This window comes from Gracilibacillus pellucidus (genome assembly GCF_033949965.1).
Classification (GTDB): Bacteria; Bacillota; Bacilli; order Bacillales; family Amphibacillaceae; genus Gracilibacillus; species Gracilibacillus pellucidus.
The window spans coordinates 115,343-173,013 of sequence record NZ_JAWZSR010000003.1 but is presented as its reverse complement, the minus strand read 5'-3'; the positions used below and the strand labels follow the sequence as shown (position 1 = coordinate 173,013).

Below are 57,671 nucleotides of genomic sequence, written 5' to 3'. Positions count from 1 at the left end.
TGAACAACATCATTATCAAGTGGTCGCCGAAGCAAAAAATGGCTTAGAAGCAGTCAGAGCTTACTTACGTCATAAACCTAATATAGTGATTATGGATATCGTTATGCCTAATTCGAATGGCATAGATGCACTAATAAAAATTAAAGAGATAGACCCAAAGGCAAATGTAATCATGTCCTCTTCCCTCGCAACAAATGAAAATGTCATGAAGGCATTGAACTATGGGGCTAGTGAGTTTATTGTCAAACCACACTTTGATAATCTAATAGAGGTTATGAACAATAGTTTAGAACAAAAATAAACAGGTTGGTTATAAAATACCATTCTGTTTATTTTTTATTGTTTTATGTGATTTTCTTCACAAATAATTCTCTATCATTTTGCTACAGTTACTAATAATAACGAAAGGAGGAATACAATATGCGTACATTTCAATTATCAGACACCCCTGCAAATATTGTAAAAGTATATCCAAAGGCAAGTGATATTTTCAAAAAAGAAAAAATTGATTTTTGTTGTGGCGGTAATCAACCACTAAACATTGTACTTGATAAGAAAAATAGAAAGATTGATGGTGAAGAGTTGATTCGTACTATCAATTATTCCTATCAAGCTTGGATTGTTGCTGGAAATCAAGAACTTAATTGGGATAATGTTCGCACTTCTGAATTAATTGATTACATCCTGTCGCACCATCATCAATATTTGTATGAAGAATTAACCCCACTTAGTCAATTTGTAACAAAAATTAATCGTGTTCATGGTACCCAACATCCACAACTACAAATGTTAGAAAAGTTATATCATCAGTTTAAAATGGAAATAGAAAGTCATATGATTGAAGAAGAAAATGATTTATTCCCACTAATTCTCGATTACGAAAAAGCAGCGAAACAATCTGTGAAAGAGCAGCTATTACAATTACAAGAAGTAATGATAGATGATCATCAATATGTTGGAGGACTACTTCAACAAATGAATGAGATAACAAATAATTACCAGCTTCCCGATGATGCATGTAACTCATTTCGGATTACCTATGCTCGATTAATAGAGTTAGAAGATAGAACATATAAGCATATTCATCTTGAAAATAGCATTCTTTTTGAATCAATAGCTTAAGTTTCGACAGTCACTATTCCTTTTCCAGAAAGATTTTAATGTTCCATACATTCTCGACAATTTCCCAGGAAATATTTTAATCCTATTTCTCGAACTTATAAAAGAGTTTATGATAAAATAGTGTAGAATAGAAAATTATTGGGAATAAGTTCAATAGACTTACTTTTCATTAATAAAGGAGTGTATATCCATGGAAATTAAAATTTCAGATCAAGCTTTACAATGGTTCAAAGATGAGGTCGAAGTAAACGATGGCGAAACAGTAAAATTCCAAGCAAAATATGGTGGTAGCAGTCCGATTCATGACGGCTTCTCTCTTGCATTTGCATTACATGAACCATTAAAAGATACTGTTACATCTACAGAAAAGGGTGGAATCACTTTCTTTATTGATGCTTCCGACGAATGGTTTTTCAAAGGTTACAACTTAATTGTTGGTTATGACGAAAAACTTGAAGAAGTTGCCTATGACTACGAAAAAATACAGTAAGTAGTCACCAATCTATTTCATCCATACAGTCATCTGAGTGATTCATTTTTGTTTCATTCAGATGATTTATTCATCTTATCAGATAACAATCACGGGGGAAAAACATGACAATCATTTTAACTATTCTTCGCAAAAGTGCCCTTCTACCAAAAAAAGAAGCGATGTTTGCACTGAATCGTGTAAGTATGCGTGACACACTTGTATATTTATTTTTATTATTTTTCCTTAGTTTTTTGCCGAATGTGATAGTAATCATACGAAATTTTGAACAAGGAGAATCACACATCTCTTTCAGCCAGTATTTATTACAAATCATCGTTTTTTATCCATTTTTCATGTTATTTATTATTGTAACCGGTATATCACTGATTACATTAGGCTCATCAGTCCTTACATACATATTACAGCGAAAATTAGCATACCAGCAATTGTGGAAAATGACGGCATTCGCATTATTATGGCCACTTATCATTTATCATTTGTTATTTTTTACCCCATTATCAACTTCTGTCGCTTTTATGATTGGACTATTCGTTTTATATATACTGATGTTTCAAATGATTTTACATTATCCAAAAAAACGATGGAAGCAATAGACCTATTTTCTCATTCTTGCATTTCGCTACTAAAAGGAACATAATAAGAACTATAGTGTCTTAATTTTAGAAAGGTGAACGTGTATTATATGGGATCTACTCACGAATTTTCAAAAAGAGAAGAAATCGCTAATTCTATCACACATGGGATTGGTGTAGTATTAAGTATAGCTGGTTTAGTTTTACTGATTGTTTATTCATCATTATATGGAACAGTATGGCACATTGTAAGTTTTACGTTGTTTGGCGTGACAATGGTATTACTCTATACCTCCTCTACCTTACTTCATAGTCTGCCAAAAGGAAAAGCGAAAAATGTCTTTGAAATATTAGATCATTCTTCGATCTATTTCTTTATTGCAGGTAGCTATACTCCGTTTATGCTAGTCGTCATCAAAGGCGGACTGGGTTGGACATTGTTTGGAATTGTTTGGGGACTTGCAATAGGTGGAACAGTATTCAAAGCCTTTTTCGTAAAGAAATTTCTTTATTTTTCTACGATAATGTATGTGTTAATGGGATGGCTGATTGTATTTGCTTGGGCTCCGCTTGTACAAAACCTAGAACATAATGGAATGGTATTATTAGTACTTGGTGGTATTTTATATACAGTAGGAGCGATTTTTTATGTGTGGCGTGCGTTTCGTTATCACCATGCATTATGGCATTTATTTGTTCTCGCTGGTTCTATAGCACACTTTTTTGCTGTATTGCTTTACGTCCTGCCTATTAACTAAGCATGTTATATGACTCTCGATACACTACTTATTCATAAGTGGTGTATTTTTATTGATTAGTTGGAAAGATACCTTGTAGGATAGATGATTCATTGATAGGAAGGTAGTCGTTCTTCTGCTATTTATACCTGTATGATAAATGAACGACATATTGCTCGCTTTTCTGGCAACTCAAAAAAGAGCTGCGCTTATCGCTAATGATAAGGCAGCCTATTTCCATCTTATGACGGTGCATGAGTCCGTAAAACCCCCACTTCAAGGTTCGAGTTAAGATAAAGAAGCTAATTTGGGGATAAACGGACGCTAACAACCAGTAGGAGTCAAAAACTCCCACTGCTTGAAGTCTCACTTTATAATTGATTCAATTTTTTAATTAAATCTTCTAACATTTCATCTGTAAACGCACCACCACTAAATGTTACCATCGCTCTCAGTGGCATATTTTGCATCATTGCTTCCATCATTTCTGAGCCTGCTTGCTCTTCTTCTGCTCCCATACTAGCTAATGGACTATTCGCTAACAATGCTTTTGCTTCTTCTTTGTATTTGTCATTTTTCATTAAATCGCCCATCAATGTATTGCGGTGAACAGTAACGGGAAGTTCAACTGTGCTTTCTACTGTCACCGTTTCTTCTAATACTATTTCTTGTGAAGATTTACCGATCATGATCACAAACTCGCCAGATTCAACGTACCAATCTGCTAAATCTACATTATAGTAAGCAAAAGAACGTTTATCCAATGTAAAAGTTACGTTCTCTTCTTGTCCTGGTTCTAAAGCGACCTTTGTGAAACTTTTCAATTCTTTTTCAGGGCGGTTCACATTACTAATGACATCTTTTACATATAGCTGCACAACTTCTTTACCAGCAACTTTACCAGTGTTTTTTACTGTCACTGATACTTCTAGCTCCTCTTGATCGGTAATAGTTCGTTCCGCTACTTGTAAATTACTATAGTCAAACGTTGTATAGCTTAATCCATAACCAAATGGGAATAACGGCTCTATTTGTTTCGTATCATAATAACGATATCCAACAAAAATTCCTTCCTTATACTCTACTATATCCCCTTCACCAGGGAAGTTAAGATGTGATGGATTATCACTGACTTTCTTCGGAAATGTTTCGGCAAGTCGTCCACTTGGATTTACTTTTCCAAACAATACATCTGCAATTGCACCACCAAACGCTTGACCACCAAGATATCCTTCTACCACTGCTTTTGTTCGATTTAACCAAGGCATTTCGATTGGTGCACCATTGCTTAGTACAATAACAGTGTTTGGTTGTACTTCTGTTACAGCTTCAATTAATAAGCGGTGGTTTTCTGGAATTTGTAGATGGTCTCGGTCATATCCCTCTGATTCATAACGATCAGGTAAACCAGTAAAGATAACGGCTATTTCTGCACTTTTCGCGATTTCCTTTGCTTCCGTAATTTTATCGTGGTCAATCGCATCATTTTCTAAATTATATCCTTCTGCATAAGCAGTATTTCCAGCATATGCTTTTAATTCTTCCAAAACAGAATCTACTTTTGTTGGATTAATATGTGAGCTTCCTCCACCTTGAATACGAGGTTTGGTTGCAAAAGAACCAATAACCGCTAATTTTGCTTCTTGTTGAAGTGGTAATAGATTCCCTTCATTTTTTAACAACACCATACTTTCTGCTGCCACCTCACGTGCAAATTGATGATGTTTTTCTTTATCATATGTCGCATTTTCTTTGCGTTCTGTAATAGCTTTATCAATAATGTTTAATATTCGTTCAACCGCTAGATCAAGTGTCTCTTCTTTTAATTCACCAGCTTTTACCGCATCGACTAGCTTCTTGTCATTAATTCCATTACTTGCTGGCATTTCTAGCTCTAGACCTGCTTTTAGACCAGCAACACGTTCATTGACAGCACCCCAATCCGATACAACGAATCCTTCAAAACCCCACTCATCACGCAAAATTTCTGTTAATAAGCGATGATTCTCTGATGCATAGTCACCATTTACTTTGTTGTATGCACACATTACCGTCCATGGTTGTGCCTTTTTCACCGCTTCTTCAAAACTTGCTAAGTAGATTTCACGTAATGTTCGTTCATCTACTACTGCATCGACGGACATTCTACGGTGCTCTTGGTTATTCGCAGCAAAATGTTTTAAGGACGTCCCAATCCCTTTACTTTGCACACCTTTAATATGATTAGTTGCCATAGCAGAAGATAAATAAGGATCTTCTGAAAAATACTCAAAGTTTCGTCCACATAATGGAGACCGTTTAATATTAGCACCTGGCCCTAATAAAACAGCTACTTCCTCTGCTTGTGCTTCATCACCTAATGCTTCACCAACACGATAAATTAACTCTTTATCCCATGAGCTCGCGAGTCCAGCAGCAGACGGAAAACAAGTCGACGGAACACTGTTATGAAGTCCTAAATGGTCTGCTCCTTCTGCTTGTTTTCGTAATCCGTGTGGTCCATCTGTCACCATTACAGAAGGAATACCAAGCCTTTCGATCCCTTTTAAATGCCAAAAGTCTAAGCCAGAGCATAGACCTGCTTTTTCCTCTAATGTTAACTCTTTGATTTTTTCTACATATCCTTGCATGCTTTACCTCCTCTATATGTTGCCGCTTTCCATTATTATACCCTATTTTTGCCTTACATTTTGGTAAAAATATTATCTTTTTAGGATAAATATTATAAGAAATAAACTAGGCTATTGGTTATGAATATCAGCTTGTCTATCCTTATACCATCTTTGAAAGGATTGAATGAATTCGGTTGGAACATCTGCAACTGTTTCTATTCTGGTAGGATTGGATCGATTCATCGTCGTAATAGATCCTAGCTTTAAGATTCTTTGTAAAACAGATTGAGAGTAACCCATTTCGATAATATTTTTCCTTTTCGTCAAAAATAACTTACTAACTAAACCACCATGCCACCATTGTACTTGATCACCCGCTATCAAGTATTTGGTATGCCAATAATCTAATAGACGATTAACCACCACTATAATCAATAATACAAGAGAAGCAAGCCACCAAGTCGATTCGATCTTAAAAACAGTAGGCTTAAAATAAATAAGGCAAGCTGTTGCGATAAGCCATAACCAGCTCGGTTTGATTAACTTCATCCATAATGAAGCACGTGCAAGTCGCTGCATAGACTGGTGCACATAGTATCCAGGTAACAATTCTTCAATTAATTGATATGCTTTCTTTACTGGTAAAAAGGGATATAAAGAATTCACACTAACATCTGAATCTTCTACTTCTGGGTTAAACGAGCTAATCAATGTGACTTCAACTAACCCGAACATTCTCGTCATGACATTTTGTTTAATCTCAATCCCTTGCACTTTCCGTTTTTCGATCGCAAATTGACTTTTCTCCACTACCCCTCTGTCAATAAAAATACGTGAATCATTGGAAGAAATCCGGTATTCCCCATATTTAAGAAACGTTCTAATTACTCCAATACTAATCGCTATAATCACCACGACAATACTTAAGGACAATATAGACAAGCTGTCCTTAAATATCCCCTGATACTGTGTTATAAACGATTCAAATATATCGTATAAACCAGAAATAATTGGAATAATAATCAAAAAACTCAATGATGTAAAGCTTGCTTTTAGTAGGTCCTTACTTGTTGGTTCATAGTGAATCGTACTATCTGACCTAACTTCCTGTTCAGGAATAGAAGGGTCCACTTTTTCTGTTTTTTCTTTTTCCTTCTCTTTCACCACTTCTTTTCCTTCCTGCACATTTACCATAACAACTATTTTTGTTGCTTGTTGCTTTGTCACTACAGGAAAAACGATCGTGCTATCCTCCCCATCTAATACTGTCTCAAAATAAAGAGAGGTTAGACCAAATAATTTATGAAATAGTGTTGTTTTCTTCGTTACATTCTGAATTTTGGAGAATGGGATCGTCATCGTTTTTTTCGTTAATACTCCTTTTTTTAGGTAAAAAGTTCGATCCTGCCATTCATATGTTTCTACAAACCAACTGCTAACGATATAGATGAAACGTAATGATACATACGCAACAAATACATATTTACCATAAACAAATAGCCAGAAATCGGAGTCCTTCTGAAAAACGAATAACACAAGCGCAAATAACACATTTTCTTTTACCAATTGATAGATTTGAAATAAAATAACCATTGGATGATATCGCATTATTCATCCACTTCCTTTAATTGAGCATATGTAGCAATCTGTTCTCTTAACTGTAACGCAACCTCTTCTTCTAAGGCAGGAATTTCATGGGATGAGCCCATTGTTTCCACTTTAATTGACCGTAGTTGGTAAGCTCGCATTATGGGGCCCTGACTAGTTGTAACTGCTTGAATTTTCGTCATTGGAACAGTCACCCATTCTTTATTTAACACGCCATAGCTTAGCTGCAAATACGTTTCATCCACTTGATATCGCCAACTCTGATACACATAACGCGGCTTCACATAAGACCAAACAGTACCAATAATACATAATATTAAGAGGATAATTAATACCCAGCCAATCCATGTTGGCCACTCGAAATGCTCCTTTAACCAAAAGAGAACACCTAATACAATAAAACCGATGATATTACCAATCGTTTCGGAAGTAATTAGAACCTTAGGAAACTTTTCTGATACACGATTTTCTAATGGATTCACGCTGCCACATCCTTTCTCTTCGCCTTCGGTCTAGACTTGAATGAAAGATATACAAATACCTTCATCACTCTTTCTAATGGTCCTTGTTTAAAGTGGTTCATATACCATTTACTAAAGATTACTTGTAAACTAAATAGAACGATACCGAAGCAAACCGCAAAACCAATACCTAACTGTGCAAACAACCCCAGACCATAACCGTAAAAGACAAACGTACATACAACGGTCTGCATAATATAATTAGTAAGGGACAATTTCCCAACTTGTTCAAAAGCACGGACTAGTACACTATCTTGATACATCATATAAAGATAACCAAACAGAAAGATATAACCGATAGCTAGCACTATGCCGCCAATTTCCGTAAAATCGACGTAAGAAGTAACATAAGGTGTTAGCTTCATCATCAAACCTATTGGCAATAGCCAAAGAAAGGCATGTTTGTACCGACTTTTATTTTGTTTAGACTGTTGAAGCCATTCTTTTTTCGCAGCATATATACCTAATAAAAAGATAGGTAATTGCACAATTGGCATTAACAATAATGTAACTAGCAGCTCTTCATCTTCCAACGCTAACGGATCTTCGTTCAAGCGAAAATCCTTGATTTCCTGATAGGTTCCACCTTGATAAATATCGATAGATGTTGTTACATAACTATTCATTGCTTCTGCATCATACCATTCCATTTCCTCTTCTGTTTCTATACTTCCAATACCAATCAAAAGAATAAACAAACTCATGAAAATAACAAACCAAATCAAAATAGTCTTTGCTTTTCTCTTCACAAAGACCAACAAAAATAATCCGATTAGGCCATAGGAAAGTAATATATCGCCTTCCCATAAGAAATAGCTATGTAAATAACCGAACACTATTAATGCTAGAAATCGTCTAAATAAATAACGTTTAACAGGTAAGCCTCTTTCAGTCAACTTATCCGTCATCAATATGAGCGAATAACCAAATACAAACGCAAAAATCGGCATAAAAGAATGTTCAATAAAGATTTTAATGAAATGATAGCCTGCTAAATCAAAAGCAGATACATCAAAAAGAGCTATTTCATCTTTTCCATAAATACCGTATTGAAAGATTAATAGATTTGCTACTAATATTCCTAATAAACTAAACCCCCGAATCGCATCTATTAATGATATTCTGTTTGTTTGAATCATATCCACACCTCCCAACCATAATTTTCTATTTCTCACTATAACGGATAAAATTCACACTTTCAATTATTTTTTATTGTTTTTCGATAAAATTTTATTGTATAATATATTTAAAATGAGCTTTCAGAGGTGAAACACTTGACTATCAAACATTTATTTAAAGCAGTATACTTATTATGTCGATTGTTATTTATTATCGTAATTCCGATTGCTTTATTTGCTATCCTTTATCATGTTGCCATTCTCTTTTTTCCAACTTCAAGCTTTGCAAAATCCTTTGATAATTTTGAACCAATCATTAGTTGGGTAGATATACAATTTGATCAACAACCTGATCTTTATTTGAATACCGATATTCAACTATATTCGTTTATTAGTACAGTTGCAGCGTGTTCACTTTGTTTGTCTGTGTTACGTTTATGCGATAAACTATTTAAAAACATTTATCAGGATAGTTTATTCACCTATAAAAATGTAAAAATCTTTTATACATTAGGTATTATTATTCTTAGCTTAGGAACGATTTTCACCTATGTGGATGGACTATTATTTGATAAAACCATCGAAATATTAAATGTTGTCAATGCTACTATTTCGTTTTCGAATATCTCTTATATGGACGCTCTTTTTACCGGTATTGCTTGTTTACTGATTGGAGCTGCCTTGAAGGTTGCTGTTAAAGCAGTCGAAGAAAATAAATATACAATTTAAAGTGGGCGATTCAATGATTAGAATAAATTTAGATGTGATGATGGCGAAGAGGAAAATGTCTTTGAACGAACTGTCTGAAAAGGTCGGTATCACTCCTGCCAATCTCTCTATCTTAAAAAATGAAAAAGGGAAAGCAATTCGCTTTAGCACATTAGACGCGTTATGTAACGTGCTCGATTGTCAACCAGGAGACTTATTAGAGTATATGGATGAAGAAGAATTAAAAGATGATTCCATGTAAAACGGAATCATCTTTTTTATCATTACGGTCTATTAGTTTGAGTTGATAGTGTATCCCAAAAACTAGTATCTACTGTTTCGATGGATCCATCAGCGATAGCTTTCATTGTTTCCTCAAGTGTTAAAAGGGTTTGTTTTCTCAAGTAACCGTTACTTTTCTGCCCTAACACTGCACTTGGATTAGTGTGATCAGACATTCCACGCATCTCAAACAATAATGTTGGGATGCCGTATCTCAACGCTATACCGTTTCTACCGATATTTGCTCCTGTACCACCATTATATTTACCAATCAATCCCCAACCTTTGGCGTCAATTGTATGATAAACTACTGCACCTAATTTTTTTGATTGTTCTATCAAACCCTCATCAATATTAGGATTAGTCGGATATAGGATAGAGCCTGATACTAGATTTCCATCCACATAATTATAAGCACCTTGATGGTGTAGATCGATTAAATAATCAATTTGCATTTTTTCCAATACTTCTTCATACAATGCTTTTGCTTCTGGTTCCATGTCGGCTATTTCCTTATCATGCTCACGATTTAAGTCAACATTGTTAGCATTTGCCCTTGTTAAATGTCTATCTCCACTAGCAATATAATCATCTAATGAAAAATCAACATCTCCCATAGCACCATCTGCATTCAACATCGGTACAACAAGCACATTTACATCTGCTAAAATTTCTTGAGATTTTTTCGTACCTAACTGCTTGATAAATTGCAGTGCACCTTCTGTTGTTAATTGTTCATTTCCATGTTGTTGTGTTATATAAAGAATAGTAGGATTAGCTGGGTCAGATAGGTACTTAGCGATATAAATATCACGTCCTTTGACAGTCTGACCGATCACATCAAGTTCTAATGCATCTTGTTTCGCTTCCTGTGTTTGCAGAAAATCTACCACTTCTTCATAAGTAGTTAGAATAGAGGTCTGAATCGATTCATTTCCTTTGTACGTTGGACCATTCCCAACTGCTGATAGTGGTATAGATATTGCACCAATTGTTCCAAACGCCAAGAGGCCTGTCAATGTTACTTTTAACATTTTTTGTTTCATGATAGTATCTCTTCCCCTCCTATAACATGAGATTTCATCAGGAATTTTACCGACATTTACAACCTGATAAATCTCACTACTCTATTAAAGTATAGCGAACATAGAAGAAACATGTTATAAAATTGTTAATTATTTTTACATAGATTTATAACAAATGTCTTCTTTTTACATGAAAACATCACTAGTTTTTCATGTGTTTCTCTATTAATTAATATGATAGGTTTAATTAGTAAGCGCTTACTATTATATTGTATGGAGGGATTTATTTGAAGAACATGTTCAGGTTCGCCTTAGCCACTCTTGTCTGTACGGTCCTACTTCTCGGTTTTACTTCCCTTACTACTTTAGCTGCGGAACAATCTACAAACGAATTTGACATCGAGCAATATGTAGAGGATATGCAACCAGGTTGGAATCTCGGTAATACATTTGATGCAATTGGTGAAGATGAAACAGCTTGGGGGAATCCTTTTGTAACACAAGAGTTAATCCAAAAAGTCGCAGATGAAGGATTTAAAAGTATCCGCATCCCGATTACATTTGATCAACGTATGGAAGAAAGCGGTGATTATCTCATTGATGAAGACTTTTTAGAGAGAGTAGACCAAGCTATTCAATGGTCACTTGAAGAAGATCTATACGTTATGATTAATGTCCATCATGATTCTTGGGTTTGGATAGAGGAAGGTATGCAACAAAATCATGAGCAAACCGTCGAACGTTTTAACGCCATTTGGACGCAATTAGCTGATCGCTACAAAGATGAACCAATCCAATTAATGTTTGAAAGCATCAATGAACCTAGGTTTTGGGGAACAGCACAAGAAAGTCAGCAATATTTGGATGAACTAAATACACATTTTCATCAAATTGTTCGAGCATCCGGTGGAAATAATGATAGTCGGCCGCTTGTATTACCTACACTAGATACCGGATCAGAGCCTGAAAAAGTAGCACCGTTGTATCAGTATATGACAGAATTAAATGATCCAAATATTATTGCCACGGTTCATTACTATGGATTTTGGCCATTCAGTGTTAATATTGCAGGTTATACACGCTTTGAAGAGGATACAATTAACGATATCCACACAACGCTAGATCGTGTACATGACACCTTTACAGCAAATGGGATTCCTGTTGTAATTGGAGAATTTGGTTTACTCGGGTTTGATGCTGATACAGGTGTTATTCAACAAGGGGAAAAATTAAAATTTTTTGAGCACTTTATACACTATGCAGAGGAAAAAGACTTAGTCCATATGCTATGGGATAATGGACAACATTTAGATCGTCATTCGTTAAAATGGGATGACAAGGAATTAGCTGATATGATGCAAATGAGCTGGAGCAATCGGTCTGCTGTTCCGAATGATAACTTTATTTACCTTGATAATGCAGCGGAAATAACAGAACAGTCCTTAACATTTGAATTAAATGGTCATTCGTTTGATGGTGTTTATTATAATGGACAACTACTTGAAGAAGGTAGTGATTATACTATTGATGAAGATACGATTACTTTTGCACAATCACTATTACGTTCATTCGACAAGGACGATCAACTTGGATCTGTGGCAACGTTAACCATAACATTCACTGGTGGTGTTAATTGGGATATCGATGTGCGAGTAGTTCAAACACCTGAATTAGCTGAAACAGAAGGAGACATTTCTACTTTTCATATTCCTACAGTATTTAACGGTGATCAGTTAGCAACAATGGAAGCATATTATCCAGATGGTTCATTTGCTGGTCCACAAGATTGGACATCCTTTAAGGAATTTGGCTATACATTTTCTCCAAACTATGAAGCAGACTACATTGAATTAAAAGAAGCGTTCTTCCATGAACTACAAGATGGACCAGTTGACCTTATTTTCCATTTTTGGAGTGGGAAAACCATTGAATACAGTATAACAAAAGCAGGAAATCATGTAGCCACTATCGTAACAGAAGAAACGAAGGGAGATAAAAAACCTAAAAAAGAAAAGGCGAAGGAAAAAATCAAATAAAATAATAGAGGAAAATGCTGGAGTAGTTCCTTGAAAAGCTTGGGTTATCGTCCCAAGCTTTTTCTTTTATTAAAAATATCCTTTACAAATGATTCTTTATAACCTGTATAGTCTGTTATGTTCGGAGAAAATTGGCTTAAGTAGTCTTGTTTCAATTTGGCATATGCTTCTTTGGCTTGTTCATTTTTATTTAAATAATTTCTAAAGAAAAGCAAGTTATGCCACCGTTCACCTTGAAATAGTACTAAATGTATGTAATGTGTCTTTTCTTGATATGTTTGATCAACAAATTTAGCAAGCACTATTTCATTAGGTCTCTCCACTCTTAATCGTAAAAACCCGATTTTTGCAAATTGCTCTATCACCTTTTTATCGACATTTTGTATATCATCTACTCCAATGATGATATCTATAATTGGTTTAGCTGGCATATCTTTGATAGCAATACTGCCAATATGTTCAATTCTGTTTGCTTGTATGTCGACATTCTCTATGATCGTCTGCTTCACTCTAGTAAATTCCGCACTCCATTCCGGCGTATAATCAACTACTTTCACTTCACCACGACTAAGTCCAAGCTTCACAAATACAACCCCTTTTGCACGTATTTGACTAACAAGATACACATATTCACAATTTTCTAACAACCAAATTTTGTCAATATAAAAGACGGCCCTTCTCAAGACCGCCTTCCTTCTATACTTTAGCCTGTTTCTTTATCATAAAAATCAGCAATGCAATGAGTAGAACAGATAACAGTGTCATACCTAGTGATAATAACACTTGTCCTGTTAACCCTAGAACGAGATAACCTATGACAGTTGCTATTGCTCCAATAAACGCATATGGTATTTGGGTAATCACGTGATCCATATGGTTTGCACCTGCACCTGTTGAGGAAAGAATCGATGTATCAGATATTGGTGAACAATGATCACCAAATACTGCACCGGCTAATACTGCAGCCATTGCTGGAAGCACTAAATCGACATCATACGTATGGGCAATTTGTGCGGCAATCGGAAGCATAATACCGAACGTTCCCCATGAAGTACCTGTTGCTAGCGCCATAAAACCAGAGAATACAAACAACAATAACGCTAAATAGTTCACATTGAATGACATTTGATTCACTAATTCAACGAGATAACCACTTGTATCAATAATTCCGATAATTGAACCAATCATCCAAGCTAATAATAGAATATAAATAGCAGGCATCATTGACAATGAGCCATCTTTCAGTACCTTTCCAACTGAAAGTTTTGTCCCTTTTAACGGTACATACAAAATAAAACTAACGATTACACCAAGTAAGCCACCTGTAAATAATGACAAGTTGACATTTGTGTTTTCAAACATCGTTAATATCGTTGCGGTACCTTCTGTTGCCACATATCCAGTATAAAGCATCATCGCAATAGTTGTAACGATTAAAACAATGATCGGAATTAATAAGTGCCATACCGTACCATTTTTATTAATACGTTCTTCATCCTTCATATCAATTGCCATTGTTTGCTTATTCGGATCAAACACTTCCCCAGTTTCTTGCGCGCGTTTTTCATGTTTGCGCATTGCTCCAATATCAATACCGAAAATCACCACTAAAAACACTAATAAAATAGCAGCGAATGCATACATATTCAACGGAATCATTTTGACAAACGCTTCTAACGGTTGAAATTCTGTTACACCTGCTGTTGCAAAAATTGCACCAAGTGTTCCGATGATATATGCTCCCCAACTAGAAATTGGTGTAATAACGGTCATAGGAGCAGATGTAGAATCAATATAATAAGCTAACTTTGCCCGAGAGATTTTATAACGATCTGTTAACGGTCTCGCTACTTGTCCTACAGCAAGACTGTTGAAGTAATCATCAATAAAAATAACAATTCCTAAAAACGGTGGTACAAACTGTGCACCTTTTCTCGTTTTAACCTTTCGTATCGCCCATTCGCCAAATGCTCTACTCCCACCAGATGCTGTCATCGTCACTGTCATAATACCTAATAAAAGGAAAAAGACTAATAAATAGATATTGCCTAGTTCCCAACCATCTGCTGAATAAAATATATCACGAAATACTAGCCAGATTTGCTGTAAACTAGCAATGATATCAAATTTATGGATTAAGAGCGCACCAACTACAATACCAGTCCCTAACGATAAGAAGACTTTCCGCGTCAGTAATACTAATACAAGCATCAAAAGAGGCGGAATTAATGAATAGAAACTACCTTCCATTTACATAACCTCCACAATTACTATCCTGCCCAAAATAGCACAGAAAAAAACAGCAACAGCGCCAAGCCCATTACTGTACTATGAACAAATATATAACACTCAAATAGTTTATCAATTTTCTGTCTTTATGTCACGAACTTTATCATATTTATTCTTCATTTGTCATAATTATTCTAAAAACTCATATGATAAAGTGAGACTTCAATCAGCGGGAGTATTTGACTCCCTCTGATTGTTAGCGAAACTTATCAGGGCGTTAGCGTCCGTTTATCCCCTACTTAGCTTCTTTGTATTAACTCGAACCTTGAAGTGGGGGTTTTACGGACGATTACACCGTGATAAAGAGAGACTTCAAAGGAGTTGAATCATATGGCCAAAAAGAAATATGACTTAAAAAATGTACGCATCAATACAGAAGAAAAATTTTTAGCATTAGATACTACCTTTCCAGCTAACAAAAAGAAAAGAAGATGAAACAATAGAAAAAGAGAAGAAAAACTTCTAGTCTTCTTCTCTTTCTTCATCAATTAACAACTTCTTCATCTCATCTTTGATTGCTTCCGTCACTTCAAACCTGCGCCTATTATGATTGTGTCCGATTGGATTCTGTTCAAATTGCTGGTAAACGTCGATTAATTGTTTATACGTATCAAGCGCTATCTGTTTTTCATCTAAATGAATAGCAAGAACAATCATATCATCATAAATTGCGGTATCATACCTATCCCATTGCAATGCCTCTTGGTATTGATGAAGCGCCTCTTCCTTTTTACCGATTCTCTCTTTTAAGGCAGCTGCTTGAACTAATACTTGCGCATTCATTGGCTCAAGATGTGCTAACATCTGAGCACTATGGACAACTTTCACATCAGGAATACTCATGTATGCCTGCTGTTTAATATATGTATCGCCTAATTCAAACCAATATTCTGTATGATATGGGTTATGATTCGTCGCTTCGGTTAAAAGTTGTTCCTTTTCCATTAAGCTATCTGTATGCATCATCTGTCGATAAGCATTGTCAGCTTGTAAGAATCGATAAGAGAAACTAACCGTACATAGTAATAGAGCGACATATACAATGATTGGCAGATATGAACCTTTTACTTGTTGCTGTGCTTTTTTCTTTACAGGGAGACCCATTGCGAACAACCAAAAAATCATCCACATAACAAAGCCAAAAGCGAAATTAAAATCTATCATACTGTGTCCCAGAATAATCAATAAACTAAATAAAATTGCTAATGATAAGGAACGATCTTCTACACGTACCATTTGCCACACAACTTGAAAAATCAAATAGATAAAAATACCAATAACAACAAAAAAACCGATAAATCCAATATCTATTATCATCTCGAGGTATTCATTATGAATCTTTTTCGCTTGATATGGCAATTGTTGATAATAGTGATACATTGCTTCCCATGCGTTGCCACCACGTCCGATCCAAGCAGCATCTTTACTCGCCCCGAGTGCATCTTCTACCATCAACATCCGTTCGTTAGCCGTCGAACTACTACTTATACTATCTATTCTATCTTGTAATGGGTGTGGCATATGCTGATAGACAAAACCTTTGTTTCCTATATCTAATGTAAATAATGAGAAAAAGACCACTACTAAGGCTGGTAATAACACCCGACTATTCCAAGACCCATTCAACTTCTTCAACCACCAACTACAGAAAAAGGACACAACAGATAACACCACTAACGAAATAAATGTTAACCATTGCTTCTCTGTTTGTAAGACGACATACACGATAAACCCACTCAAGCTCGTGATAACCGAATAGCCGACATAACGCATTTGTTGTCGAACAGGTAAACAACATAAACCAATAAACCATACAAGCGGAAATAATAAGTAAACACCTCTTGCATAGGATTCAAGCAATGCTACAATGAAAGCCGTTAATGGGAATGAATAAAAGAAAAAGGTGTACCAATGTTGTTTTTTGCTCAATAGCAGCAGCAAACCGAACATATAAAACGCAAGCATCACCATACCAAAAGTATTCGGATATTGAAATACACCAGCAAAACGACCTTTTTCCCATGCACCATTCGAATGAAGTATCCCAAATTCATTTAAGAACATATGGCCAACAATCAAAACACCTACACCATAATAAATAAATGGCGCTAGCACTTTCAGCTTACGATGCATAGATAGACTAACATACAAAATAAAAAAGAAACTGATATAAGTAGTCCAGCGAAACACCATGTCAAAAGCTCCATTGGGATTTACCGCTTGTGTCAGAGATAATAAGTAACAAATCGGAATAAACAGAACGACTGAAACCTTCTGCCAACTAGCCAAATCTTTTTTATACACTAACAAGCCAATGAAAATGAGCGTCACTATATGAAGAAATAGATGGATAGGATAGAAATCAGCATCAAAATACAACCCTTGTTGGAATGGTGCGATGATAAACAAACATGCTAGACATAAAAAGAAAAACCCGTACATCCTAACCTCCAGAAACCATTAATCTATATAAAGTGAGACTTCAATCAGTGGGAGTTTTTTGACTTCCACTGATTGTTAGCGAAACTTATCAGGGCGTTAGCGTCCGTTTATCCCCCATTTAGCTTCTTTGTTCTAACTCGAATCTTGAAGTGGGGGTATTACGGACTCATGCACCTTGATAATCATATACACGTTTTCGATAGTATTGCTGTAACTTTTTCGTCGTTTCCCCTACTTGTTGTTGATTAATCGGTCTTTCATCTATTTGAATAATCGGTACAATTTCTAATGGTGTTGCCGTTAAAAAACACTCATCTGCATCATGTAGCTCTTCAACAGCAAATTCCCGTTCATGTACTGGAATACCGAGTTCAGCAGCAAACAGCAACACTTTCTTTCTCGTAATCCCACCAAGAATATAATGATTTGCCGGATGTGTATGTATCTCTCCATCCTTGATCATATAAAAATTAGATGCCCCGCATTCTCTTACAATACCATCTCGGTGGAAAAGTGGCTCATGGTAACCATTTTTTTGTGCTTTCGTACGTGCTAGCACATTTCCTAATAGATTCAACGATTTAATATCACAACGTAGCCAACGAATATCTTCCTGTAGGGTAACCTTCACACCTTTTTCCCACATATCAACCGGCTTATCGAAACGGTCAATCGTCGCATAAAAAACCGCTTCTAGCTCTTCTAAATAAACGTGATCTCTTGGCTGAATTCCTCGTGAAACTTGTACATACAGTTTACCATCTAATGTGAACGTATTCTTTTTAATAAGCTCTTTTAATAATTGGTTTATTTCTGTGCGAGAGAATGGCGCTCGGATCGACAGTTGCTCCATCGAGTAAAATAACCGATCTAAGTGCCAGTCAAGCGCATGCAACTTACCATCATAAATACGGATTACTTCATATACACCATCACCAAATTGATAACCACGATCTTGAAAAGAAACCAGTGTATTTTCTGCGTTTCGCTCTACAATCTGTTTGTTCCAAAGCATATAACCTGTCATGTTATCCGCTCCCTTTTTCTTTTATTTTATCATAACTAAATGAGTATAACGTAAACGAATTCAAAGACAGCTCTATAGAAAAAAAGGGAACATCCTTTTTCAAAAGGAGTTCCCTCATTTCTATTATACGCGCAGAATGATTTTCCCGATATTTTTGTTCGCTTCCATATGTCTATGTGCATCACCCGCTTGTTCGATCGCGAAAATTGTATCGACAATTGGTTTAAGCTTGCCTTCTTCAAAATATTTCGTTGTTTGGTTAATAAATTCTGTTGTTAACTGTGCTTTGTATTCATTACTTCTTGGTGTTAGCAATGTTCCTGTTAATTGAACACGTTTCATCATTAAATCCATCAAGTTCACTTGGTTAACCGTACTACCACCAAGCACACCAATAACAACCCATCTACCATCTACCGCAATGCTCTTGTAATTGTTCTCCCAATAGCTTGCTCCAACAAAGTCTAGAATAAGGTTAACACCTTGACCATCTGTTGCTCGCTCTACTTCTGCGGCAAAGTCTTGTTCTTTATAATTAATTACGACATCTGCACCTAACTCACGGCAATATGATAATTTTTCCTCAGAACCAGCAGTCGTAATAACGCGTGCGTTTGAGAGTACTTTAGCTAATTGAATCGCAGCTGTACCAACACCACTAGCTCCAGCGTGAATTAGCACTGTTTCCGTCTCTTTTAAGTTACCTAGCCAATACAATGTCTGGTAAGCCGTTAGATATACCTCTGGAATAGCTGCAGCCTCTTCAAAGCTTAATGATTCAGGTACTTTCATTGCTCTATCTGCTGGCATCACTGCTTTTTCTGCATATGCTCCACCATTCACTAAGCCCATTACACGATCACCTTTTGAAAAAGTGGGATGGTCATTCGGATCTAGTACAACACCTGCAACCTCCACACCAATAATCGGATTTTCCACATAACCGATATTTCCTTCACGGTTTAAGATATCTGTACGATTTACTGCTGTGGCATGTACTTCAATTAATATATCACTGTCTGTTAATTCTGGTTCCGGCATCTCCGTATAAATTAACTGCTCTGCTCCACCTGGCTCTTTTGCAATAATTCCTTTCATGAGATATCCTCCTCTTATCTACGTGTCAGACTACAATTTTTTTTGCAGGCTTCCCTTCTATTATACCTCATATATCTCAATAGGTAATTGATCAGGGTCCTGAAAGAAAGTAAATCGCTTATTTGTTACGGGATCAACTCTTACATCTTCCACCTCTATCCCCTTCTGCAACAAACTTTCTACTGTTTCTTCTATATTATCTACCGAAAAGGCAAGATGTCGCAAACCACATGCTTCAGGGTAGCTCAGTCGATTAGGTGATGTCGGAAAGGAAAATAATTCAATTATATATTGATTATGTAAAGCTAAATCTAATTTATAGGAATCACGTTCCTCTCTGTATACTTCTTTTATCACATCTAGCTCTAACTTATTCACATAGAAATCCTTTGACTTCTGATAATCAGAACAAATAATTGCTATATGATGAATGCCGTTAAACATGTATCTTCCTCCTCATTTGGATTTATCACGGTGCATGTGTCCGTAATACCCCGACTTTAAGATTCAACTATCACAAGGAAGCTAAGTCAGGGGTAAACAACCTCTCACTTTATACGATCATTGTACACTTAAAAGGAAACGTTAGTAAGCAAAAATGTTAAACTACAGTTAATCATTAGTAGAGCTTACCACAAAAAATTCTTTATAAAGAATATCCTACTTTTATTATCATAGTCTATTCCATTACACACAACCGTTTTTGTTCTGTATAGACATAAAAATTAATGAAACAGTAAGAAAAATGGTGAATTCACCATATAAAACAATCTAATTCGTTATTTTCGCGTAAAAAAAGCGTAAAATGATGGTTTCTATTTTATCTTTCTCTCTATATACTATTAACTAGTTCTTTATAATGAACAAAAACCTCCTCTAATCGTTCTTTATAACAAACAGAAAGGTTTGATAATTATTGAAGAAGCTTATTCTTTGTCTACCTTGTCTATTGTTAATCTTTTTACTTCATGGTCATTCCAAAACATTTAAAATAAACCCATCCAGCTATGATCATCGTACATTCAACCGCACACACGAACAACTAGATATCTTTCTTCAACAGTTAGCCATTAAGAATAAATATAGTGAGGATGGTTGGACATTGATTTGGCAAGAAGAATTCCATGAGGACTTACTGGATACAAAAACATGGAACATCGAAGACTGGGCATCAGAGAAAAATAACGAATTGCAATACTACACGCCAAAAAATATATCCATTACAGCCAATCAATTACAACTAATTAGTAACAAAGAAGACTATAAAGGAAGATCTTACACCTCTGCTGCAATTCATACAAAAGATAAGTTTTATTTTCGATATGGAAAAGTAGAAATGCGTGCAAAGCTACCGAGTGGGCAAGGTATATTCCCAGCTTTTTGGATGATGCCTAATATCGATAATACTTGGCTACCAGAAATAGATATTTTAGAAATGTTGGGGGATAAGCCATATGAAATCTGGATGGTCCAGCACTGGCTAGATAATAATCAACAATTAGTAAGCAGGTCTTCTAGTTACCAAGGACCGAATTATGCAGAAAACTTCCACACCTACTCACTAGAGTGGGCACCAGATTCATTGAAATGGTTTATCGACGGAGAACTACGATTCCAAACCAAGCACTCCAGTCCAGATATGGATATGTACCTTTACGTTAATACAGCAATTGGTGGTGACTGGCCAGGAAATCCTGATGAAACAACTAGTTTCCAACAAGTATTTGAAATTGATTACATGCGAGTTTACCAACAAAAAGGAGACGGGCAAAAATGATATTAAAAATCACCCTTGTATTGTTTGTATTCTTTATCTTTTTTCAATTTGTTTATATTTTATATCCTCTATATGCAGTGAAAGAGAAGGAAAAGATCAAGAAGCTCGGTAATGAGAAAGGAGTTAGCATCATTATCCCTGCCTACAATGAAGAAAAAGTAATTCTTAATTGTTTAGAGGGAATCAGACAGCTAGACTATCATAATTATGAAGCATTATTTGTTAATGATGGTTCAACTGATCAAACATTAGACGTTTTACATACACACTTAGACCTCCAGGTTACGTCAACGAAACTACCTACTGGGAAAATTCCCCATGAAGAAGTAAAAGAAATCTATCAATCTAATCTTTATCCTAACATTTATGTCATCGACAAAAAGAACGGCGGTAAAGCAGACGCACTTAATGCCGGAACAGAATATGTAGCAAAAGAGATTGTCGTCACATTGGATGCAGACAGCATTATGGACTCTATGTCACTACATGCTATCAATGTATCTTTTGAAAATAAAGAGATTGTTGCTGCTGGTGGACTTGTTCAAATACAACAAGGCTATACAGGTGACTTACAAAAACCAAACCCTATCTTTAGTATAAAAGGACTTATCCGTCATCAAGTTCTTCAATATATGACCGCCTTTTATTTACATAAGTTGACACAAGCAAAACTTAATTCTATTACCGTTATCGCCGGTGCATTTGGAGCATTCCGAAAAAAAGCATTATTTGATGTAGATGGGTATCGCCGAACAGTTGGGGAAGATATGGACATTACGCTAAAGGTTCACCGCTTAATCAAAACAAATAAAAATTATAAAAATAACCGGCTAACCTTTATCCCACAAGCAATTTGTTATACCGAATGTCCAGAAAACTTCCGAGAACTCTACAACCAAAGAATTCGTTGGCAAAAAGCATTTGTCGATTGCATTTTTCATTTTAGAAAATCGTTCTTTCGAAAACTAGGATTTAGTCCTTCTTTTTTTCTATTATTTGATTCTTTATTTTTTGGCACGATTAACGCATACCCAACGATTTTGATTCCTGTCACCCTACTTTTTAATCAAGATAATTATATTGTCGCAGCAGGACTTTTCTCTGTCGCTACTTTTTTAGCGATTTACCAAGGAATTGTTACACTTGTCGTCAGTAGAAGGTTCGGTATCATTTATTCAAAAAAACAGTTACCTAGAGTATTATTTTTTATTCCATTAGAAGCAATTAGCTATCGTTTATTAGGCCTACTTTTTGTCACTACAGGTACACTTCTTTACTTCAAAAATAAAAATAGCTGGTATGTTTCTAAACGAGTTGGAACAAAAGAACAAGCATTATTGTTAGAAAAGAAAGCAGTATAGGAGGAAGATTGTTTGAAACGAAGGCTCTTATTTAATCTTACATTTACCGCTATTTTCCTTGGTCTCTTTTCCCTTATTATTAGCTTATTTTATCAGGATGTTGCTCGTGCTTTGGACCAGAATGAGTTCTTCCCAACTAACAAAACGTTCGACTTACAGGCATGCCAACAGTGGCGAAATGAGATTAGCAGCTTTGATCTAACACCGAAAGAAAAAGCAACTGAGATAACTATTTTAATGTACCACCGCGTGATACCAGAAGATAAATTAGAGGATAACCATTTTGAACAGGATGGATCGATCGTTTCTACTATCGTACTAAAAGAAGATTTCGAAGAACAAATGCAACTGTTACACGATAATGGATATATCACCCTTACACTTGAAGAATTAGCATTATTTATTAAAAATGAACTAGATATACCCAAACGAAGCATTGTCCTTACATTTGATGATGGTTTTAAAGATAATGCCATCGAGGTTGCACCAATACTACGTGAACACCATTTTCATGCTACTAGTTTTGTTATTACAGGAGCAGTAAATAAATACGATGCCACCTATGAACCAGGTGAATATCAATATTTTAGTGTTGATGACTTACACAATATATGTGATGTATTTGAATTCGAAAGCCACACCTATAACTTTCATAAAAGAATGGAAGATCATACACCATATCTAACTGGAAAACCTATTGAAGAAGTACGTGAAGATTTAGAAGCTAGTATCATAAACTTAAATGGTCAGAATCAAGCTTTTGCTTCCCCATACGGGGCATTTAATGAGGAAAATTTAGCTCTTTTCAAAGAACTAGGATTTAATATGGCCTTTACTGTTGTACCAGATACGGTTAAGCCTGGTACAGATATCTACCAAATTCCAAGAAAAGAAATCTATCCTCGAGAAACGATAGAAGAATTCAAAGTAAAAATCGGACTGAAGTAAAGCGAATCTTCAATGAGTGGGTGTATAAAGGATGTTTACACCGGGATAAAAAAACGAGAGAGGAGACATTACTACCTCTTCTCTCGCCATATTTGTTCTAATACAATAACAAGTGTCGTACCTACTAATAGACCGTTACTCATGACATTTTGAATAAGTGATGGTAAATCTGCGAATACTTCAGCTGGTAAAAACATCGTTCCCATTCCTATTAAATACGCAATACCAATGATCGTCATTCTTCTGTTATCTAACGGATCGAAGGAAACATTTCGAATCGCTAATCCAACCAATTGAATAAACGAAGCCATTAATGCTGCATTGGCAATTGGTGCTGGAATCGAAGAAATAAATGAAACAATCGGTGGGAAGAAAGCAAATATCATCAGTAATAAGGAAGCATACATAAATGGTGCTTTTCTTGTTTGACCTGTTAAGCCAATAAATCCAGCCGATGTCGTTAAAGGCACATTCGCAATCGAAGAAAAGACACCTGATAAGCTATGGTTCACACCCGTTATGGCTGTACCACGATTGATTTCTTTTTTACGCTCACCATTATTTTTCCCCATTACTTGATCCACCGCAACGATAGAAGCGACCATATTCGAAAGTAAAATAATCGCGATAATAAATGCGATCGGAATAGCACTAACATCAAAGCTTGGCACACCAAAGGCAAAAACATCTGGTAAAGAGAAGAACTGGACATCACCAATCGTTGGTGCTTCCCCTTCGACAATAATAAAAATAACCCAGCCAATCACAATCCCGATAAACATTGAATAATTTTTGACCCATCCTTTTCCAAAGAAGGACAAACCTAATACTACTAAAAAGATAAGCGAGGCAATTATCGCTTCTTTCACTTGAATCGTGTCTGAATCACCTTGAAGACCTAACATTCCTTCTAAGAAAGTTCCACTTAATTGTACGGTTAATAGGAAGAAGAACGTCCCTGTAACAAGTGGTGTAAATATCGGTAAAATAAATTGCGAAATTTTGAAAATACCAAAGATAAATAAAAAGATACCTGTTATGATCATCGTTGTCTCTAACAACTGCAGTGTTTCATGAAATGACGAGCCATCTTGTAAGCCAGTAACTGCCATTACCGAGAAAATACTAATCCAAATTCCTGCTGGACCTTCCATAATCGGCATTTTATGCCCTAAAATACTTTGCAGGAAGGAAGCAAGTCCAACAACAAAGAATGTTCGTTGCATCAATCCAGCAATCTCAGCAAAATCCATACCGAAAATTCCACCAATGACAATCGGTAACGCAACAGAGCTAGCCAATAGAAAGATAAACCATTGAATCGTTTCCATCGATGTTTGTACGAGTTTTCCTTTATTCATGTTGATGCTCCTGTTCTATTGGTTTTATCACGGAGTAAACGTCCATAAAATCCTCACTTCAAGATGCAAGTGAAAACAAAGAAGATAAGTGGGGGATAAATGGACGCTAACGCCCTGATAAGTTTCGCTAGCAATCAGTGGGAGCTTTAACTCCCACTGATTGAAGTCTCACTTTATCACATCTCATACTATATCATGCAGTGGAGAAATCTACAAAAGTACTATTTTAGCATATTTATACTGACGAGCTCATACATACTATATGGAAGCTTTCACTAATCAATTTGTTTACAAATAATTAACATCCTTACCATACATCAAATTGTTTCCCTTAGGCAAAAATGTTTGTTATATTATAAAATAAGTATGAACAAAATGGAGGTAAAGTAATGGCTAAACGCTTGTTATTGTTTTTCTTGACGAACATTCTAGTAATGACAACGATTGTTATTGTCTGGTCTGTAATCACTCGCTACACAGGGATCAGTGGAACCTATAACCTCGATGGTACCATCGATTATACATCTTTGATGGTGTTTAGTATTATCGTCGGTTTCTCAGGAGCACTAATCTCACTCGCTATGTCCCGCTGGGTAGCGAAAATGATGATGAAAGTAAAAGTAATCGATCCAAATGGTCCAGCTAGTGCACAAGAACGTGCCGTATATGAAAAAGTTGAACGCTTATCTCGTGCTGCTGGCTTAGCACATACACCTGAGGTTGGAATTTATCAATCAAGAGAAGTGAACGCATTTGCAACAGGTCCAACGAAAAAGCGCTCATTAGTTGCGGTTTCTCAAGGTCTTTTAGATACGATGGATGATGATGCAGTAGAAGGGGTTATCGCACATGAGATTGCCCACGTTGCGAATGGTGATATGGTGACAATGACGTTACTACAAGGGGTAGTCAATACATTTGTGGTATTCTTCTCCAGAATTGTAGCACATATCGTTTCACGTTTTGTCCGTTCAGAAATTCAGTGGATCGTACAGTTTGCCGCAATCATTGTCTTCCAAATTTTATTCTCTATCCTTGGAAGTCTCGTCGTGAGCGCCTACTCTCGTCACCGTGAATACCACGCTGATAAAGGTGGAGCAGATCTGGCAGGACGCGACAAAATGGCACATGCCCTACGCTCATTAAAAATGTATGTGGACCGTGCCACAATTGATGATCGTTCCGATGACTCAGCTATTCAAACAATGAAAATCAGTAATAAAAGTGCGATGTTTGCATTATTTTCATCCCACCCACCGTTAGAAGAACGCATCGCTAAATTAGAACAACGATAATCGCAATGAAAAGGGGAGCAACAAACAAAGACCCTGCTATTTGATTTACCTTTAGAATAACATTTAATTAATAAAAACCTTATATTGGGTGTTGTCAGTAATCCTTATACAACAGAAGAAAGCAAATTAGTTCTTCAAAATGTTGAATTTGTAAACTTAATATCAATAATTGATTAAAAGTATTTTCAATAAAGTGAGACTTCAATCAGTGGGAGTTTTTGACTCCTGCTGATTGTTAGCGAAACTTATCAGGGCGTTAGTGTCCGTTTATCCCCCACTTATCTTCTTTGTTTTAACTCGAATCTTGAAGTGGGGGTATTACGGACATTTACACCGTGATAAACTACACACAGGGCTATCTATATATAGATAGCCCTGTTCCTAACAACTAATTTTTAACTTGATTCATTTTAATTTTCTTTTCTGCATCAAATGTACATATCCATTTTTTGTCGTTTTCAGAAATGGATACGAATACATACATTTGTCTTTTTGGGTGAATGCCTTCTCCTATGAAACGTGTTTCCCCATATTCATCCACTTCTGAAAGAACCTTATTTACGTCTTCAAAAGCTACTTTTTCACGAATATTTATTTTCGCATTTTTGAACTCTTTATACTGGTCCTCAGTTAACTCTTCATAAAACTTGTCTGCATTTTCGAATTCATTTTCGGAATTATCTGGGTACTTAAAATATTTATCAGATTGTGCTATCGCTCCATTAATACTCGCAAAAGACAGTACTACTCCTATAAGTAAAGTTATATAAATCTTCTTCATTATCATCATCCTCCTTTTTTTACATTTTTCCTAACACATTAAGAAATATGCTAATTCTTTACTTTTTTCATATTGAATACTTAAATACTAACGATATGATAAAAGTAAATATGGTTTAATTTATGGATTCAATCGGGTATAATATAAGTAGATAATCATATAATAATAAAAAACCGCTTGGTGCTGGAACACCAAACGGTTTAGTGCAATAGCCCTTTAAGGGGGCAACTCGCATGAATGTAGAAAAATAACCACACCTTTGCTCGCTAGGCTATGGGTGGGTTATTTTTTTTGGTGAAATGACAAAATAGCTACAATTAACGCTCCGAATGATATTGCGACCATTAAAGCTTCATATACTGTCATACACTCACCCCCTTTCTGAAAGGGAATGAGCCACCACCCATAAAAGCCCTATGCACTTACTTCTATTATAACATTTCCCCGTTGCAACCAGAGTAATTCGACACTATTTTTACTAGTAATAGCAACAAAAAAAGAAGTTATGCAGATAAAAGATGATTCCTATATTGAATAGGGATCATCTTTTTTGATTCCACTGATTATTCGTTTTTATCCCAATACCTTCCTCTTCAAATCCACTCTTCATAAAGATTTGTCGTGGTAGTTTAACCGTTAAATATTCATCTAAGATAACTTTAAATTTCTGAAACTAAAACTCTTTTATATAGTGTAGCAACAATTACAACAAAAAAATTGATAAAAGAGAGGATTTTATCATAAAACTTCTCTCCCTTTTTGTTATTCTTGCATCTCTTTCCACTGTTCTGTATACTCTTCGATCACTTGCTGCCCACCTTCTGCTAACCATTTCTCTATTTCTTGATCAAATCCTGCCTCATCGATTTGTCCTAAGAAATATTGATACGTAGCATCCGTCATAATTTGATTCAACGTCTCTGATTTTTGTGACCATGTCGGTGAATCCAGTGGAGTGGATAAATCCTCTACCAAATACTGATTATTATCAAGGTAGAGTTCTTCCGCTTTTGCCCGTGGTTCATACTCATAATACCCGGTATAACGTCCATTTGTTTCAGGCTCTCCAATTTCAAAAGGAGTATACGGAAGGATTTCTAAATTATATTTATCTTGACTTTCGGGAATTACCTTCGCGAATCCATCCACTACTTCATAATGCTCTCCTTCAATTCCCCAATACAATAGATTAGATCCTTCTGGTGTCATTAGAAAATCAAAGAATGATAGAATTCCTCTCAATTCTTCCTCTGTTTCAATCGACGCTTTCGGGAAAATAAGCATACTTCCATAACCAGGAATTGCTCGTGTGCGGAACTCTCCGTCTGGTCCTTCGATATAATTGTGTACATCGAACTCTACATCAGGATTGATTTCTACTGCATCACGATACATCGGCTCTACATCACTCATTGTTCCAATATAAACACCCGCTGTACCATTTTTGAGCATTTCCTGTTGATCTGTTTTACTCGTTACTGGTGCATCACGGTTAATATAACCATTGTCAAATAGCCTTTTAAAATAATCCATTGCTTCTCGGTATTCTGGGAACATAAATTGTGGCAGTAATTGACCATCCTTCTCTCCCCAGTTATTCGGTGCTCCGTGCCATGTTGCAAAGTTTTCAAACGTTCCTAAAATTTCACGATCTGTTATTCCAATCGTGTCATCCTTTCCATTTCCATTCGGGTCACTTTCAGTAAATGCTTTCATCATTTCGTATAGTTCTTCTAAATTGGTTGGTGTGTCTAGCCCTAAATTATCTGCCCAATCTTTACGGTAAATCAAGCCTTGACGTGATAACGGCCTTCCTGCATATAACGTATATAATTTTCCATCTATCATCATATTTTTCAATATTTCTGGTTTTAATTGATTTAAATTTGGAAACTCCTCTAAATACGGACCTATCTCCCAATACTGATCATCTCTAATTGCCTCTTTTTGTTGCTCTAATGTTACATCCTTTAATAAAAATACGTCAGGTAAACTATTTGTTGCAATCGCTGTATTCAAATTTTCCGCATAATTATTATCAGGAATCCAACGTATATCTAGTTTAGTATTAGTTGCTTCTTCCAAGAGCTCTTCTAGTCTTGTGTCTGGCACTTCTGGTACATGCAAGTTAAACATCATCGATATTTCCTGTGGCTCTGAACCTGTTTCTTCTTTGTTAGAAGAAGTATCATCATTACTACAAGCTACTAACATAAGCAATGCTGCAATACTTAATAGAAAAGCTTTCATACCCCTCATTTGTTTTCCTCCTATTTGGTTTTACTACTTCCAGTTCCCCATTCACCCTACCCCCTCCCACCTCCTTACAATCTGTTTTTATCATTTAACATTATTAGTACACACATTGGTAAAACGCTTTCATTATTAAGGTAATTAATTTCTTTCTAATATATTCCTTGATTATGCATATTGTGCTTTTAAATTAGTAAGCAAATCTCGGCAGGCTTTTTCACTTAATTGTCGAATACGAAAGACAATTACTAATCAAGTGAAGATATGTATCTACATGGTTAGGATTGATACTTTTTTATTCCAACTCGTAAGATGAAACATCATTAGATTAAGGGGTAAGTATTCTAGCTGGACTTCTAGGCTGGAAAGATGAAAATCGGAAGAAATAGATGAGTACGGTGTGCCTTTAATGACATGGAGGATAACTGTTTAGAAGTATGTGAATTTTAGAGGAGTATGGAGTTCTTATCTACAACTTTCCGTAACCCCTTTCCCTCCATTTTTGTGGAGATAGGGGATTACGGACAATTATTTTAGAGTACGTCCATTAACGTGACAACAGCCTGATAGCCAAAATTCAGGCCGAAAATACATAATATAATCCCAGCAGCAATGGTAATCCATTGTATTACTTTGTGATTAAGTCTTTTTCGACTAATATGGGCAATTGCTGCCATTGAGACATCCCATAGCATAATACCAATAAATATCGCACTACTATACAAGAGTGCTTGTTCCTTTCCAATCGTATGTACAGCCTCTGCCAACACAGATCCATAAATGCCAATCCAAAAGATGATATTTAACGGATTAGTAGCTGCCATTAGAAATCCTGTAAAGAATGACTTTATTGGAGACTCGTATTGCTGATTTTCAGCCATACTTATCCCTTTTTTAGCATCTCGTATACTCTCATATCCTAAATAAAGTAAGATAAAAAAGCCAGCAGTCCACATTAGAAGCTTTGGAATAGGCGTTGTCAAAAAATCAGCCAAACCAAAATAGATAATCAACATAAATAAGATGTCAGCCAACATTCCACCGACACCTACAAGCCAAGCATGCCAAAAACCATGATGTATTCCTTTATTAAACTGAGCAATATTAATCGGACCAATTGGCGCTGAAAGTGATATTCCTAATAAAATGTACGAGCCAATTATACTAATCATTATATTTCCCCCACTGTAACCTATAATTTTTATCTAGTTCTTCATTTATAAAGTTGAAGTCGCTTTTATAATAAGAAAATCGGGACTTTTCATCAGCTGTTGATAAGTTTCAGATGCTTGTTCTTGCAATTTCCTTGTTGGCTGTGGCTCCATTAGTTTTTCCATCGCAAAGTATGTTGACGTTTGATTGATTATTTCTGTTAGAGGCCGATGATAAAAGGGAACCTCGTATAGTTTCCCATCTTTATGCCATTGATCAATAATCAACTCAGTAGAGAAGTAGTTTCCATTCTGTAGTAAATGTATATCTGAAGCAGGATGGTGAACAGAAAACAATAAAGTCCCTTCTCGCTTTAAAATCCGTTGAAACTCCTGAAAAGTAGGATGCCAATCTTTTAGATAATGAAGGGTTAGTGAGCTTATGACCATATCAAAACTATCATTTTCAAATGGTAATGGCTCTGTTAAATCATGACAGTGTATCTCTGCTTTCTTATCTACCCGCCTTTTCGTAGCATGAACCATATCAGGACTAACATCGATTGCTACAACCCTTGCACCTCTGTCGATTAATTGCTCCGTATACCATCCCGCTGCACATCCAGCATCTAACACACGCTTATTCTCTAAATTATTTGGCAAAAGTTCTAGCATTGCTGGCCTTTCATATTCGCTATTATGTAAGCTATCTGTGTCTATATTATGTTCATAAACTTTAGCAAGTTGATTAAATGTTTCTGTTATTTTTTCTTTCATCACATCACCTCGTTTATTTTTTCTTTTAAAAATGGTAGCATATTCCTTGTAAATTGTTAACAGAACAGACTCTATTTTTGAAAAACGCTTCCTTTTTTTATATGATGAAAGTAATCATAACTAGAGAGGAGATGTACTATGCAATTAACGGTTTATTTAGCTGGACAAATTCATGATGATTGGCGTAAGGAAGTAGAAGCAAAATCGGAGGAAAAAGGGCTTTCTCTTACATTTGTTGGACCTCAAACAAATCATGATCGCTCTGATAACATTGGAGAAGATATTTTAGGCAAGCAGCCTGGCAACTTTTATAAAGATGATGCCGCTTCTGCCATTAACAATTTACGGACACAAGTATTAATGAAAAAATCGGATATTGTCATTGCACTTTTTGGCGACAAATATAAACAATGGAATACAGCGATGGACGCGAGCACTGCGATCACGTTAAACATTCCAACCATTATCGTCAGACCTGAATCACACATTCATCCATTAAAAGAGCTTTCCAACAAAGCAAACGTTACGGTAGAAACAATTGATCAAGCGATTGATGTGATTGGTTACATTTTTGAATAACATTTAACGCCCTACTCATGTGGGGTTACATCCAAATTTTTGGAGTGCCTCTTGCAACTTTTTGGGGCACTTTTTGTATTTTCAGGTTCTCTTCTTGCAACTAGAAAAGGACTGCCCCCAGGCAGCCCTTTTGTTACTTAGACACGCTAGTCAAGCCGCGTCTTTCAATTAAATTGATGCCAATCCCCATTGCTACAATGCCGATTAGTAGCATAAATAATAAGGATAATGTGATATCTTGGAAATGAGCGTCATAAAAGATAACTGCCATTGTTGCATCCATTGCATGTACCATTGGGAATAAGTCAGCTATAAAGAGTAGCACTTTACTCGTGATGGTCCCTGGATTCATATATGCACCACTTATTAAAGGGATGAGCGGAATCAATGATGGATAAATCGCATAGAACTGTTCAGGCGATTTTACTAAGCCAGTAATAAGCATTGCGATACTAATGATGCTAAACGTAAAAAACATCGAAATCAGAATAAGCAGCCACAAATTATCCCCTAATTCATAATTCATTACATATTTAAACAAAGCTAAGACTACTATAATTTGTATCATGGTAACGAAAAAGCTATACAAGATATACCCAAGGTACATACTTGTTTTACTAATCGGTGATAAAATCATTCGATTCCATACTCCAGCAACTTTATCATTTGTTACATTATTGATTTTTATTCCTGCCAAAAACATAGCTACTAGAAGAGTAAAAGCAAACATTAATTGTGTACTCATATTATAATTAGATACCTCATCACCATCTAATTCTTGAGCAACCACTTGAACAGGTCCATTAGCTAACTGATACTCAATCTCTTCTCTCATCGTATTATCACCAGTAGCACTAATTACAGACTCAATTTGTGCTTCTGCAAGAAACACTTTGTCTACATATTGTTGCATATAGGAAAGCGTTGGAAATTCCGCTTTAACTAACAAACGATAATCCATCTCCATTAATTGGATAGCCAGTTCAATCGTACCATCACTAACCTGTTCACGTGCTTCATCTGGATCTGTTATCTCAAAATTAATCGAGTCATTCTCATTTAATTTTTCTTCCCACTTCTTCTCAATCTCTTCTGCATTCTGCTCCTCACTAAAAATAGCTACCTTTGTTGGTGTTTGAATACCACTAGTAAAAAAGAGCGTACAAAGGATACTACCAACAATTAGTGCAAGGACTAAGAGTGGATTACGTTTATCTTTCGCAAATTGCGCCCATAAGATTACCTTCATGATTCCCTCCCCCTTTTAGGATAAATAACTAATCCAATCAATGTCATGATGATACCAAAGCTGGTTAGTATGATAGAAGGTATAATCAATGATGACCATTGTTGATATTGAAGCCAATCGGTTAGAATGGAAAGGGTCCTTCCGTTCGGTGTCCAGTCACTCATTTTCTGTAAAAAGCCCGGAAAAACAAATCGTGGAACAAAATTCCCACCAAGTAAAGCAAATACCATTATCACAAGGTTTAGTACACCATGGGCTGCTTCCAAATTCGTTATTCGTAGCGAAATTGAGGTAAAAAATGCTGCTATACCTGCTACTGCTAATGCAAAAAATGCAGTAACCAACATCATCCCTAACCAAAATGCCCAAGAGCGATCTGGAAAAACATCTAATAATACATTTGCTAAAGCGAACACAAGCATCATTTGCAGCCACGCTAATAGAAATGTTGAAACCATTTTGCCCATTAAAAATAAGATAGGGTGACTGTTAGTAATTAAAATGCGATCAAAAGCATGTAGTCTAATTTCTTCACTTGTTTTGGATGCTACAGTCATCGAAAGGAACAAAGCAAATAATATTCCCATTGCTATCGTATAATATTGTGCGATCGTGAAATCTTCCCCTGCTCCTAATCGTTCTACTCCACCTTTTGGCTCTATCAGTTCCACCGCATTATCATCAGCTACTTGCCCTATCACAAACTGATAATTCAAATGGTCAATGATTCCTGTAATGATCGTATAGATGGCACCATTACTCATTGTTTCTTCTGTCAACCTGTATTCAAGAGAAACGTCTGGTGACTTCCCCGTTATTCCTGCATATAAACTTTCCACCGTGAACTGTTCTGGAATGACTAGCATCGCATCGATTTCTTCACTAGTTACTTGTTCTTTAGCTTGTTCTTCATTTAATGGATGTACTGTCATCCATTGGTCCATTCCCTCATTTTCTAATGAGTTTTTGATGATTTCTGCCGGCTCGAAATCAAGTGCTTGTTCAGCAATGACCGTAGCTTCTTCAGGCTGAAAATCCCCATCTTCTATTAATTTTTCGGTTAATTCATCTTTCACAGCTACTGACTGGTCCTTATTTACTAAACCTAGTTGTAAATCAAGTTCTATTTCGTCATCATCTATTAAACCTGCAAATGCAAAATTGAAAATAAAGATAAGCACAAGCGGTAGTAATAATGCTATAACGACCTCTTTCCGATCACGTAGAAATAGGAGAATATCCTTTTTTATAAAACTACCCATCTTTATACACCTCCTAATCTCTCAATGTTCTGCCTGTTAAATGTAAAAATACATCTTCTAAACTAGGAGACTCTGTTTGATAGTGAACAAGCTGAATCTGATGTTCATCTGCTAAATGGACAAGCTCACTTATTAAATTACTTCCTTTTTTGGCGATCAACTTCAAGCCAGTATTCGCTACTTCCACTTTGCGGACTCCTTCTAACATGTTCACCTGCTCCACAAATGGCTCACTTACCATGCTTAATTCCACATTAATCGTATCTTCTGACGATAAAATACTTAGTAAATCAGATTGATCACCTGCCGCAATCACTTCACCATGGTCCATAATGTAAACACGATCACAAAGCTGTTCAACTTCTTCCATGTAGTGACTTGTATATAAAATCGTTGTATCTTCTGTTTCGTTTAATGTTCGAACCATTTCTAATATATGGTTTCTTGATTGTGGATCAATTCCAACCGTTGGCTCATCGAGAATTAATATTTGTGGCTTGTGCAGTAGTGCTGCCGCAATGTTCACTCTACGTTTCATCCCACCGGAAAAAGTTTTCACTAGCCCTTTTTGGCGATCACGTAATCCAACAATTTCTAGTGCATGTTGAATACGATTTTCTAGCTCTTTACCTTTCAACTTATATATGGAACCGAAAAATTTCAAATTTTCATAAGCTGATAATTGTTCATAAAGCGCTAACTCTTGCGGTACTATCCCTAATTCTTTTCTAATCTCTCCAGGTTTATGGACGATATTAACACCATTCCATTTTATTTCACCGGATGTAGGTTTCAGAAGTGTTGCGATCATGGAAATCGTCGTTGATTTTCCTGCACCATTTGGTCCTAATAAACCAACTGATTCTCCTTTATCCAAGTACAAATTCACGTTCTGTACTGCCTTTGTTCCTTTAAATGACTTACTCACATTAACGGTTTCAAGCATGTGATTATTCCTCCCTATCGGACGTTCTAACTCTATCTTAAAAGAAAAAGACCAAAGTCACTACTGACTCTGGTCACCAAATCGTTATTCGTCTGTTACTTTTGTCATTTTTTCTATACTAACCGGTGGCGAATCGCATAAATCGCTAATTGGGTACGATCTCGTAATGCCAATTTCTCTAATATATGACTCGTTTGATTTTTGACTGTCCCAACAGATAAACCTAAGCGATCGGCAGTTTCTTTATTGTTGAGTCCTTCTCCAATACAAGTGAGAATTGCTCGTTCTCTTGGTGTTAACGTTGGATTTATGTCTGCTTCTTCCTCTTTCTTTAGTAACTCTGGTACTACTTTTGCCGCTACTTGGTCTTGTAGAGAAAGGCCACCTTTTAGTGCACTCTTAATGGAACGAATAAGTGATTCCGTATCTCCGTCCTTTAGCATGTAACCATTTACCCCGATTTTCAGGGAATCCATCACGTATTGCTTATCGTCAAATGTCGTCAACATCAATATTTTTAAATGTGGAAAACGGGTGCGCAACACTTTTGCTGTCTCAATACCATCCATTTTGGGCATGCGAATATCTAATATTGCCACATCAAATAACTGTTGTTCACAAAGAGCAATAGCCTCTTTACCGTTATCTGCTTCCCCTGTTACGTCTATTTCTGCGTCTGTTTCAATCATCGCCTTCAAGCCTTGGCGGACCATCACTTGATCCTCAGCTAACAATACTCTAATCATTCTACCCTCTCCGTTTTCGTTAATCGAATCGTACCTCTTACAATAAAATGTCGCTCATCATGGTCAATTTCCAATGAACCGCCTGCCTTTTCTAAACGATGCCGCATCGCCTTTAGACCGTACCCTTCCGTAAAATAGGTGCTCGTCTTTGTTGGGTTAACGACTTCAAAGCGAAAAATGCTACCACCTGGCGCTTCAAAGGTAATATGTGCCTCCCTGGTGGAGCTATGTTTCATAATGTTCGTCAAAGCCTCTTGCACCGCACGATAAATAGCAAATGATTGTTCACCACTAAGTCCTGCAGCAAACGCCCCATGTTTGACAGAGAAGTTAACATTCATAAAGCTTTCCACTTCTAGTTTACGAATAAGGCGAATCAATCCTTGCAATCCTCCGACTTCATTTTGCTTGAATGATTTTACGGCTCTCCTTGTTTCTTTTAAACTTTGGTCAGCTAGCTCTTTCAATTTTGCTACTTTTCCTTGCTCATTTTCCGTCACTGTTAAGCGGAATGCCTCCAATTGCATGAGTAAAGCTGTCAATTTATGTCCAACTGAATCATGAATTTCATGACCAATTAACATCCGCTCATCTTGTCTTGCTTGTTCTTCCTCTGTTACGAGCTGTCTTTTCATCCGTCTATATTCATCAAGTAAAGCATCATTTTTTCTGCGTGTTTCTCTTGCCTGAGTATTAATCATCTGAAAATAGACTAATCCTGTTATCAATAGTAGGTAAAAAAGACCAATCCAGATTACTTGCTGTTGAGGAAGGGTCGATACCGTTAAAAAGGATATGACTCCTATACTATGTGTAGCGAGCACTACTATACTATAGCGCCATGTTAATCGGAATAACGCCTCTGCTACGATTAATCCGTGTATCAACAACAAATACGGACTAGAAGTCGCATCACTCGCATAAAACAAGTGGAAAACTGGTAAAACCTGTATACTAAATAATACTGTTAATAGGAGCGGGTTGTTTATAAAAACCGGAATAATAAATAAGATGATGCAATAAATACATAAACTCAACCAATGCCAATTCGTTAATCGTAAGTCCGAACCTAAAAAAGTGAGTGGCCAGACTACAGCGTGGAGCGCAATCCAGATGAAATAAGTTTTATTCATAAAAGGGACTCCTTGGTAAACTTTTTCTTTTATTATACTATGATGAGGGGAATGGCGCATTATCTTCCCTGTAAATTTGGTGATAAAGAAAAGGAGCTAGTAATAAGCGAGTCTACAATCAGTGGGATTTTTACGGACTTATGCACCGTGATAAAATGACTGTATAATATTTTTAGATGGTTATTATAACCTGGCCTATTAATTCATATTTATAAACCTGAGTTATAGATAATCACATTTATAAAATCGCTTTTAAAATAAAATTTAAAATAATACCTCCTTTAACCTTTTTGCTAGTTCATCATCTGTTAATGGTTTTCGATGGGTATTCTCCAGATAAATATACTTTTCCTTTTCTGGCATCAGATATTTCTTATACCAAAGGAAGAAATCAGGACTATCACCATACATTCGGATAAATTTTCTTAATGTATCAACATTTTGAATCGTACTTTCTACATTTGTTAACCAATCTGCTTTATAAAAGTCCTTCCATTTTCCATGCTCTGATAACCGCATAGCTTCATATCCTTTTTGATAATGCCATATTGCTTCAGAAGCATAAACAAATGCCTCTGGGTATTTCTTTTCTCTAAAGTAATGAAATGCTGTACAAACATCGATAAATCCTTTACAACCCGATTCATGCAATTTAACTTGAATAATAAGCTGATCAGCAAATCTTTGCTTATCATTATTATTTAATCGAACATGTAACTGTTCACATTTCCTCATTAATTCTGACCATCGTTCTACATAATCCTCACATTTTTCTTTCAACCATTGAACTTGCTCCGAAAAGGAACGATCACCTGTAACCCAGTTTAACGATGGCAGATTTTGACCATATTTCCCTTGTATCCAATGACTAATTATTTTTCTTACAGGGTGATGATAAAATTGTTCCCCTGCCCGATTATCTTCATGCTCTCCATACAAAATAGTACATTCAAAGTATTGATGATATAGATTACTTAACTCTTGATGATGAGAAGAATATAACCTTTTTATAAAACGTGTTAAACAATCCTTTGTATCTACTTTTCCATTTTTCCATATTTCACTTACCAGCTCGAGTGAGTACAAGTGCATACGAATGTTACCCGCATTTACAAGTAAATAATCATCTCCTCCATATTGAATAGCATTCTCTAATTCACGACTGATTATGGATGGGGATGACGGAAACATCGTTAAATGATTAGAAGCTTGTAGATCATGGAAGGTTACATGATAATATAACCCTTGCTTTCCTTGATCGGTTCCTTCTGGCACGGACGGAATACGAAAATCCTCATTACCATTTCGTCGAGAAACCATTTTTCCATAACCATTATCAGCCCATACTTTAATAATTCCATCTGGCAACGAGATATTTCCACTCTTATAAAGTTCAGAAATCTCGCCATAGAGCGCTACACAACACACTGGTTCCTCCACATAGTTTTTAACTAAATGTAGCTGCTTCGCGATTACATTTGAAATTAACTCACCTCGTTTTTCAGGTGTATCATAGCTTGAGTCTTGCTTCCAGAATGGTTCATCTCCTTGCCCTCGAAAGGACAATACCCAAATTACCTTTTTATCCTTTTGTTGTTGTATGGCTTCTTCCCATAAAGATTCATATAAATCCTGATGGCGCGTATAACTCGCCTGTTTATCTGGGAATGCCCGCTTAAACATTTCTGCCCCAAGGGGTTCTGCATGATGATGAGTAATCCATAAACCCAATTCAGAGGCCAACTCAAAATGAATACCATGGCGCGGTAAATCTGTTCCTGGAATCACCATATTTCCGCCCAATCTAAGTAATGCTTCGAACACAGGTAGCCATACTTCTCTCGTTGGAGGATATTCTTTTTTCCATCCTATTAAGCAAACTTCATCATTTACAAACCATCCACGGTAACGTACCTTTGGTTGTTTAGAGATAACTTGTTTCATAGGAATAGATATACTATCTTTTTTCTGTACTGATAGGTCAGCCCAAAACCAATATGGATCTATGTTCAAATACACTTTACTTACGTACAAAACACCATAAATAATACCTAATTCATCATTTCCTTGTACATGCATTGTTTTCATGCCATTTGTTTGAGAAAAAGATATGATGTATTGCTCCCAATTGTCTTTATCTGGTTCCGAAACATAACCAATTTCAATAATGGATTGTCTATCATCTTTTAGCCTTGTTCCTGCATCTAACACCTTCCCCATATCCCGCTTTAATATATCTACTGCATATTGGATCGGAGTGGGAAAACGGCAATTTGTTCTAATTTTTGTTTTATCATTGAGATGAAAATAGTCCATTATCAAACCTCCATCATACAATTCTTAATCCACATTTTATGCCGTAACTTGTTGTGTTAGAATTTTGTTGTTTCTAGAATTTTTTGAAAAATCTACACCGATAGCATTTGTATAACTACTAACATTATATCATAATTTTTCCATCATTATTAGACTTAAAATATCCCTATTCTTTGTTACAATGAGTTTTATCACGTAATGGAGGGATATCAATGGTCAATTATCGATTAACAAGTATGGACGGATACGCTGACAAAATGGGTGAATTAGTTTGGATGCTACAACATGCAAGACAAGTAACCTTAAATGAAATCGATTCACTAACAAAGCAAGCGTTAGATTTTTTATCAGACAGTCAAGCTAATTCTATTGGTGCTCTACTATCACATATAGCAGCAATAGAATATGTTCACCAAGTTATCTCTTTTGAAAAAAGGGACTTGTCAACAGATGAACTTTCCAAATGGTCGGCAGCTTTACAGCTTGGTACGCAAGCAAGAGAGGCAATTCAAGGTCACTCCATTTCCTATTATTTGGAGCAACTAGCTAACGTTAGAAGCGACACACTTTCCTATTTAAAATCCAAAGACGACGATTGGCTATATGAAGAACATCAATGGGATAATGGTGTGACTTATAATCAATATTATTTGTGGTTTCATGTTTTAGAAGACGAAATCAATCATCGCGGTCAGATTCGAGCAATTAAGCGAACCCTTAAACAATTAAACATGTAGTGGGGCCATGGTAATTTTTATGGCCACTTTTTGATGTTTTATGGCCACTTTCGGGGATTTTATGGCCGCTTTTTGACGTTTTATGGCCACTTTCGAGGATTTTATGGCCACTTTTTTGCTTTTAATGGCCACTTTCGAATTATGTAAACCAATCCCTTATCATTTACCTCCCCCTATCACCATACACTAATATAGGGGGTGAAATACAAATGGCTATTCATGTTGTTCAAAGTGGCGAAACGTTAGCACAAATCGCTAAGCAATATACTATTTCTGTTGCTGTCATTGTAGCGGTCAATGGTTTACCTTCTGCAAATGATATTGTTCCTGGTCTCGCACTCTATATTCCGGATACAGATATCATCCAATATCGTTCCTACATCGTCAAAGAAGGTGATACACTTTGGCAATTAGCTAATCACTTTGATACAACTATCACTGCTATTACAAAAGCAAATCCTACCATCAACCCTCATTCTTTATCTATTGGACAAAAGCTGCTCATACCAACAGCAACAATGCGACAAATGGAAACATTAGGATTCTTGATACCCGGCAATTTGTCTGTACTACGCAGTTTATCCAACTTTCTTACATATGTGGCGATTGTCGCTTACTCGTTTACAGAAGAAGGATACGTCTCGATGTTATTGGATGATACGGCAGCCATTGAGGAAAGTAAACGTGTAGGTATTACGCCTCTTTTAATGATTCGTAATTTTACTGGTGATGATTTTGATGCAGAGTTAGCAGGTAATGTGCTTCGAAATGCGGAATATCGGGCCAATTTGATTAATAGCTTACTACAAGTCATCGATGAAAAAGGGTATGGCGGTGTTTCACTTGATATGGAATTCATCCCACCTACTGAAAGAGAAAACTTTAACCTTTTTCTATATGAATTAAAACGTGCACTTGGTTCTCATATTTTACATGTGAATGTCCATGCCAAAACAGAAGATTTACCAACTAATCGCATCGTAGGGGCTTATGATTATCAAATGATTGGTCAAATTGCTGATATCGTGGCGGTGATGACGATGGATTATGGATATCCAGGTGGACCACCTGCCCCCGTTGCACCGATTACATGGGTGGAAGAGGTTGTACAGTATACGACAAGCTTAATTCATCCACAAAAAGTACAAATCGCCTTCCCTTTATACGGATATGATTGGGATATCGCGGCAGAATCGACTACGGCATTATCCGTCAACCGCGCGCAAAATCAAGCTATTTCTGCGAAGACCGTAATTGAATATGATCAAACAGCCGCTACACCATGGTATTCATACACGCAGAATGGTGAAGAACATATCGTTTGGTTTGAGGATATTAGGAGCTACCGAGCAAAGTACGTTTTAGTTGATCAATATCAATTATTAGGAGTGACTTATTGGCACATCAATTTGCCTGCACCACAGAATTGGGTTTATTTGTATAATCATTTTGTTGTGGAAAAAAGAGAAGTAAAGTAAATTTATCTCTAAACAATTCTCTTGTTTTACAGTTATTCTTTAACATGAATACTGGATAATGACTTCTTATACTTTCAATATTACATCCCTACTTACCTATTCGGAAACCTTGACTTTGCGTCGCATCATACGATATAATCTTAAAAAACGACACAAGGGGTCTTTATATGAAAAGTAACGTTTCACTATTCAACCAATATTGGACTGATATTTATTTTCACTTACATTATTCTCATCAAGAAAAAATTTCTCACCAAGCGATACGTATTTTGCAACTTATTGATAAGAAGCAAGAAATAAATGTAAATAATATTGCTTCACATTTGGATATTTCACACAATACTGCTTCAGAACACATAAAAAGAATGATTAATAAAAAGTATATATTAAAACAACGAAATCCATTAGATGAAAGGAAAGTAATACTAAACTTAACAGATTACGGAAAGGAAGTTTTGCACAGAAATACGAGTTTAGATGAATTAAAGCTAAAAAAATTATTGGAGCAGCTTGACGAAAATGAAAAAAGAACAATAGAAAGTGCTTTAAAGCTATTAAGTGAGCGTGCCAAAGAATGTATGTAATATTAAAAATTGCTGTATCTGCTATTATAATTGGAATCGTAACAGAAGTGGCAAGAAAACTTCCCTCTTATGGGGGGATTATCGCAGCTCTACCATTAGTAAGTTTATTAAGTATTATCTGGCTCCATGTTCAAGGTGAAAAAACAGCTACATTAAGCAGGTTTGCATTAGGAGTACTGTGGGGGTTTCCAGCAACTGCTATTATGTTACTTATCATTTATTTTGCATTACAAAGATCATTACATTTATACATTTCCATTAGTCTAGGTATATTAGGATGGTTAGTATTCCTACTAGTACAACAACTTGTAGTAAAGTATATTAGATTTTTTTTCATTCACTAAATTTTATCTTGGAGAATAAAAAAATCATCGATAAGAATATTCAAAAGCACATAATACTTATTTATTCAATCTACCGGTCATTTTCGTAATGGGTATAATAAAAAAAAATCTCTACGTATGTAGAGATTTTACCAGCCATAAACAGCTTCACATGTATTTGCTTCTGGTTCATAGTAACAATGGTCTTTATATTGTCCTGCAAATGGTTGACCATACCATGTAGGCGGGCATGGAGCATATGGATTAAAATACCAAAGAGAATATTTTGATGGGTGCTCTCTCCAAAATTTCAATGTCTTCTCGGCAAGCCTTTTTTCATTACTTCTCGCTCTATTATAAAAAACATTCCCCTTCTGCACCGCTTCAAAAGAATAATTTCCACCTTGTACTTGATAAATAACATCAGATATTGATCGTAAATCTTGAAAATCTAAACAGTTCGCCTTTAAACGGTTGACAATGGTATTCCCAACCATTAACATCCCTAAGTTTCCTTCACCTTCCGCTTCTGCTCTCATCATCCTTGCCATCAAAGCAATATCACTATCATTATATTTCACTCTCGCCACGTTGATCACCTCTAAAAACAGTGTATGAATTACCTTCCAGAGATGTGATTGTCAGTTTCTTTTGTAACAATTTTTGCTGTACCAGCCTTTGTTTTGTGCATATATTATTTTATCTACACTTTTTACCGTTTCATCCTTCTTTTTTGTTCATATCTTATTTTACCTACACTTTTTACCTGCATCATCCTTCTTTTTGTTCATATCTTTTTTTATCTACACTTTCTACTGGTTTCATCCTTCTTTTTGTTCATATCTTTTTTTATCTACACTTTCTACTGGTTTCATCCTTCTTTTTGTTCATATCTTTTTTTATCTACACTTTTTACCTGCATCATTCTTCTTTTTGTTCATATCTTTTTTTATCTACACTTTTTACCTGCATCATTCTTCTTTTTGTTCATATCTTTTTTTATCTACACTTTTTACCTGCATCATTCTTCTTTTTGTTCATATCTTATTTTATCTACACTTTTCACCTGCATCATCCTTCTTTTTTGTTCATATCTCTTTTTTCTTCGTATTAGTAAATCACATCATTTGTTGTTACTTATCGTTAATATAGTACGTCCCTTTATGACTTCCTTTTTTTACGAAATGATTTATTAATACGTATTGAATAGTTCTTTTAGTCACATCACTCCCACACCACTCCGTCATTCGTTTGCTTGTTATCTTATCGTCTGGGAAAAGGAGTTGAAATTCTTGAATATTGCGTACAATGGCTTCTATTATTAATTCCTGATTGTTGCATTTGTTGCATATAAAAGTCCGGCCATGTCTTGTTTGGGTAATCCCTCCGCATTTTTTACATGTAATTCCTTTTTTTAACTCATCGAAATGATAGCTCGGTAGTTGTTGATATGGTGATTGGTGTAATCTGTTTTCTTTTAATTTAATAACAAGAGAATAAAAGGCTGGATCACTGATGGAAGAAGGTGAGATACTACGAAAAAATGATTTTATTTGTGTTGGAAGTAAAATATTGGGATGACTGGATGGAAGATATAAGGTGCATTCTGGATGAACGAAGACTACCTTTGCTTCAATGGAAAAGGACATCTTCCATTCTGCTAGCAGTTGGCGTAATAATGACTCCGACCGCCTTAATTGGATCAGTGGATCATCTATTTCTGTTGCTTGATCTTTGTACAATTTTCCTTTTTGATAAGCAAATTCACCACGGTAGTTTTTCACTTCAAATAGATAAATTTGATTGTTGATGATAAGGAGTTGATCAAGTTGAAAGTAGCGTTGCTTGAAGGAAAGGGAGAGGTCTTTTATAGAAAGGTATTCACCAGCAATATGTTGAACATACTGATCAAATAGCAATTCTCCTTGATAACCAGTTTGTAACTGTCGGTATTTTTTGCTTTCATTGTTTGACAGCATCTTTCGTTTGTTTAACAATTCATACAGTTGTAATTCATACGGTTTTTCCCGTATCATGTTATCCATCATCCTTTCGTTTAAGCTTGTTTTAAAGATAACAAAATTTGTCATAATCGTCCAGAAAAAGTGGAGCTTTCTTCAACAGATTTACCATACAGAAAAACTCCTATTCAGAAATATATCACTTCCGAATAGGAGCATGTCCCTATTTAATGTGGAATGGTGTTTTCTGCATGAATATAACCAGCACCATATATATTATTATCTCGTTCTTTCCATATATCTGTTCCTTCTATTAACATTTCTTTGATCTCATCAGGTGTTACTGCTGGATTATGTTCCTTGATTAAACTGATAATCCCTGCACAAATTGGTGTTGCCATCGATGTTCCTGACATAATGAAATAGTCTCCATCAACACGGTTGGATTTTTGGAATCGGTCTATATACGAATTTGGTGAACGTAACGATATAATATTAACTCCTGGCGCTAAAATATCTGGTTTTACTTCTCCATAAATCGTTGGTCCTCGACTCGAAAAGCTTGCTACATCATCATCACTTCTGTCAACTGTATCCTGATCATCTAGCGCCCCAACCGTAATAATCTGGTTGCTAAGACCTGGACTGGCAATCGTTTGTGGCTCAGGTCCACTATTACCTGCCGCTGCACAAACAATAATATCGTTATCCCACGCTTCCTCGACTATTTGCACTAACGGATCGCGCTCTGCCCTTCCATAATCATATGGGTCTGTACCAAGGGACATACTGATAATATCAATTGGTTTTTCTGGATTGTTTTCATTATATTGTATACACCATTCAACACCTTGCATAATCGTATCTAATGAACCCGAACCGGATCTGTCTAACACTTTCACACCTGCAACACTTGCTTCCGGTGCAGGTCCAGCATATTTACCGCCTGAGGCAGAACCATTACCAGCTGCATCCCCTGCACAATGTGTACCATGACCATTATCATCATATGGATTAGAACGACCATTAATAAAATCGACAAAATCAGTTATTCTGCCTGATAAATCTTGATGTGGATATATACCTGTATCAAGAATAGCTATTTTACTATCTTTTCCTGTTAATTGGTTGTTATTTCTCACTATATTTTTCGCATGAGCGGATTCAACCGCAACATCTAATAATGCATGAACTTCTCTATTTTTATAAACTTTCTTCACGTGCTTACAATGACTTAGCATTGCTTCCAAACTGTCCGGCGTCATATCTGCTGAACAACAGGAAATTCTGGAGTAATAATGATGGAACTTATTTTTACTAAATTCATTCGTTAAGCTCTCTATTTGCTGACAACCTGCTTCAAATTCTTCTGGATAAAACTGCACAATAACGGACAACTTTTTCTTACGTTTCAACCTTTTTTCAAAGAATCGATGTAAAAAACACGGTGTATACTTAAAGGGCTTATATAGATGGATTAATTCATCACGTAAAGGTCTGTCTAACTTGCTTGCATTGCTACGTACTGTCTGAACCATGGAATAACCAAACAAAATATCGCCTCATTTCTATTTTTCTTACAAACTATGAGGGAATAAAATGCTTAGCTTGCATGATTGTCCTTTAAAAGTCGAAAATAGGTGAATAATGATGAAACCACTGTTTCCTTATAGCTATTTTTTATCACGGTGCATGAGTCCGTAAAACCCTGATAAGTTTTGCTAACAATCAGTGGGAGTCAAAAACTCCCACTGATTGCAGTCTCACTTTATAAAAAGTTTAGATTTTGTTTAAGGATATGATAGATTTTCCAGTTATTCTAAGTATGCAAATAAAGTGACTATAAGGAGGAAAAATGAGCGTGCATAGGATAACAGAAATATACGCTAACAAAATGTATCAGTTTCGCTGGATAATCGTAAGTGTTTGGACCGTATGTATAATCGCAAGTGGAATCTTCGCTTTACAATTAAGTGACTTACTTACTGGTGGTGGTTGGAATGATCCTGAAGCAGATTCTACTACTGCCTATCAAGTAATGATTGATCAAGTCGAAGGACGACAAGACTCTTCGCTTACATTAGTAGTGACACATGATGAGCATCAAGTCGGATCAGCCGCATACACAGAAACATTACAATCCATTTCGCAATTGCTACAAAAAGAAGAAACGATTGAACTCGTAGAAACATGGGATAGTGTTTCCACTGAGATGCAGAGTCAATTTATCGGGGATGATCCACATACAAGCATTGGATTTATCGGAATGAACATCGACGAAGGATTCGCGCAAAAGGTTTTACCTGATATCCAAGAGAGACTTGTAGAATTAGTGGAACCACTCGGTTTTCAAGTGTTTTTGTTAGGTGCGCCTGCTTTTTGGGGAGAAACAACAAAACTTAGTCAGGAAGGGCTAGAATTAGCACATTTATATGCACTGCCAATCATTGTACTCGTTTTACTTTTCGTATTTCGGTCATTCATCTCTTCACTTATGCCACTTATTTTAGCGGCTTACTCCATTGTAGCATCATTAGGCTTCTTATTTTTTATCGCCGAGCAAACAGAACTGTCTGTTTTTATACTCGATGCAACGTTAATGTTAGGAATTGGGGTGGGGATTGATTTTTCTTTAATCTTTATTCAGCGCTTTAAAGAAGAATTAAATAGACAGAATGGAGAGTTGCTCAATGCATTAACTAGCACGTTAAAACATGCCGGACACGCAATTCTTTTCTCTAGCATTACTATTATCGGTTCGATGGCTGCCATTCTATTCACTGATATAGCTGCTGTTCGTTCGATTGCAATGGGCGTAATGACTGTCGTTTTCTTTTTAATGATTGCAACGCTAACACTATTACCCGCTTTGTTATTGATAATCGGACATCGTATAAACAACTTACAACTACCATTCTTCAAGAAAAAAATGGCTCAACCAACGGAAAGTATCTGGTATCGTTTGTCACATAAAGTAATGCGTCGACCGATAGCTTATTTATTGGGGACTGGTTTATTTTTAATGGTTATCGCCATACCAGCAGTTGATTTAGAAGTTTCCACACCAGATTCACGTATGCTCCCAGAAGACACACAAATTAGACAAGGCATCGAACATCTACAAGATTCATTTGGAGTAGGTTATGCTTCCCCAATTCACGTTGTCATTCAGTCTGATGATGAGCCGTTAACAACAGAAGCGAACCTATCCTTTTTAGAAAATCTAACAGAAAAACTCACCCAACTAGAAAATGTCGAAAACGTATCATCTTTTCTATCCTTTTTTCCTGATATGGAGCTAGAAACAATCAGCATGATGATGACAGAAGAGAAAGAAACATTCCCAGACGATGTTTCTCGAATGTTGGATCGTTCCTTATCTAATCAGGAAAAAGTTGCCGTTATGGATGTGATTACGAATGATTATTCATCTAGTGAGACAAATAGACAAATCGTACATGAAATTAGACAATGGATAGCAAAAGATAATAGCCCCTTTCATCTATATGTTGGTGGTGAAACTGCTGTAGGGATTGATACATCTTCCTCTCTCAACAAAGCACTAATTCATGTATTAACCTTTACCTTACTATTAATCTTTGTCATTCTGATGATTACGTTTAAAAGTGTTGTATTACCAATCAAAGCAATTATCCTCAATACTCTATCGTTAGCTGCAACTTATGGTGTACTCGTGGCAGTTTTCCAATACGGATGGGGAGCGGAACTATTAGGGTTTGGTGATTTCGGTTTCATGCAAAGTTTTATTCCGATTTTATTATTAGGTCTGCTTTTCAGTCTTAGTACAGATTATGAAGTGTTTCTATTAACCCGAATTAAAGAAGAATATCAAGCCGGAAAGAACAATGAAGAAAGTGTTGCACTAGGTGTGGCACAAACCGCTCCACTAATTTCAGGAGCCGCCCTCATTATGATCACTGTTTTTGCATCCTTTGCTTTTGCAGGTGTGCTCCCTATGCAACAGCTTGGTTTAGGAATGGCAGTGGCAATAGCGATAGATGCAACAATTGTCCGCTTACTACTAGTTCCCGCAACAATGAAGCTGTTAGGTAATTGGAATTGGTGGTTCCCAGGAAAAAAATATCACTAATAAAGTGAGACTTCAATCAGTGGGAGTTTTTGACTCCCACTGATGATTAGTGAAACTGATCAGGGCGTTAGCGTCCGTTTATCCCCCACTTTGCTTCCTCGTTTTCACTCGAACCTTGAAGTGGTGGTTTTACGGACTCATGCACCGTAATAAAATATTTACTTACTGAGGTTACTTCTACCCTACACCTTTTACATCGCTATGGTATGATAAGGATAGATTTGGTAACCTCCCCCCTTTTTTTAAAAAAGGAGAAGAAGATTGGAGGAAAAGAACATGTCCATTCGTATAAAACTCATTATCTCCTATCTCATTATGATCGTATTACCGATTGGATTAATGGTATTGTTTCTGCATATGTTGTTTCATTTATTTGTTGGAAATCTGGAGGAAATGAAAGAATACTATACAATCGAAGATAATTTTATTGATGAGTTACTAACAGAAGACCTCTTTATCTATACTAGTCTAGAAAAGCAAATAAAAGAAAATCCAGATCTTTTTCGTGATCCCAGCTTTTTTACAGGATATCAAGCACTATTAGATAAACGGCAAGCAACACTTATTGTTACAGATGACAATGACTTGATCTATTCATCCCAACCAGTTGCAAACGACTCACTTTCCAATCTTACCTCATCACGTTATAACCAAGGTTTTCTTCGAACAGATGAAGGAACATGGTTATATACATCTACTGATTTTTATTATAGCGATAACATAGACGGTGCATATTTTTTATTACTTGATATCAAGCCAATTGATTCCTTTGTTCGAATTATTGTCCCTACTTTAGTTGGCACATTTTTACTCGCCTTTCTTATTGCAAACGGTATTTTAACCTACATCATGTCCAAACATATCATCCAACCGCTACACAAATTAAAAGATGCTGCAGACAAAATAAAAGAAGGTGAATTACAATCTCCTATCGAATTAACAAGGCAAGATGAAATCGGAGAACTAAGCGATGCACTTGAACAAATGCGTCTTAAGCTACTAGATTCCGTTGAAAAACAAGCAAAATATGAATGGAACCGAAAAGAGCTAGTAAACAATATTTCACACGATCTAAAAACACCCATTACATCGATCAAAGGTTATGTCGAAGGAATCTTAGACGGAATTGCTAACGATAGAGAAAAGCTGGAAAAGTATTGTCATACCATTTATACAAAAGCAGATCATATGGATCAATTAATAGATGAACTATTACTTTTTTCCAAGCTCGATTTAAATAGTGTATCCTTTCATTTTGAAAAAACAAACATACTTACCTTTGTCCAATCATTAATAGAAGAAATACGTTTAGATGTTGAACAAACAACGATAGAAGTACAGATCGAAAATAAATTATCAAGTCACGCATATGTCTTAGCAGACCATGACAAGTTAGGGCGAGCTTTTCGAAATATATTAACGAATAGTCTCAAATATCTCGATAAACAGCAGAAAAAAATGATAATCACGCTAGATAATTACCACGAGTCCATCCTTATTACCGTAGAAGACAATGGTCAAGGTATTAAAGAAACGGACCTCCCCCGAATATTTGAACGTTTCTATCGTGGAGATACAGCTCGTAATTCTGCAAATGGTGGAAGTGGCATCGGTTTGGCTATTGTGAAACAAATTATTGAAGCACATGGCGGAACAATTAATGTGAAAAGCACTTATGGAGAAGGAACTGCCTTCTATATTACATTGAATTCGATAGAAAAGAGTGTGAAGGAAGATGACGAAGATTTTAATTATTGAAGATGAAATGAGTATTGCGGAATTACAACGAGATTATTTAGAAGCAAATGGTTTTCGTGTCGATATCGAAATTAAAGGGGAAGCCGGCTTAACAAGAGCATTAAACGATGACTATGATTTAATCATTTTGGATGTAATGCTTCCTGATACGAATGGATTCGATATTTGTAAAAAGATTCGTAAGTCGATGGAAGTACCTATTTTCATGGTAACAGCTAGAACAGAAGAGATTGATATCATTCGTGGCCTTGGTTTAGGTGCAAATGATTACTTAAAAAAGCCCTTTAGTATGAGTGAATTTGTTGCACGAGTAAAAGCACACCTTGCACGATATCAATCATTAACCGTTGATACGACGCAATCAGATGAGCTCCGTGTTAGAGAATTAGTCATTGATAAATTAGCTAGAAAAGTATTCGTTAATCAACATGTTATCCATTTTAGAGCAAAGGAATTTGACTTACTCACTTACATGGCGTCACATCCCGGACGGACATTCACCAAAGATGAATTGTTTGAAAGGATTTGGGGAATGGATGCGATTAGTGATAATGCTACGGTTACCGTTCATGTCGGGAAAATTAGAGATAAAATAGCTCAACATGCAACAAACAAGGATTATATTGAAACTATTTGGGGGATAGGCTATCGTTTTAATGCTTAACATTATTCTCGAACTAACAAAAGTTGACATTCTACTATTTCTATGAGATAATAATAATTCTGTAAATGAAGTAGCAAATAAGTGTATCTGGCATTCTACGGAAAGTTTTTGAAGATGCTTATTCACACTGGCGTGACTTAGGGGTCACAAGGACGTAAGAGCAGGTAGGGCTTATGTTGCTTAAGTTAGAAAATGACCAGTGGAACACGTACCGCGGTTAAAATATAAAGATAAAAAATGATATTTAAAAATAGTAAATCTTATGTGTTACTTTATAAATGAAAGGGGTACTCTTATAGTAAGGGTGCCCCTTTTCCAATACATAATCAAAGAAAGAGGGAATGATAATGAATAATCTAATTGGTACTATCCAAACGTTGGAAATCATACGTGAAATAGATACAGGTTATGTTTTAGAAAATGATATACTCCTGCACCATAACGAAACAGAAGCACAGCTAGAGCCAGAACAATCAGTTGAAGTATTTATTTATCAAAACAAGAAAGACCAAGCAATTGCTACCACTCAGCTACCAAATATCCACATGGATACATATGGTTGGGCTCAAGTTGTCGAAGTATTGCCACATCTAGGGGTGTTTGTAAATATCGGTACAGGGAAAGAAATCCTCGTTTCAAAAGACGATCTTCCATTATTTGAAGATGTTTGGCCTGAAACAGGTGATGAATTGTATGTCACATTAGGAAAAGATCGAAAAGGACGTTTACTTGCTATACCAGCAACAGAAGGAGTTTTTGAAACAATTTTTGAATATGCACCAGAAGATTTATTGAACCAACAGGTTACTGGTCGCATTTATCGAACAGACCGAGAAGGTGCTACATGTATCACAGAAGAAGGATACCGCGGCTTTATCCATCATACCGAACGAAAAGAAGAACCACGCTTAGGACAACAAGTTAACGGTCGCGCGATCGAAGTGAAACATGATGGAACATTAAATGTATCGCTACGACCTTTAAAACAACATGGTATGTTAGAAGATGCTGATGCCATTTTAGAATCTTTAGAGGAAAATGATGGTGTGATCCCCTTTTCCGATAAAAGTGATCCAGACGATATCCGTGATACCTTTAACATCAGTAAAGCAGCATTTAAACGCGCACTTGGGAAGTTAATGAAAGAAAAAAAAATCGAGCAGCGTGATGGGAAGACTTATTCAATTAATAAGTAGAAGTCCTTGCTTCAACATTTTTGAAAAAGCAACACTTCCATCAGTAGAATTTTTTGTTTCTACTGATGGAAGAAAGCTTTCTTAATTTATCAACTCTAACTCTGAAAAGTGCTTGAAGTATCAAACCGTTGCTTACGGACAGTTATCGCCGTGATTAAGAGATCACTAAAAATGAATTGAATCAATGATAGCATTTGCAAAAAAGCACAACAAGTAGGGAAATCTAGTGCCTGATCAGCGAAACTTATCAGGGCGTTAGCGTCCGTTTATCCCCCACTTAGCTTCCTCATTTTCACTCGAACCTTGAAGTGGGGGTTTTACGGACGTTTACACCGTGATAAACGAATTTAGTAGATACAAGGACGACTATTTTATCAGCTGACCCCTCTTTATTTAATGTCTCTTCGTGTATACATCTTGTTTCTTTCCCCATTAAACATCTTATTTGTATAGATTGCTAGATTAATTTTTCACAGCTTTTAAAAGCCATTCGCCATGTTTCATTTGTTTGGATTGCTCATTCGTTCGTATGTCATGATAATCAGAACTATTCGTTACGATGATAGGTGTTACCGTTGGATATCCGGCAGCTTTAATCTTTTCCATATCAAACGTTATGAGTAGGTCTCCTTGTTTAACATCTTGTCCTTGTTCTACATGGTTTTCGTAATATTTCCCTTCAAGATTGACTGTATCCAAACCAACATGAATTAACAACTCCAAGCCATGCTCTGAACGTAAGCCAATTGCATGCTTAGTTTGGAATAACGAAACTATGGACCCATCAAATGGAGCTAAAACTTTACCATTCATCGGTTCAATTGCTATTCCTTTTCCCATAAGACCTTCCGCAAAAGTGGGATCACTTACATTTTGAAGTGGAATAATCTCCCCTTCCAATGGGCTATTCACCACCTGCTCTTTAACTGTAGACGGTTGTTTATTTTTAACAGCTGGTACTTCTTTATCCTCTGTCTTCTCTTTTTTACTCTCGATGTCTTTAAAACCTAATACGAATGTTAATAACATCGAAATCGCTATTGTGATGACTAGACCTAGAATAAGATAGATAAATTTAGAGCCACCGAAAACAGGAAGACTTGTTAAACCAGGTAATACGAAAGCTGATGATGTTACACCTAAACCGGTTACAAACGCACCACCGATTCCTGATCCAATTAACGCAGCGATAAATGGCTTTTTCAACCGCAAGTTTACTCCATACATTGCTGGTTCCGTTATCCCTAGGAACGCAGAAATACTTGATGATGCAGCAATCGTTTTCATATCTTTATTTTTCGTTTTCATAAATACAGCGAGAGCAGCTGCAGCTTGTCCCATATTAGCCATAAGAAATACTGGAATTAGATAATCATATCCAAGAACCGCAACGTTTTGGATCGCTATCGGCATTAATCCATAGTGCATTCCGACAATAACCAAAAGAGGTCGCGCAGCTCCAAGAATTCCACCAGCTAGTATACCAGCACGCTCAAACAACCAAGTAACACCGTCTGCTAATCCTAAACCTAGATATGAACCAAGTGGTCCAATAGCAATTAATTGAAACGGAATCATTATTAGTAAAATAATAGTAGGTGTAAAGATAACTCGAAGTGCACTCGGCATTTTAGCATCTACCCATTTACTAACATAGCTTAATAACCATACAGAGATAATTATCGGAATAACGGTAGAACTATAATCTATAAATGGAATTGGTAAGCTAAATAACGATAGTCCTTCCGCTCCACCTTCAGCAATTGCTTGTGCTCCTTCGATTAACGTTGGATACATGAGTCCACCTGCTAATGCAAGTGCAAGAAATTCATTTGTTTTAAACTTTCTCGCAGCTGACACAGCCAGGAAGAAAGGCAAGAAATAAAATACAGCATCTGCTACAATATTTAAAATAGCTACAATATCACTCTCTTCGGGTGCCCAATTCAGTGTAGTAACTAGGCCTAAAATCCCTTTCACTAATCCAGCACCAGCAATTGCAGGAATAATTGGTGTGAAAATAGACGCAATTATCTCAAAGAAACGCCCGATAAAATTATCCTTTTTTTCTCCCTCCGTGTAGTCATCGCTCGTTTCACTATCAACATTACCTAACTGCTTCATCTCTTTGTAAACCTTTTCGACTTCATTACCAATAACTACTTGAAATTGACCACTTTGATTTTGGACACGAATAACCCCATCAAGTGCCTCTATCTTTTCCTTATTTGCTAAATCATCATTTTTTAAGTTAAATCGCAATCTTGTATAGCAATGCGTAACACTTCCAATATTTCCTTCGTCTCCAACAAGAGACAAAATATCTTTGGCAAGTTTTTTGTGATCCATTTATTTTCCTCCTCGTTCTATATAGAGTGAATAATAATTAACGTATTAGCTCACTGGATCCCACATTCTTAAGCCTAAAAATGTGGGATTGATAAGCTTTTAACTAATGACTTATAAAGTGCTGAGTGACCGTAATAATTAAGAATTCACCGACAATAAACACCTTTTAAATTTATAACAAAATTACAAATCCTCTCCATTTGAAGCAATTACCTTTTGATACCATTTAAAGCTTTCTTTCTTAATTCTGCGCATGTCTTTTAGATCGAAATCCTCTCGATTGACATACACGAGTCCGTAGCGCTTCGCCATTCCATTACGTCCACTTACAATATCCATAAAGGACCATGGGCAATAGCCGAATACGTTTACTCCGTCATTAATTGCTAATAGAACTTGCTTAATATGCTCTCTTAAATAGGAAATACGATAATCATCACGAACAACATCCTCTTCTTCCAACTTATCGTAAGCGCCCATTCCATTTTCTGTAATTATAATAGGTAGATTATAGCGTTCATGAAGCTCACGTAATGTCAATCGCAACCCTACAGGATCGATTTCCCATCCCCAATCTGTAGCTGCAAGATTTTCATTATTTACTACTTCAAATACACCTGCTTCCGCTTCTGGTAAGAGCGCTTTCTTTTGATATCCTATAGGATATTCCTTTGTAGCCGGGAAAGCACTTATAGCTTCAGAGAAATAGTAATTTACCCCGAGCATTGTTGGCGGGTATTGTTTCATTAAATCCAAGTCTCCGTCTTCTATAGAAGGAGTGAAATTTCTTTCTTCAAGATATCTCCAGAACATATGACTGTATTTTCCATAGCAATGTAAATCCATCAAGTAATTATGTTTGATTAACATCGCGTCCTTACTAGCTAGTACATCATCAGGGCTTGAGCTAGCAGGGTGTACCATGGAATAAGAAATGGCAGGACCAATCTTCCCTTCTATTCCCAACTCTTGAAATGTCTTAATCGTTAGGGCGGTCGCAACACACATATTATGGTTGGCTTGATAACCTAGCCGTAGTTGTTCATAATGGTCATCCCCAGTTAATCCTAGACGCGTTGGAATACGGACAACGTGGTCTTGTTCATTAATCGTCAGCCAGTATTTGACACGGTCACCGTATGTTTTAAATAAAAATTCCGCATAGGATCGATAGTCCTCAATACTTTTTCTCGATAACCATCCTCCATATTGCTCTACAAGGCTTTGCGGATAATCAAAATGATAGATGGTCACTAACGGTTCAATATTATGTTTTATCAATTCATTAATTAAATGATCGTAGAAGGCCACCCCTTTTTCGTTTACCTCTCCATTTCCATCTGGAAAAATACGCGTCCACGCAATGGAGAAACGGTAAACTTTCAAGCCTAATTCTGCCATCAGGGCAACATCCTCCTCCACACGATTATAATGATCGGAAGCAACAGAGAAATCTGTTATATCAGGATTTTTTTGCATTACATCAATAACAGAAAGTCCTTTTCCGTCCTCTTGAACCGCTCCTTCTACTTGAAAGGATGAAGTACCCGCTCCCCATAGGAAATTTGGATCAAACGAAGAATATGATTTATATTCCATTAATAATTCCTCCCTTTGATAAAGTCAAAATTGCTATTAAATTTATCAGCTTTTCTATAAATCTTGCTATAGTTCTAAAATACCGAAGAAAAAAAGAAAAGACCATTTAGTTTTTTTATCATGCTCATGATAAAAAACTAAACAGCCTTTATTGATCGAATAAATTCTTAAAATCAGAATAGTCTTTGATTTTCCCTATTCGATTATTTTGAGCAGGATCCATTAAAAATCGAACACACTGATAAAATGGACGTGCTATAGCATGATCATTGGCATGGTATAGTGAGATAATAATTGTATGAATTGCTTTATTTCCATAAGTAATACTCTTTGGTAATTTACCAATAATGATCTTCGACTGGCCTGGGCGATCTGAAATAAAAGAAGCATATGCTATTTTAGTATCGTTAGGTATGAAATGATTATCTATCTCGTTTTTTTCTATCGACTCTAAGTATCCAAGCTTTTCTAACATATAGTAGAAACACTGATTGAGTTCCTTATATTCCACGGGAATCTGTATGAAGTGCTCTTGCCCAATTGCTGTACTTTCTATTTCTTGTAATTTCTTCATGTCAGATTTTTTTAAGTAATCTTGTAAAAGTGATTGTAAAAAATCTTGCTCTGCTTTACCAAATAGTGATTGAATGAAAATCACCGTTCGTTTATGATTTACATTAATTTGATCTGTCGTTAAGATCACATCGATATTCTTTAAAAATCCGTCCATATTAGCCTCAAATAAATATCTTGGTATCGTATTTAAAATCCGTACAGATGTGCCCATCAAGCGCTCAACTTCAGACACAATCCATTTTACTAAAGCAGTATGTTCATCAGAAACAAACAATATATTTAAGGTCGGCTCTTCTGTTTCAATATAGTTACCTAAAAATAGCGTAATATAGGCTAACTCTGCCTCTGAATAAGTAACTCCCAATTCTTTAAGATCTGGTTTACAATAAGCAACAATACTTGTCGTCATTTGAAACATTCGGTTAATTTGCCGTTTATAAAAGTTTGTGTAATCATGATTATTTTTAACTCTTTGATTTAATTGATTAATGTAAAACATAAACTCTTCTTCAAAATGATGATATTTCTGCAAATCTATTTTAAACAAATCGCTTACTGCCTGAGTAAAGACTGAAACAATCTGTCTATCCTTTAAATCCCAGTTATCATTTTTATAGAAATGATTTTGTTCCATTATAACTTGCTGTATGTAAAGCATATCTGAATTGGTAAAAGTGATATCCACCTCTTTTTTTAAGCGTTGCTCTAAC

The 57,671-nt window shown here is 36.0% G+C and carries 50 protein-coding genes (2 of these 50 running past the window's edge); 21 read left to right on the top strand and 29 right to left on the bottom strand.

The annotated features are described in order from the left end of the window. The 5 genes from SH601_RS06475 to trhA all read left to right on the top strand — a co-directional run. Positions 1-301, top strand: the 3' portion of a protein-coding gene (locus tag SH601_RS06475; RefSeq protein WP_319957457.1) for a response regulator. The gene continues 65 nt to the left of window position 1, outside the view; the window shows 301 of its 366 coding nt (coding positions 66-366); the start codon falls outside the window, past its left edge; it ends in the stop codon at positions 299-301. Positions 302-420: 119 nt separating this feature from the next. Next, entirely contained in the window at positions 421-1,122 is a 702-nt protein-coding gene (gene ric / locus SH601_RS06470) for an iron-sulfur cluster repair di-iron protein (RefSeq protein WP_319957456.1), read from the top strand. A gap of 190 nt (positions 1,123-1,312) precedes the next feature. Beyond that, complete coding sequence (locus SH601_RS06465) at positions 1,313-1,612, top strand: HesB/YadR/YfhF family protein (RefSeq protein ID WP_319957455.1); 300 nt, start codon at positions 1,313-1,315, stop codon at positions 1,610-1,612. 104 nt (positions 1,613-1,716) lie between these two features. After that, complete coding sequence (locus SH601_RS06460) at positions 1,717-2,208, top strand: hypothetical protein (RefSeq protein ID WP_319957454.1); 492 nt, start codon at positions 1,717-1,719, stop codon at positions 2,206-2,208. An 89-nt stretch (positions 2,209-2,297) separates the two neighbouring features. Then, positions 2,298-2,945, top strand: a complete 648-nt coding sequence (trhA, locus tag SH601_RS06455; protein ID WP_319957453.1) for a PAQR family membrane homeostasis protein TrhA — start codon at positions 2,298-2,300, stop codon at positions 2,943-2,945. A 350-nt stretch (positions 2,946-3,295) separates the two neighbouring features. Here the strand turns inward: trhA and SH601_RS06450 are convergent, their stop codons facing one another. From SH601_RS06450 to SH601_RS06435, 4 genes are all read right to left on the bottom strand, one after another. Next, positions 3,296-5,554 (bottom strand): glycoside hydrolase family 3 C-terminal domain-containing protein, encoded by a 2,259-nt coding sequence (locus tag SH601_RS06450; RefSeq protein ID WP_319957452.1) that lies wholly within the window; start codon positions 5,552-5,554, stop codon positions 3,296-3,298. 111 nt (positions 5,555-5,665) lie between these two features. Then, the gene (locus SH601_RS06445; protein WP_319957451.1) at positions 5,666-7,144 is read right to left on the bottom strand and encodes a PH domain-containing protein; all 1,479 of its coding nucleotides are present in this window, start codon (positions 7,142-7,144) and stop codon (positions 5,666-5,668) included. Further along, complete coding sequence (locus SH601_RS06440; protein ID WP_319957450.1) at positions 7,144-7,626, bottom strand: PH domain-containing protein; 483 nt, start codon at positions 7,624-7,626, stop codon at positions 7,144-7,146. Before SH601_RS06440 ends, SH601_RS06445 begins: the two co-directional genes overlap by 1 nt. Next, positions 7,623-8,804: a DUF418 domain-containing protein gene (locus SH601_RS06435; RefSeq protein ID WP_319957449.1), complete on the bottom strand. Its 1,182-nt coding sequence runs from the start codon at positions 8,802-8,804 to the stop codon at positions 7,623-7,625. The genes SH601_RS06440 and SH601_RS06435 overlap by 4 nt, the downstream gene beginning before the upstream one ends. Positions 8,805-8,939: 135 nt before the next feature. Between SH601_RS06435 and SH601_RS06430 the strand changes: the two genes are divergently transcribed. Together SH601_RS06430 and SH601_RS06425 are read left to right on the top strand one after the other, a co-directional pair. Beyond that, positions 8,940-9,512, top strand: a complete 573-nt coding sequence (locus SH601_RS06430; RefSeq protein WP_319957448.1) for a DUF2975 domain-containing protein — start codon at positions 8,940-8,942, stop codon at positions 9,510-9,512. A 13-nt stretch (positions 9,513-9,525) separates the two neighbouring features. Next, a complete protein-coding gene (locus SH601_RS06425) occupies positions 9,526-9,753 on the top strand; it encodes a helix-turn-helix domain-containing protein (RefSeq protein ID WP_319957447.1) in 228 nt (75 codons plus the stop codon). Positions 9,754-9,775: 22 nt separating this feature from the next. Here the strand turns inward: SH601_RS06425 and SH601_RS06420 are convergent, their stop codons facing one another. Beyond that, positions 9,776-10,819 (bottom strand): M14 family zinc carboxypeptidase, encoded by a 1,044-nt coding sequence (locus SH601_RS06420; RefSeq protein WP_319957446.1) that lies wholly within the window; start codon positions 10,817-10,819, stop codon positions 9,776-9,778. A gap of 275 nt (positions 10,820-11,094) precedes the next feature. On the opposite strand from SH601_RS06420, the gene SH601_RS06415 reads away from it, so the two are divergent. Beyond that, positions 11,095-12,834, top strand: a complete 1,740-nt coding sequence (locus tag SH601_RS06415) for a cellulase family glycosylhydrolase (RefSeq protein WP_319957702.1) — start codon at positions 11,095-11,097, stop codon at positions 12,832-12,834. Positions 12,835-12,878: 44 nt separating this feature from the next. Here the strand turns inward: SH601_RS06415 and SH601_RS06410 are convergent, their stop codons facing one another. From SH601_RS06410 to gloA2, 6 genes are all read right to left on the bottom strand, one after another. Further along, complete coding sequence (locus SH601_RS06410; protein ID WP_319957701.1) at positions 12,879-13,418, bottom strand: GrpB family protein; 540 nt, start codon at positions 13,416-13,418, stop codon at positions 12,879-12,881. Positions 13,419-13,530: 112 nt separating this feature from the next. Next, the gene (locus SH601_RS06405; protein WP_319957445.1) at positions 13,531-15,084 is read right to left on the bottom strand and encodes a Na+/H+ antiporter NhaC family protein; all 1,554 of its coding nucleotides are present in this window, start codon (positions 15,082-15,084) and stop codon (positions 13,531-13,533) included. A gap of 501 nt (positions 15,085-15,585) precedes the next feature. Beyond that, positions 15,586-17,565, bottom strand: coding sequence for an O-antigen ligase family protein (locus tag SH601_RS06400; protein ID WP_319957444.1), 1,980 nt, complete (start codon positions 17,563-17,565; stop codon positions 15,586-15,588). A 166-nt stretch (positions 17,566-17,731) separates the two neighbouring features. Then, the gene (gene dat, locus SH601_RS06395) at positions 17,732-18,592 is read right to left on the bottom strand and encodes a D-amino-acid transaminase (protein ID WP_319957443.1); all 861 of its coding nucleotides are present in this window, start codon (positions 18,590-18,592) and stop codon (positions 17,732-17,734) included. A gap of 123 nt (positions 18,593-18,715) precedes the next feature. Continuing rightward, positions 18,716-19,690 (bottom strand): NAD(P)H-quinone oxidoreductase, encoded by a 975-nt coding sequence (locus tag SH601_RS06390; protein ID WP_319957442.1) that lies wholly within the window; start codon positions 19,688-19,690, stop codon positions 18,716-18,718. Between the two features lie 60 nt (positions 19,691-19,750). Next, entirely contained in the window at positions 19,751-20,134 is a 384-nt protein-coding gene (gene gloA2 / locus SH601_RS06385; protein ID WP_319957441.1) for an SMU1112c/YaeR family gloxylase I-like metalloprotein, read from the bottom strand. A 472-nt stretch (positions 20,135-20,606) separates the two neighbouring features. Between gloA2 and SH601_RS06380 the strand changes: the two genes are divergently transcribed. From SH601_RS06380 to SH601_RS06370, 3 genes are read left to right on the top strand one after another with little or no spacing between them, the layout of a single operon-like run. Then, entirely contained in the window at positions 20,607-21,467 is an 861-nt protein-coding gene (locus tag SH601_RS06380; protein WP_319957440.1) for a glycoside hydrolase family 16 protein, read from the top strand. Beyond that, entirely contained in the window at positions 21,464-22,828 is a 1,365-nt protein-coding gene (locus SH601_RS06375; protein ID WP_319957439.1) for a glycosyltransferase family 2 protein, read from the top strand. The genes SH601_RS06380 and SH601_RS06375 overlap by 4 nt, the downstream gene beginning before the upstream one ends. A gap of 12 nt (positions 22,829-22,840) precedes the next feature. Beyond that, positions 22,841-23,776: a polysaccharide deacetylase family protein gene (locus SH601_RS06370; RefSeq protein WP_319957438.1), complete on the top strand. Its 936-nt coding sequence runs from the start codon at positions 22,841-22,843 to the stop codon at positions 23,774-23,776. Between the two features lie 71 nt (positions 23,777-23,847). Here SH601_RS06370 and SH601_RS06365 read toward each other — a convergent pair whose 3' ends face one another. Further along, entirely contained in the window at positions 23,848-25,137 is a 1,290-nt protein-coding gene (locus tag SH601_RS06365) for a purine/pyrimidine permease (protein ID WP_319957437.1), read from the bottom strand. A gap of 389 nt (positions 25,138-25,526) precedes the next feature. On the opposite strand from SH601_RS06365, the gene htpX reads away from it, so the two are divergent. Further along, positions 25,527-26,432 carry a protease HtpX gene (htpX, locus tag SH601_RS06360; RefSeq protein WP_319957436.1) on the top strand — a complete coding sequence of 302 codons (906 nt, stop codon included), beginning with the start codon at positions 25,527-25,529 and terminating at the stop codon, positions 26,430-26,432. Between the two features lie 388 nt (positions 26,433-26,820). On the opposite strand, the gene SH601_RS06355 is transcribed toward htpX, so the two are convergent. From SH601_RS06355 to SH601_RS06335, 5 genes are all read right to left on the bottom strand, one after another. Beyond that, entirely contained in the window at positions 26,821-27,213 is a 393-nt protein-coding gene (locus SH601_RS06355) for a hypothetical protein (protein WP_319957435.1), read from the bottom strand. A 282-nt stretch (positions 27,214-27,495) separates the two neighbouring features. Then, positions 27,496-27,579 carry a putative holin-like toxin gene (locus tag SH601_RS06350; RefSeq protein WP_319957700.1) on the bottom strand — a complete coding sequence of 28 codons (84 nt, stop codon included), beginning with the start codon at positions 27,577-27,579 and terminating at the stop codon, positions 27,496-27,498. Between the two features lie 396 nt (positions 27,580-27,975). Then, on the bottom strand, positions 27,976-29,472 hold the full coding sequence (locus tag SH601_RS06345; protein WP_319957434.1) for an extracellular solute-binding protein: 1,497 nt from the start codon (positions 29,470-29,472) through the stop codon (positions 27,976-27,978). Between the two features lie 527 nt (positions 29,473-29,999). Beyond that, on the bottom strand, positions 30,000-30,638 hold the full coding sequence (locus SH601_RS06340; RefSeq protein WP_319957433.1) for a LysE family transporter: 639 nt from the start codon (positions 30,636-30,638) through the stop codon (positions 30,000-30,002). Between the two features lie 45 nt (positions 30,639-30,683). Continuing rightward, complete coding sequence (locus SH601_RS06335; RefSeq protein WP_319957432.1) at positions 30,684-31,394, bottom strand: class I SAM-dependent methyltransferase; 711 nt, start codon at positions 31,392-31,394, stop codon at positions 30,684-30,686. Positions 31,395-31,532: 138 nt separating this feature from the next. Here SH601_RS06335 and SH601_RS06330 point away from each other — a divergent pair, with 138 nt between their 5' ends. Next, a complete protein-coding gene (locus SH601_RS06330; RefSeq protein WP_319957431.1) occupies positions 31,533-31,973 on the top strand; it encodes a YtoQ family protein in 441 nt (146 codons plus the stop codon). Between the two features lie 133 nt (positions 31,974-32,106). On the opposite strand, the gene SH601_RS06325 is transcribed toward SH601_RS06330, so the two are convergent. From SH601_RS06325 to SH601_RS06300, 6 genes are all read right to left on the bottom strand, one after another. Then, positions 32,107-33,222: an ABC transporter permease gene (locus tag SH601_RS06325; protein WP_319957430.1), complete on the bottom strand. Its 1,116-nt coding sequence runs from the start codon at positions 33,220-33,222 to the stop codon at positions 32,107-32,109. Next, positions 33,219-34,484 carry an ABC transporter permease gene (locus SH601_RS06320; RefSeq protein ID WP_319957429.1) on the bottom strand — a complete coding sequence of 422 codons (1,266 nt, stop codon included), beginning with the start codon at positions 34,482-34,484 and terminating at the stop codon, positions 33,219-33,221. The genes SH601_RS06325 and SH601_RS06320 overlap by 4 nt, the downstream gene beginning before the upstream one ends. A 13-nt stretch (positions 34,485-34,497) precedes the next feature. Then, positions 34,498-35,430, bottom strand: coding sequence for an ABC transporter ATP-binding protein (locus SH601_RS06315; protein WP_319957428.1), 933 nt, complete (start codon positions 35,428-35,430; stop codon positions 34,498-34,500). Positions 35,431-35,543: 113 nt separating this feature from the next. Beyond that, positions 35,544-36,176, bottom strand: coding sequence for a response regulator transcription factor (locus SH601_RS06310; protein ID WP_319957427.1), 633 nt, complete (start codon positions 36,174-36,176; stop codon positions 35,544-35,546). Then, complete coding sequence (locus SH601_RS06305; protein WP_319957426.1) at positions 36,173-37,309, bottom strand: sensor histidine kinase; 1,137 nt, start codon at positions 37,307-37,309, stop codon at positions 36,173-36,175. Before SH601_RS06305 ends, SH601_RS06310 begins: the two co-directional genes overlap by 4 nt. Before the next feature lie 264 nt (positions 37,310-37,573). Then, a complete protein-coding gene (locus SH601_RS06300) occupies positions 37,574-39,625 on the bottom strand; it encodes a glycosyl hydrolase 115 family protein (protein WP_319957425.1) in 2,052 nt (683 codons plus the stop codon). 212 nt (positions 39,626-39,837) lie between these two features. On the opposite strand from SH601_RS06300, the gene SH601_RS06295 reads away from it, so the two are divergent. The 4 genes from SH601_RS06295 to SH601_RS06280 all read left to right on the top strand — a co-directional run bounded on the left by SH601_RS06295 (position 39,838) and on the right by SH601_RS06280 (position 42,768). After that, entirely contained in the window at positions 39,838-40,362 is a 525-nt protein-coding gene (locus SH601_RS06295; protein WP_319957424.1) for a DinB family protein, read from the top strand. A gap of 209 nt (positions 40,363-40,571) precedes the next feature. Next, positions 40,572-41,840, top strand: a complete 1,269-nt coding sequence (locus tag SH601_RS06290) for a glycosyl hydrolase family 18 protein (protein WP_319957423.1) — start codon at positions 40,572-40,574, stop codon at positions 41,838-41,840. A 167-nt stretch (positions 41,841-42,007) separates the two neighbouring features. After that, positions 42,008-42,424, top strand: a complete 417-nt coding sequence (locus SH601_RS06285; protein WP_319957422.1) for a MarR family winged helix-turn-helix transcriptional regulator — start codon at positions 42,008-42,010, stop codon at positions 42,422-42,424. After that, on the top strand, positions 42,415-42,768 hold the full coding sequence (locus SH601_RS06280) for a DUF3147 family protein (protein WP_319957420.1): 354 nt from the start codon (positions 42,415-42,417) through the stop codon (positions 42,766-42,768). The genes SH601_RS06285 and SH601_RS06280 overlap by 10 nt, the downstream gene beginning before the upstream one ends. Positions 42,769-42,896: 128 nt before the next feature. On the opposite strand, the gene SH601_RS06275 is transcribed toward SH601_RS06280, so the two are convergent. The 3 genes from SH601_RS06275 to SH601_RS06265 form a co-directional block, all read right to left on the bottom strand. After that, positions 42,897-43,337: a cell wall hydrolase gene (locus tag SH601_RS06275; RefSeq protein ID WP_319957418.1), complete on the bottom strand. Its 441-nt coding sequence runs from the start codon at positions 43,335-43,337 to the stop codon at positions 42,897-42,899. Between the two features lie 543 nt (positions 43,338-43,880). Next, complete coding sequence (locus tag SH601_RS06270; RefSeq protein WP_319957417.1) at positions 43,881-44,783, bottom strand: nuclease-related domain-containing protein; 903 nt, start codon at positions 44,781-44,783, stop codon at positions 43,881-43,883. Positions 44,784-44,935: 152 nt separating this feature from the next. Continuing rightward, positions 44,936-46,261 carry a S8 family peptidase gene (locus tag SH601_RS06265; RefSeq protein ID WP_319957416.1) on the bottom strand — a complete coding sequence of 442 codons (1,326 nt, stop codon included), beginning with the start codon at positions 46,259-46,261 and terminating at the stop codon, positions 44,936-44,938. Between the two features lie 308 nt (positions 46,262-46,569). On the opposite strand from SH601_RS06265, the gene SH601_RS06260 reads away from it, so the two are divergent. The 4 genes from SH601_RS06260 to SH601_RS06245 all read left to right on the top strand — a co-directional run bounded on the left by SH601_RS06260 (position 46,570) and on the right by SH601_RS06245 (position 52,437). Next, positions 46,570-48,819, top strand: coding sequence for an MMPL family transporter (locus tag SH601_RS06260; RefSeq protein ID WP_319957415.1), 2,250 nt, complete (start codon positions 46,570-46,572; stop codon positions 48,817-48,819). Between the two features lie 276 nt (positions 48,820-49,095). Further along, positions 49,096-50,577, top strand: a complete 1,482-nt coding sequence (locus SH601_RS06255; protein ID WP_319957414.1) for a sensor histidine kinase — start codon at positions 49,096-49,098, stop codon at positions 50,575-50,577. Then, on the top strand, positions 50,555-51,241 hold the full coding sequence (locus tag SH601_RS06250; protein WP_319957413.1) for a response regulator transcription factor: 687 nt from the start codon (positions 50,555-50,557) through the stop codon (positions 51,239-51,241). Before SH601_RS06255 ends, SH601_RS06250 begins: the two co-directional genes overlap by 23 nt. A 347-nt stretch (positions 51,242-51,588) precedes the next feature. Continuing rightward, positions 51,589-52,437: a CvfB family protein gene (locus tag SH601_RS06245; protein WP_319957412.1), complete on the top strand. Its 849-nt coding sequence runs from the start codon at positions 51,589-51,591 to the stop codon at positions 52,435-52,437. Between the two features lie 462 nt (positions 52,438-52,899). On the opposite strand, the gene SH601_RS06240 is transcribed toward SH601_RS06245, so the two are convergent. The 3 genes from SH601_RS06240 to SH601_RS06230 all read right to left on the bottom strand — a co-directional run. Beyond that, on the bottom strand, positions 52,900-54,786 hold the full coding sequence (locus SH601_RS06240; protein ID WP_319957411.1) for a beta-glucoside-specific PTS transporter subunit IIABC: 1,887 nt from the start codon (positions 54,784-54,786) through the stop codon (positions 52,900-52,902). Positions 54,787-54,969: 183 nt separating this feature from the next. Then, on the bottom strand, positions 54,970-56,385 hold the full coding sequence (locus SH601_RS06235) for a glycoside hydrolase family 1 protein (RefSeq protein ID WP_319957410.1): 1,416 nt from the start codon (positions 56,383-56,385) through the stop codon (positions 54,970-54,972). A gap of 148 nt (positions 56,386-56,533) precedes the next feature. Further along, positions 56,534-57,671, bottom strand: the 3' portion of a protein-coding gene (locus SH601_RS06230; RefSeq protein ID WP_319957409.1) for a BglG family transcription antiterminator. The gene runs 755 nt beyond the window's last position; the window shows 1,138 of its 1,893 coding nt (coding positions 756-1,893); the start codon falls outside the window, past its right edge — the gene reads right to left on this strand; it ends in the stop codon at positions 56,534-56,536.

Excerpts from the sequence above, each read along its gene's own strand:
- gloA2 (WP_319957441.1), bottom strand. The coding sequence starts at position 20,134 with ATGTTTAACGGCATTCATCATATAGCAATTATTTGTTCTGATTATCAG.
- SH601_RS06450 (WP_319957452.1), bottom strand. The coding sequence starts at position 5,554 with ATGCAAGGATATGTAGAAAAAATCAAAGAGTTAACATTAGAGGAAAAA.
- trhA (WP_319957453.1), top strand. The coding sequence starts at position 2,298 with ATGGGATCTACTCACGAATTTTCAAAAAGAGAAGAAATCGCTAATTCT.
- SH601_RS06235 (WP_319957410.1), bottom strand. The coding sequence starts at position 56,385 with ATGGAATATAAATCATATTCTTCGTTTGATCCAAATTTCCTATGGGGA.
- SH601_RS06305 (WP_319957426.1), bottom strand. The coding sequence starts at position 37,309 with ATGAATAAAACTTATTTCATCTGGATTGCGCTCCACGCTGTAGTCTGG.
- SH601_RS06355 (WP_319957435.1), bottom strand. The coding sequence starts at position 27,213 with ATGAAGAAGATTTATATAACTTTACTTATAGGAGTAGTACTGTCTTTT.
- SH601_RS06350 (WP_319957700.1), bottom strand. The coding sequence starts at position 27,579 with ATGACAGTATATGAAGCTTTAATGGTCGCAATATCATTCGGAGCGTTA.
- SH601_RS06240 (WP_319957411.1), bottom strand. The coding sequence starts at position 54,786 with ATGGATCACAAAAAACTTGCCAAAGATATTTTGTCTCTTGTTGGAGAC.
- SH601_RS06375 (WP_319957439.1), top strand. The coding sequence starts at position 21,464 with ATGATATTAAAAATCACCCTTGTATTGTTTGTATTCTTTATCTTTTTT.
- SH601_RS06435 (WP_319957449.1), bottom strand. The coding sequence starts at position 8,804 with ATGATTCAAACAAACAGAATATCATTAATAGATGCGATTCGGGGGTTT.
- SH601_RS06365 (WP_319957437.1), bottom strand. The coding sequence starts at position 25,137 with ATGAATAAAGGAAAACTCGTACAAACATCGATGGAAACGATTCAATGG.
- dat (WP_319957443.1), bottom strand. The coding sequence starts at position 18,592 with ATGACAGGTTATATGCTTTGGAACAAACAGATTGTAGAGCGAAACGCA.
- SH601_RS06285 (WP_319957422.1), top strand. The coding sequence starts at position 42,008 with ATGAAAAGTAACGTTTCACTATTCAACCAATATTGGACTGATATTTAT.
- SH601_RS06270 (WP_319957417.1), bottom strand. The coding sequence starts at position 44,783 with ATGATACGGGAAAAACCGTATGAATTACAACTGTATGAATTGTTAAAC.
- SH601_RS06325 (WP_319957430.1), bottom strand. The coding sequence starts at position 33,222 with ATGAAGGTAATCTTATGGGCGCAATTTGCGAAAGATAAACGTAATCCA.
- htpX (WP_319957436.1), top strand. The coding sequence starts at position 25,527 with ATGGCTAAACGCTTGTTATTGTTTTTCTTGACGAACATTCTAGTAATG.
- SH601_RS06290 (WP_319957423.1), top strand. The coding sequence starts at position 40,572 with ATGGCTATTCATGTTGTTCAAAGTGGCGAAACGTTAGCACAAATCGCT.
- SH601_RS06295 (WP_319957424.1), top strand. The coding sequence starts at position 39,838 with ATGGTCAATTATCGATTAACAAGTATGGACGGATACGCTGACAAAATG.
- SH601_RS06250 (WP_319957413.1), top strand. The coding sequence starts at position 50,555 with ATGACGAAGATTTTAATTATTGAAGATGAAATGAGTATTGCGGAATTA.
- SH601_RS06400 (WP_319957444.1), bottom strand. The coding sequence starts at position 17,565 with ATGTACGGGTTTTTCTTTTTATGTCTAGCATGTTTGTTTATCATCGCA.
- SH601_RS06315 (WP_319957428.1), bottom strand. The coding sequence starts at position 35,430 with ATGCTTGAAACCGTTAATGTGAGTAAGTCATTTAAAGGAACAAAGGCA.
- SH601_RS06445 (WP_319957451.1), bottom strand. The coding sequence starts at position 7,144 with ATGCGATATCATCCAATGGTTATTTTATTTCAAATCTATCAATTGGTA.
- SH601_RS06460 (WP_319957454.1), top strand. The coding sequence starts at position 1,717 with ATGACAATCATTTTAACTATTCTTCGCAAAAGTGCCCTTCTACCAAAA.
- ric (WP_319957456.1), top strand. The coding sequence starts at position 421 with ATGCGTACATTTCAATTATCAGACACCCCTGCAAATATTGTAAAAGTA.
- SH601_RS06330 (WP_319957431.1), top strand. The coding sequence starts at position 31,533 with ATGCAATTAACGGTTTATTTAGCTGGACAAATTCATGATGATTGGCGT.
- SH601_RS06245 (WP_319957412.1), top strand. The coding sequence starts at position 51,589 with ATGAATAATCTAATTGGTACTATCCAAACGTTGGAAATCATACGTGAA.
- SH601_RS06335 (WP_319957432.1), bottom strand. The coding sequence starts at position 31,394 with ATGAAAGAAAAAATAACAGAAACATTTAATCAACTTGCTAAAGTTTAT.
- SH601_RS06310 (WP_319957427.1), bottom strand. The coding sequence starts at position 36,176 with ATGATTAGAGTATTGTTAGCTGAGGATCAAGTGATGGTCCGCCAAGGC.
- SH601_RS06465 (WP_319957455.1), top strand. The coding sequence starts at position 1,313 with ATGGAAATTAAAATTTCAGATCAAGCTTTACAATGGTTCAAAGATGAG.
- SH601_RS06420 (WP_319957446.1), bottom strand. The coding sequence starts at position 10,819 with ATGAAACAAAAAATGTTAAAAGTAACATTGACAGGCCTCTTGGCGTTT.
- SH601_RS06405 (WP_319957445.1), bottom strand. The coding sequence starts at position 15,084 with ATGGAAGGTAGTTTCTATTCATTAATTCCGCCTCTTTTGATGCTTGTA.
- SH601_RS06280 (WP_319957420.1), top strand. The coding sequence starts at position 42,415 with ATGTATGTAATATTAAAAATTGCTGTATCTGCTATTATAATTGGAATC.
- SH601_RS06390 (WP_319957442.1), bottom strand. The coding sequence starts at position 19,690 with ATGAAAGGAATTATTGCAAAAGAGCCAGGTGGAGCAGAGCAGTTAATT.
- SH601_RS06300 (WP_319957425.1), bottom strand. The coding sequence starts at position 39,625 with ATGGACTATTTTCATCTCAATGATAAAACAAAAATTAGAACAAATTGC.
- SH601_RS06415 (WP_319957702.1), top strand. The coding sequence starts at position 11,095 with ATGTTCAGGTTCGCCTTAGCCACTCTTGTCTGTACGGTCCTACTTCTC.
- SH601_RS06340 (WP_319957433.1), bottom strand. The coding sequence starts at position 30,638 with ATGATTAGTATAATTGGCTCGTACATTTTATTAGGAATATCACTTTCA.
- SH601_RS06345 (WP_319957434.1), bottom strand. The coding sequence starts at position 29,472 with ATGAGGGGTATGAAAGCTTTTCTATTAAGTATTGCAGCATTGCTTATG.
- SH601_RS06320 (WP_319957429.1), bottom strand. The coding sequence starts at position 34,484 with ATGGGTAGTTTTATAAAAAAGGATATTCTCCTATTTCTACGTGATCGG.
- SH601_RS06255 (WP_319957414.1), top strand. The coding sequence starts at position 49,096 with ATGTCCATTCGTATAAAACTCATTATCTCCTATCTCATTATGATCGTA.
- SH601_RS06425 (WP_319957447.1), top strand. The coding sequence starts at position 9,526 with ATGATTAGAATAAATTTAGATGTGATGATGGCGAAGAGGAAAATGTCT.